This is a genomic window from Leisingera sp. ABM4_101, assembly GCF_056158725.1.
Genome location: NZ_JBSWTV010000002.1, coordinates 1,198,692 through 1,252,600, shown reverse-complemented (window position 1 = coordinate 1,252,600; position 53,909 = coordinate 1,198,692). Strand labels below are relative to the sequence as shown.

The 53,909-nt window shown below is 62.9% G+C and carries 61 protein-coding genes (2 of these 61 cut by a window edge); 22 read left to right on the top strand and 39 right to left on the bottom strand.

Annotation, left to right across the window (positions count from 1 at the left end):
* Window positions 1-1,468: the 3' portion of a phosphoenolpyruvate carboxykinase gene (locus ACXAEK_RS07055; RefSeq protein ID WP_475040787.1), read on the top strand. 131 nt of this gene lie to the left of the window's left edge; the window shows 1,468 of its 1,599 coding nt (coding positions 132-1,599); the start codon falls outside the window, past its left edge; its stop codon occupies window positions 1,466-1,468.
* Between the two features lie 49 nt (window positions 1,469-1,517).
* Here ACXAEK_RS07055 and ACXAEK_RS07050 read toward each other — a convergent pair whose 3' ends face one another.
* From ACXAEK_RS07050 to ACXAEK_RS07035, 4 genes are all read right to left on the bottom strand, one after another.
* Window positions 1,518-3,323 (bottom strand): caspase family protein, encoded by a 1,806-nt coding sequence (locus ACXAEK_RS07050; protein WP_475040785.1) that lies wholly within the window; start codon window positions 3,321-3,323, stop codon window positions 1,518-1,520.
* 100 nt (window positions 3,324-3,423) lie between these two features.
* The gene (gene dgt, locus ACXAEK_RS07045; protein WP_475045216.1) at window positions 3,424-4,770 is read right to left on the bottom strand and encodes a dGTP triphosphohydrolase; all 1,347 of its coding nucleotides are present in this window, start codon (window positions 4,768-4,770) and stop codon (window positions 3,424-3,426) included.
* Between the two features lie 70 nt (window positions 4,771-4,840).
* Window positions 4,841-5,737 (bottom strand): cation diffusion facilitator family transporter, encoded by an 897-nt coding sequence (locus ACXAEK_RS07040; protein ID WP_475040783.1) that lies wholly within the window; start codon window positions 5,735-5,737, stop codon window positions 4,841-4,843.
* A gap of 24 nt (window positions 5,738-5,761) precedes the next feature.
* Window positions 5,762-6,529 (bottom strand): sulfite exporter TauE/SafE family protein, encoded by a 768-nt coding sequence (locus ACXAEK_RS07035; RefSeq protein ID WP_475040782.1) that lies wholly within the window; start codon window positions 6,527-6,529, stop codon window positions 5,762-5,764.
* Between the two features lie 145 nt (window positions 6,530-6,674).
* On the opposite strand from ACXAEK_RS07035, the gene ACXAEK_RS07030 reads away from it, so the two are divergent.
* The 3 genes from ACXAEK_RS07030 (at window position 6,675) to ACXAEK_RS07020 (ending at window position 9,729) form a co-directional block, all read left to right on the top strand.
* On the top strand, window positions 6,675-8,360 hold the full coding sequence (locus tag ACXAEK_RS07030; RefSeq protein WP_475040781.1) for an acyl-CoA dehydrogenase family protein: 1,686 nt from the start codon (window positions 6,675-6,677) through the stop codon (window positions 8,358-8,360).
* 181 nt (window positions 8,361-8,541) lie between these two features.
* The gene (locus ACXAEK_RS07025) at window positions 8,542-9,216 is read left to right on the top strand and encodes an SGNH/GDSL hydrolase family protein (protein WP_475040779.1); all 675 of its coding nucleotides are present in this window, start codon (window positions 8,542-8,544) and stop codon (window positions 9,214-9,216) included.
* A gap of 120 nt (window positions 9,217-9,336) precedes the next feature.
* Entirely contained in the window at window positions 9,337-9,729 is a 393-nt protein-coding gene (locus ACXAEK_RS07020) for an META domain-containing protein (RefSeq protein WP_475040778.1), read from the top strand.
* On the opposite strand, the gene recO is transcribed toward ACXAEK_RS07020, so the two are convergent.
* From recO to era, 3 genes are all read right to left on the bottom strand, one after another.
* On the bottom strand, window positions 9,713-10,438 hold the full coding sequence (recO, locus tag ACXAEK_RS07015; protein WP_475045214.1) for a DNA repair protein RecO: 726 nt from the start codon (window positions 10,436-10,438) through the stop codon (window positions 9,713-9,715). The genes ACXAEK_RS07020 and recO overlap by 17 nt on opposite strands.
* A 69-nt stretch (window positions 10,439-10,507) precedes the next feature.
* On the bottom strand, window positions 10,508-10,837 hold the full coding sequence (locus ACXAEK_RS07010) for a DUF1491 family protein (protein WP_475040776.1): 330 nt from the start codon (window positions 10,835-10,837) through the stop codon (window positions 10,508-10,510).
* 88 nt (window positions 10,838-10,925) lie between these two features.
* Window positions 10,926-11,831: a GTPase Era gene (era, locus tag ACXAEK_RS07005; protein ID WP_475040774.1), complete on the bottom strand. Its 906-nt coding sequence runs from the start codon at window positions 11,829-11,831 to the stop codon at window positions 10,926-10,928.
* A 199-nt stretch (window positions 11,832-12,030) separates the two neighbouring features.
* On the opposite strand from era, the gene ACXAEK_RS07000 reads away from it, so the two are divergent.
* Window positions 12,031-13,413: a multicopper oxidase family protein gene (locus ACXAEK_RS07000; RefSeq protein ID WP_475040773.1), complete on the top strand. Its 1,383-nt coding sequence runs from the start codon at window positions 12,031-12,033 to the stop codon at window positions 13,411-13,413.
* 3 nt (window positions 13,414-13,416) lie between these two features.
* Here ACXAEK_RS07000 and rnc read toward each other — a convergent pair whose 3' ends face one another.
* From rnc to folK, 9 genes are all read right to left on the bottom strand, one after another.
* Window positions 13,417-14,094, bottom strand: coding sequence for a ribonuclease III (gene rnc, locus ACXAEK_RS06995; protein WP_475040772.1), 678 nt, complete (start codon window positions 14,092-14,094; stop codon window positions 13,417-13,419).
* Window positions 14,091-14,927 (bottom strand): signal peptidase I, encoded by an 837-nt coding sequence (gene lepB / locus ACXAEK_RS06990; protein ID WP_475040770.1) that lies wholly within the window; start codon window positions 14,925-14,927, stop codon window positions 14,091-14,093. Before lepB ends, rnc begins: the two co-directional genes overlap by 4 nt.
* A 58-nt stretch (window positions 14,928-14,985) precedes the next feature.
* Window positions 14,986-15,417 carry a holo-ACP synthase gene (acpS, locus tag ACXAEK_RS06985; RefSeq protein ID WP_475040768.1) on the bottom strand — a complete coding sequence of 144 codons (432 nt, stop codon included), beginning with the start codon at window positions 15,415-15,417 and terminating at the stop codon, window positions 14,986-14,988.
* Window positions 15,414-15,833: an ABZJ_00895 family protein gene (locus ACXAEK_RS06980; protein ID WP_475040766.1), complete on the bottom strand. Its 420-nt coding sequence runs from the start codon at window positions 15,831-15,833 to the stop codon at window positions 15,414-15,416. Before ACXAEK_RS06980 ends, acpS begins: the two co-directional genes overlap by 4 nt.
* Window positions 15,834-15,840: 7 nt before the next feature.
* On the bottom strand, window positions 15,841-16,587 hold the full coding sequence (locus tag ACXAEK_RS06975) for a pyridoxine 5'-phosphate synthase (RefSeq protein WP_475040764.1): 747 nt from the start codon (window positions 16,585-16,587) through the stop codon (window positions 15,841-15,843).
* A 105-nt stretch (window positions 16,588-16,692) separates the two neighbouring features.
* Window positions 16,693-17,334 carry a DUF2062 domain-containing protein gene (locus tag ACXAEK_RS06970; protein WP_475040763.1) on the bottom strand — a complete coding sequence of 214 codons (642 nt, stop codon included), beginning with the start codon at window positions 17,332-17,334 and terminating at the stop codon, window positions 16,693-16,695.
* Between the two features lie 55 nt (window positions 17,335-17,389).
* Window positions 17,390-19,522, bottom strand: a complete 2,133-nt coding sequence (locus ACXAEK_RS06965) for a RelA/SpoT family protein (protein ID WP_475040761.1) — start codon at window positions 19,520-19,522, stop codon at window positions 17,390-17,392.
* Window positions 19,523-19,558: 36 nt separating this feature from the next.
* Entirely contained in the window at window positions 19,559-19,912 is a 354-nt protein-coding gene (gene rpoZ, locus ACXAEK_RS06960) for a DNA-directed RNA polymerase subunit omega (protein ID WP_475040760.1), read from the bottom strand.
* A gap of 93 nt (window positions 19,913-20,005) precedes the next feature.
* On the bottom strand, window positions 20,006-20,575 hold the full coding sequence (gene folK / locus ACXAEK_RS06955; protein WP_475040758.1) for a 2-amino-4-hydroxy-6-hydroxymethyldihydropteridine diphosphokinase: 570 nt from the start codon (window positions 20,573-20,575) through the stop codon (window positions 20,006-20,008).
* Window positions 20,576-20,712: 137 nt separating this feature from the next.
* Here folK and ACXAEK_RS06950 point away from each other — a divergent pair, with 137 nt between their 5' ends.
* The 6 genes from ACXAEK_RS06950 to ACXAEK_RS06925 all read left to right on the top strand — a co-directional run bounded on the left by ACXAEK_RS06950 (window position 20,713) and on the right by ACXAEK_RS06925 (window position 24,889).
* Complete coding sequence (locus ACXAEK_RS06950) at window positions 20,713-21,282, top strand: LabA-like NYN domain-containing protein (RefSeq protein ID WP_019296609.1); 570 nt, start codon at window positions 20,713-20,715, stop codon at window positions 21,280-21,282.
* 222 nt (window positions 21,283-21,504) lie between these two features.
* Complete coding sequence (gene ispH, locus ACXAEK_RS06945) at window positions 21,505-22,455, top strand: 4-hydroxy-3-methylbut-2-enyl diphosphate reductase (protein ID WP_475040756.1); 951 nt, start codon at window positions 21,505-21,507, stop codon at window positions 22,453-22,455.
* Window positions 22,456-22,556: 101 nt separating this feature from the next.
* Window positions 22,557-23,171 (top strand): LysE family translocator, encoded by a 615-nt coding sequence (locus ACXAEK_RS06940; protein WP_475040754.1) that lies wholly within the window; start codon window positions 22,557-22,559, stop codon window positions 23,169-23,171.
* Between the two features lie 21 nt (window positions 23,172-23,192).
* Complete coding sequence (locus ACXAEK_RS06935; protein ID WP_475040752.1) at window positions 23,193-23,792, top strand: class I SAM-dependent DNA methyltransferase; 600 nt, start codon at window positions 23,193-23,195, stop codon at window positions 23,790-23,792.
* Window positions 23,785-24,249: a ribonuclease HI gene (gene rnhA, locus ACXAEK_RS06930; protein ID WP_475040751.1), complete on the top strand. Its 465-nt coding sequence runs from the start codon at window positions 23,785-23,787 to the stop codon at window positions 24,247-24,249. Before ACXAEK_RS06935 ends, rnhA begins: the two co-directional genes overlap by 8 nt.
* A gap of 16 nt (window positions 24,250-24,265) precedes the next feature.
* A complete protein-coding gene (locus ACXAEK_RS06925) occupies window positions 24,266-24,889 on the top strand; it encodes a trimeric intracellular cation channel family protein (protein WP_475040749.1) in 624 nt (207 codons plus the stop codon).
* A 6-nt stretch (window positions 24,890-24,895) separates the two neighbouring features.
* On the opposite strand, the gene ACXAEK_RS06920 is transcribed toward ACXAEK_RS06925, so the two are convergent.
* The 6 genes from ACXAEK_RS06920 to def (ACXAEK_RS06895) all read right to left on the bottom strand — a co-directional run bounded on the left by ACXAEK_RS06920 (window position 24,896) and on the right by def (ACXAEK_RS06895) (window position 28,640).
* A complete protein-coding gene (locus ACXAEK_RS06920) occupies window positions 24,896-25,888 on the bottom strand; it encodes a glycosyltransferase family 2 protein (protein ID WP_475040748.1) in 993 nt (330 codons plus the stop codon).
* A 131-nt stretch (window positions 25,889-26,019) separates the two neighbouring features.
* Window positions 26,020-26,256, bottom strand: a complete 237-nt coding sequence (locus ACXAEK_RS06915) for a GlsB/YeaQ/YmgE family stress response membrane protein (RefSeq protein ID WP_475040747.1) — start codon at window positions 26,254-26,256, stop codon at window positions 26,020-26,022.
* A gap of 10 nt (window positions 26,257-26,266) precedes the next feature.
* The gene (locus ACXAEK_RS06910; protein WP_475040745.1) at window positions 26,267-26,503 is read right to left on the bottom strand and encodes a hypothetical protein; all 237 of its coding nucleotides are present in this window, start codon (window positions 26,501-26,503) and stop codon (window positions 26,267-26,269) included.
* Window positions 26,504-26,527: 24 nt separating this feature from the next.
* Window positions 26,528-27,445 (bottom strand): methionyl-tRNA formyltransferase, encoded by a 918-nt coding sequence (gene fmt, locus ACXAEK_RS06905; RefSeq protein WP_475040743.1) that lies wholly within the window; start codon window positions 27,443-27,445, stop codon window positions 26,528-26,530.
* 165 nt (window positions 27,446-27,610) lie between these two features.
* The gene (def, locus tag ACXAEK_RS06900) at window positions 27,611-28,108 is read right to left on the bottom strand and encodes a peptide deformylase (RefSeq protein WP_475034273.1); all 498 of its coding nucleotides are present in this window, start codon (window positions 28,106-28,108) and stop codon (window positions 27,611-27,613) included.
* A 13-nt stretch (window positions 28,109-28,121) separates the two neighbouring features.
* A complete protein-coding gene (gene def, locus ACXAEK_RS06895; protein WP_475040742.1) occupies window positions 28,122-28,640 on the bottom strand; it encodes a peptide deformylase in 519 nt (172 codons plus the stop codon).
* A gap of 111 nt (window positions 28,641-28,751) precedes the next feature.
* Between def (ACXAEK_RS06895) and ACXAEK_RS06890 the strand changes: the two genes are divergently transcribed.
* Complete coding sequence (locus ACXAEK_RS06890) at window positions 28,752-29,924, top strand: MalY/PatB family protein (protein WP_475040740.1); 1,173 nt, start codon at window positions 28,752-28,754, stop codon at window positions 29,922-29,924.
* 2 nt (window positions 29,925-29,926) lie between these two features.
* Window positions 29,927-30,457, top strand: coding sequence for a L,D-transpeptidase family protein (locus ACXAEK_RS06885; RefSeq protein WP_475040739.1), 531 nt, complete (start codon window positions 29,927-29,929; stop codon window positions 30,455-30,457).
* A 6-nt stretch (window positions 30,458-30,463) separates the two neighbouring features.
* On the opposite strand, the gene ACXAEK_RS06880 is transcribed toward ACXAEK_RS06885, so the two are convergent.
* Complete coding sequence (locus tag ACXAEK_RS06880; protein WP_475040738.1) at window positions 30,464-30,832, bottom strand: hypothetical protein; 369 nt, start codon at window positions 30,830-30,832, stop codon at window positions 30,464-30,466.
* A 214-nt stretch (window positions 30,833-31,046) separates the two neighbouring features.
* On the opposite strand from ACXAEK_RS06880, the gene ACXAEK_RS06875 reads away from it, so the two are divergent.
* The 4 genes from ACXAEK_RS06875 (at window position 31,047) to ACXAEK_RS06860 (ending at window position 35,235) form a co-directional block, all read left to right on the top strand.
* Entirely contained in the window at window positions 31,047-32,021 is a 975-nt protein-coding gene (locus ACXAEK_RS06875; protein WP_475040736.1) for a glutathione S-transferase family protein, read from the top strand.
* Window positions 32,022-32,148: 127 nt separating this feature from the next.
* Window positions 32,149-33,111, top strand: a complete 963-nt coding sequence (locus tag ACXAEK_RS06870; protein WP_475040735.1) for a threonine-phosphate decarboxylase — start codon at window positions 32,149-32,151, stop codon at window positions 33,109-33,111.
* Window positions 33,108-34,019 carry an adenosylcobinamide-phosphate synthase CbiB gene (gene cbiB, locus ACXAEK_RS06865; protein WP_475040733.1) on the top strand — a complete coding sequence of 304 codons (912 nt, stop codon included), beginning with the start codon at window positions 33,108-33,110 and terminating at the stop codon, window positions 34,017-34,019. Before ACXAEK_RS06870 ends, cbiB begins: the two co-directional genes overlap by 4 nt.
* Window positions 34,020-34,065: 46 nt before the next feature.
* A complete protein-coding gene (locus ACXAEK_RS06860) occupies window positions 34,066-35,235 on the top strand; it encodes a lytic murein transglycosylase (RefSeq protein WP_475040731.1) in 1,170 nt (389 codons plus the stop codon).
* A gap of 10 nt (window positions 35,236-35,245) precedes the next feature.
* Here ACXAEK_RS06860 and ACXAEK_RS06855 read toward each other — a convergent pair whose 3' ends face one another.
* The 4 genes from ACXAEK_RS06855 to ACXAEK_RS06840 form a co-directional block, all read right to left on the bottom strand.
* Window positions 35,246-35,590 carry a hypothetical protein gene (locus tag ACXAEK_RS06855; protein WP_475040730.1) on the bottom strand — a complete coding sequence of 115 codons (345 nt, stop codon included), beginning with the start codon at window positions 35,588-35,590 and terminating at the stop codon, window positions 35,246-35,248.
* Between the two features lie 70 nt (window positions 35,591-35,660).
* Entirely contained in the window at window positions 35,661-36,128 is a 468-nt protein-coding gene (locus ACXAEK_RS06850) for a YbjN domain-containing protein (protein ID WP_475040728.1), read from the bottom strand.
* Window positions 36,129-36,187: 59 nt separating this feature from the next.
* Entirely contained in the window at window positions 36,188-39,643 is a 3,456-nt protein-coding gene (locus tag ACXAEK_RS06845; RefSeq protein ID WP_475040726.1) for a chromosome segregation SMC family protein, read from the bottom strand.
* 165 nt (window positions 39,644-39,808) lie between these two features.
* Window positions 39,809-41,017 carry an aminotransferase-like domain-containing protein gene (locus tag ACXAEK_RS06840; RefSeq protein ID WP_475040724.1) on the bottom strand — a complete coding sequence of 403 codons (1,209 nt, stop codon included), beginning with the start codon at window positions 41,015-41,017 and terminating at the stop codon, window positions 39,809-39,811.
* 166 nt (window positions 41,018-41,183) lie between these two features.
* Between ACXAEK_RS06840 and ACXAEK_RS06835 the strand changes: the two genes are divergently transcribed.
* Window positions 41,184-41,954 carry a FadR/GntR family transcriptional regulator gene (locus tag ACXAEK_RS06835; RefSeq protein ID WP_475040723.1) on the top strand — a complete coding sequence of 257 codons (771 nt, stop codon included), beginning with the start codon at window positions 41,184-41,186 and terminating at the stop codon, window positions 41,952-41,954.
* Window positions 41,955-41,993: 39 nt separating this feature from the next.
* Here ACXAEK_RS06835 and ACXAEK_RS06830 read toward each other — a convergent pair whose 3' ends face one another.
* From ACXAEK_RS06830 to ACXAEK_RS06800, 7 genes are all read right to left on the bottom strand, one after another.
* A complete protein-coding gene (locus tag ACXAEK_RS06830; RefSeq protein ID WP_475040721.1) occupies window positions 41,994-42,551 on the bottom strand; it encodes a hypothetical protein in 558 nt (185 codons plus the stop codon).
* Between the two features lie 220 nt (window positions 42,552-42,771).
* A complete protein-coding gene (locus ACXAEK_RS06825; protein ID WP_475040719.1) occupies window positions 42,772-43,329 on the bottom strand; it encodes a F0F1 ATP synthase subunit B in 558 nt (185 codons plus the stop codon).
* Window positions 43,330-43,333: 4 nt separating this feature from the next.
* The gene (locus tag ACXAEK_RS06820) at window positions 43,334-43,861 is read right to left on the bottom strand and encodes a F0F1 ATP synthase subunit B' (protein ID WP_475040717.1); all 528 of its coding nucleotides are present in this window, start codon (window positions 43,859-43,861) and stop codon (window positions 43,334-43,336) included.
* A gap of 83 nt (window positions 43,862-43,944) precedes the next feature.
* Complete coding sequence (locus ACXAEK_RS06815; RefSeq protein WP_008553903.1) at window positions 43,945-44,181, bottom strand: F0F1 ATP synthase subunit C; 237 nt, start codon at window positions 44,179-44,181, stop codon at window positions 43,945-43,947.
* An 87-nt stretch (window positions 44,182-44,268) separates the two neighbouring features.
* On the bottom strand, window positions 44,269-45,069 hold the full coding sequence (locus ACXAEK_RS06810) for a F0F1 ATP synthase subunit A (protein ID WP_039132155.1): 801 nt from the start codon (window positions 45,067-45,069) through the stop codon (window positions 44,269-44,271).
* Between the two features lie 40 nt (window positions 45,070-45,109).
* The gene (locus ACXAEK_RS06805) at window positions 45,110-45,454 is read right to left on the bottom strand and encodes an AtpZ/AtpI family protein (RefSeq protein WP_175392902.1); all 345 of its coding nucleotides are present in this window, start codon (window positions 45,452-45,454) and stop codon (window positions 45,110-45,112) included.
* A 195-nt stretch (window positions 45,455-45,649) separates the two neighbouring features.
* Window positions 45,650-46,546: a DMT family transporter gene (locus tag ACXAEK_RS06800; RefSeq protein ID WP_475040715.1), complete on the bottom strand. Its 897-nt coding sequence runs from the start codon at window positions 46,544-46,546 to the stop codon at window positions 45,650-45,652.
* Between the two features lie 90 nt (window positions 46,547-46,636).
* On the opposite strand from ACXAEK_RS06800, the gene ACXAEK_RS06795 reads away from it, so the two are divergent.
* Window positions 46,637-46,981 carry an ArsR/SmtB family transcription factor gene (locus ACXAEK_RS06795; RefSeq protein ID WP_271907605.1) on the top strand — a complete coding sequence of 115 codons (345 nt, stop codon included), beginning with the start codon at window positions 46,637-46,639 and terminating at the stop codon, window positions 46,979-46,981.
* Between the two features lie 10 nt (window positions 46,982-46,991).
* Here the strand turns inward: ACXAEK_RS06795 and ACXAEK_RS06790 are convergent, their stop codons facing one another.
* From ACXAEK_RS06790 to ACXAEK_RS06780, 3 genes are all read right to left on the bottom strand, one after another.
* A complete protein-coding gene (locus tag ACXAEK_RS06790) occupies window positions 46,992-47,402 on the bottom strand; it encodes a universal stress protein (RefSeq protein WP_475040713.1) in 411 nt (136 codons plus the stop codon).
* 111 nt (window positions 47,403-47,513) lie between these two features.
* Complete coding sequence (locus tag ACXAEK_RS06785; RefSeq protein WP_475040712.1) at window positions 47,514-48,419, bottom strand: DMT family transporter; 906 nt, start codon at window positions 48,417-48,419, stop codon at window positions 47,514-47,516.
* Entirely contained in the window at window positions 48,407-49,285 is an 879-nt protein-coding gene (locus ACXAEK_RS06780) for a LysR family transcriptional regulator (protein ID WP_475040710.1), read from the bottom strand. Before ACXAEK_RS06780 ends, ACXAEK_RS06785 begins: the two co-directional genes overlap by 13 nt.
* A gap of 124 nt (window positions 49,286-49,409) precedes the next feature.
* On the opposite strand from ACXAEK_RS06780, the gene ACXAEK_RS06775 reads away from it, so the two are divergent.
* The gene (locus tag ACXAEK_RS06775; protein WP_475040709.1) at window positions 49,410-49,991 is read left to right on the top strand and encodes an FMN-dependent NADH-azoreductase; all 582 of its coding nucleotides are present in this window, start codon (window positions 49,410-49,412) and stop codon (window positions 49,989-49,991) included.
* A 127-nt stretch (window positions 49,992-50,118) separates the two neighbouring features.
* On the top strand, window positions 50,119-50,871 hold the full coding sequence (locus tag ACXAEK_RS06770; RefSeq protein ID WP_475040708.1) for an aspartate/glutamate racemase family protein: 753 nt from the start codon (window positions 50,119-50,121) through the stop codon (window positions 50,869-50,871).
* Here ACXAEK_RS06770 and ACXAEK_RS06765 read toward each other — a convergent pair.
* Together ACXAEK_RS06765 and ACXAEK_RS06760 are read right to left on the bottom strand one after the other, a co-directional pair.
* Window positions 50,868-51,395 carry a prolyl-tRNA synthetase associated domain-containing protein gene (locus ACXAEK_RS06765; protein WP_475040706.1) on the bottom strand — a complete coding sequence of 176 codons (528 nt, stop codon included), beginning with the start codon at window positions 51,393-51,395 and terminating at the stop codon, window positions 50,868-50,870. The two genes, ACXAEK_RS06770 and ACXAEK_RS06765, sit on opposite strands and share 4 nt — an antisense overlap.
* Before the next feature lie 107 nt (window positions 51,396-51,502).
* Window positions 51,503-53,410 (bottom strand): elongation factor G, encoded by a 1,908-nt coding sequence (locus ACXAEK_RS06760; protein WP_475040704.1) that lies wholly within the window; start codon window positions 53,408-53,410, stop codon window positions 51,503-51,505.
* Window positions 53,411-53,686: 276 nt separating this feature from the next.
* Between ACXAEK_RS06760 and ACXAEK_RS06755 the strand changes: the two genes are divergently transcribed.
* A protein-coding gene (locus tag ACXAEK_RS06755; protein ID WP_475040702.1) for a hypothetical protein crosses the window boundary here: on the top strand, window positions 53,687-53,909 show its 5' portion. Its footprint extends 305 nt past the window's final position; only the first 223 of its 528 coding nucleotides appear in the window; its start codon is at window positions 53,687-53,689; the stop codon falls past the right edge of the window.

The window sequence follows — 53,909 nt, the reverse complement described above, 5'->3', positions numbered from 1 at the left end:
GGGCAATGGCGGCGCTTTTCTGGTCACCACCGGCAAATTCACCGGCCGGTCGCCCAAAGATAAACATGTCGTGAAAACCGACAGCGTGCGCGACACCATCTGGTGGGACAACAACGCCGCAATGAGCGCCGAGGGCTTTGACGCGCTCTACACCGACATGCTGGAGCATATGAAGGGCAAGGACTACTACGTCCAGGACCTGGTGGGCGGTGCCGACCCGGCACATGCGATCAACGTCCGCATGGTCACCGAACTGGCCTGGCACAACCTGTTCATCCGCACCATGCTGCGCCGTCCGGACCGCGAAGACCTGGATGATTTCATCGCCGATTTCACCGTCATCAACTGCCCGAGCTTCCAGGCCGACCCCAAGAAGCATGATTGCCGCAGCGAAACCGTCATCGCGATGAACTTCGACCGCAAGATGATCCTGATCGGCGGCACCGAGTACGCAGGCGAAAATAAGAAATCCGTGTTTACCCTGCTGAACTACCTGCTGCCGGAAAAAGGCATCATGCCGATGCACTGCTCCGCCAACCATGCCAAGGGCAACCCGGTCGACACCGCCGTCTTCTTTGGCCTGTCGGGCACCGGCAAGACCACCCTATCCGCCGACCCGGACCGGGTGCTTATCGGCGATGACGAACATGGCTGGGCCGACAACGGCACCTTCAACTTTGAAGGCGGCTGCTATGCCAAGACCATCAACCTGAACCCCGAGGCAGAGCCGGAAATCTACGCAACCACCTCCAAGTTCGGCACCGTGATCGAGAACATGGTGTTCGACCCGGAGACCAAGGAGCTGGATTTCAACGACGACAGCCTGACCGCCAACATGCGTTGCGCCTATCCGCTGCATTACATCTCCAATGCATCGGCCAGCGCCCGCGGCGGCCATCCGAAGAACATCATCATGCTGACCTGCGATGCCTTCGGCGTGCTGCCTCCGATCGCGCGGCTGACCCCGGCGCAGGCGATGTACCACTTCTTGTCGGGCTTCACCTCCAAGGTTGCAGGCACCGAGCGCGGCGTGACCGAGCCGGAGCCGACCTTCTCCACCTGCTTTGGTGCGCCCTTCATGCCGCGCCGCCCGGAGGTTTATGGCAACCTGCTGCGTGAAAAAATCGCCCAGCACGGCGCCACCTGCTGGCTGGTGAACACCGGCTGGACCGGCGGCGCCTACGGCACCGGCAGCCGGATGCCGATCAAGGCCACCCGCGCGCTGCTGACCGCGGCGCTGGACGGCTCGCTGGCGGATGCGGAATTCCGCAAGGACGCGAACTTCGGCTTTGACGTGCCTGTCAACGTGCCGGGCGTGCCGGAACTGCTGCTGGATCCGCGCCGCACCTGGGACGACAAGGACGCCTATGACACCCAGGCGGCCAAGCTGGTGCAGATGTTCTCCGACAACTTCGAGCAGTACCTGCCGTTCATCGACGAGGACGTAAAGGCCGCAGCCATCGGCTGAACCGCCTGACACTTCAAATCAAAAGCCTCCGGCAAGCCCGGGGGCTTTTTTATTCGATCTCCAGTATCAGCCCGGTCTCCCAAGTGCTGTCTGATGCATCATCCCAGAACTGCGGACGGGAAAATGATCCGCGCATCTGCCGTTTCAAATAGAAGCGGGAAAAATGCTGGCGGCCACGGTGATTATCAGGATTGCCTGGGCTCCATTTCCGGTAAGTCAGAGGCTCGCCCGTCACCCAGGCCCAGCCACCGGCGGGTTCTAAGCGCCGGTCTGCCTGATAGAGACCAATTGTCGGCCCGTAGAGCGTTCCGCCCTCTTCATGAGTAAAGCGGGCGTCCCGGCTGAACAGGTCAACGATGAACTGGTTCTCCTGCGCGGAAGAAATGGTGACAAGATGCCCGCCTGCGTCAGAAGCGAGCTGGTTAATAGTGTGCCAACGCAACTGTGTCGCATGTACAGCGACATACAGATTTCCGTGAAAATAATCGAACATGACAGCATAACGGTTTAGAGCTCCAAGCGCCTTGCGCAGCCGCGGCTCCAGATCTTTGGGCAATTGATCCGGGTCTATACGTTCTGCCTTGTTTGGCATCAGCTCTCGTATCCGCGGCGCGTTCGGCAGAACGCGCAGCAAAGAGTGATCAATGTTCGAACCGCCAGTCAATCTAGCCTTGAGGCGCGCTTGGGCTATGGCGTTTCTGGTTCTGGGGCCGAATTGCCCGTCAATACCACCGGTGTCGAACCCCATCATGTTCAACGCATCCTGAAACTGACGCGCTTCGGTAGCAGTCAGAATGTAAGTGCCCGACGCGTCCTTTCCGGGTTTCAGCCAAGGCTCTGCAACCCGGTAGCCCCGGCGCAGATCCAGCTCAAAGGAGAGCGCATCGTGCCGCTGGGCCGCCAGAGCAACCAGCCGGTGGCCGGGGTAGTGTTCGTATTCTTTCAGGAACCGCTTCCAAATCCAGACGGTGTTGTGCTCCGCCGCCTTGGTGAATTCCTCAATAATTTCCAGATCAATACTCTGAGCCTCCGGAGCAGGCGCAGAGGCTGGAGCAGGAACAGCAGCCAGTTGCGGGACAGGCGGAACCAAAAAAATGTCATGCCCCGGCAGCGAGCCGTAGACAAACGGCTCCTGAACACCGCTGGTGGCAGCAAAAACCGTGTCACGGACCTGGCGGAACAGCTTGCCCAGCTCAAGCCCCGGCGTCTCGATATGGCGGAGCAGCGCCGCGGCATAGGGGCTGTTGCGGTCGGCACCGTCCAGCGCAAGCGTGCCGCCCTTTGCCGAATACCCTACCAGGACGCCGCTTGGCTCGATCCGCGCCAGACCGCGGCCGATGGATCTGGTAGCATCCGACACCTGCATCTGCTGCTGGAACGGATTGTCCCGGCACGCATCCACAAGAACGATCTTCAGGCCGCCGGAGGCTTCAACGGCGGACAGAACACCGCTTAGCCGGATGGCCTCGAATTCCACATCCCGGCTGCTTTTGAGTTCCGCATTGACGGGTATCAGGTAATTGGTGTTTTCAATTTCGATGCCGTGGCCGGCGTAATAGACCAGCGCCACATCCGCCTGTTCAGCCGCGGCGGAAAAATCGCGCAGTGCAAGCCGCATTGCGCGGTAGTCCAGGTCCTGAAGTTCGGAGACATCAAACCCGATCCTCCGCAGGGCTTGCGCAAGATCAGCCGCGTCGCGGCCCGGGTTTCGGAGTTTTGGAACTGCGGCATAGTCCGAATTACCAATAATCAGGGCTACCCGCTTTTCCGGTTTAGCCAAGGCACCGGCAGTGCAGACCGCAAGCAAAATATACGCCGCTAGAACCAGCTGCATGAAAACATGGAATACGCGCATAACTGTGCCTCCCAGAACCTGCACAATCCAAGGTAGCACAAAAACGAAAATCTGCGAATTCGGCGGGTCGGGTCAGGTGCCTAGGGTCAGAAATTGCGCTTCAGAGACTGCCCACCACCATATCCCGCACTTTGACCGCATAGCGGTCGGTCATGCCCGAGACAAAATCCGCCAGCGAATGCATTGCCGTATAGGCATCTTCCACCCCGCGCAGATCCAGGTCCACGGTGCGGATCAGTTTGGCCCAGTAGCCGTTCCTGGCTTTCAGCTCTTCCGCATCCCAGCCGCAACCGCCGAGGTCGGAATAAAGTTCATGGAAGTGATCCAGAACTGCGTAGAGAACCTGGCGGCCCTTGATTTCCAGCTCGGTCTTGCGCAGCGCTGTAAAGATCCGTGCGTTGGAAATCTCCTTCATTTCGTCGAAGGCCTCCCTCTTGGAGGAAATCTCCATCAGCCCATCGTTGAAATCCCCGGCCATGATGGCGCCGTAATTTTCCATGAAGGCTTCAACCGCGGCCTCGATTGCCTTGGTGATTGCACTGGCGCGGCGGAAGGCAACGATATCACGGGTGGTTGCCTGCGGATCATCCGCCCGGTTGGGTTTACCCGCAATTTTCTCCAGGCAATCAATGACAAGCCGGCTGTCCAGGTCACCGACTGTCGCGGCGTCCTCCAGATCCAGAATGCGGTAGCAGATGTCGTCTGCCGCCTCCACGAGGAAGGCGAGCGGATGGCGGCGCCAGTGCCGCGCTGCGCCGCTGCCCTCTGCGCGCAGGTCCACCGCTTCGGCGACCTCCGCAAAATGGTTGGCCTCGGTCCCGAAAACCCCGAATTTCTTGAGCCCCACATAGCCGCCTTCGGCCAATTGGCGTGCCTCGGCTGTACAGGGGTATTTCATAAACGCACCAAGTGTTGCGTAGGACAAGCGCATACCGCCGTCCCGCCGCGCCATTTCCAGGCGGCTGGCAATGCGGAACCCCTGGGCGTTGCCTTCGAACGCGGTGAACTCTGCCTGCTGCGCCCGGCCCACCGAACCGGCAGCGCCTGTCCCTGCCCTGAACTGAGTTGCGAACCATGCCCCGATACTGTCTTCGCCGGAGTGCCCGAATGGCGGATTGCCGATGTCATGCAGCAGGCAGGCGGATTGGATGGTGCCCGCAATCGCGTCGCGCTGCTGCTCCGTGATGAAGCCCTCTTTCAGCATGGCCTGCCCCGCCAGAGTGCCAAGAGAGCGGCCGACGCTGGCGGTTTCCAGGCTGTGAATCATCCGGTGATGCACATGGTCGTGCTCATACAGCGGATGCACCTGGGTCTTCTGCGCCAGCCGCCGGAACGGTTCGGAGAACAGGATGCGGTCATAGTCCTGCAGATAGGCCGGGCGCCCCGGCAGCTCCTCGAACTCCGGCCGGCACAGTCTTCCCGGGTTCAGCAGCCTGTTCCACTCCATTGCCATAGTCCCGCTCCTTGTGCCTGTTTGAGGCTGCTTAAACGGCAGGCGCAGCGGAAATGCAAACGCTTCAGCGCGGCTTGATCCCGGCGGGCTCCAGCTTGTGCTCGGGCTCCACGTGAATCACCACCTGCGCTTCGGGCAAGGCGTCCTGAAGGGCAGTCTCAACAAGATCGCAAATGCCATGCGAGGCCCGCACCGTCATGGCCCCGTCCACCACCATATGGAATTCGATGAACAACGCCTGCCCGGCCCGTCGGGTTTTGAGGCCGTGGACCTGCAGCGCTCCGGCAGCCATCCGGTGAATGATCTCCTCGATCTTCCTGCGTTCCGCTTCCGGCGCTGCGGTATCCATCAGCCCGTTCACAGAGGAGGCGATCACCAGCCAGCCCTCGCGCAGGATATTGACCGCCACCAGGAGCGCCAGCAGCGGGTCAAGGAAAGCCCAGCCGCTGGCCAAGGCCAGGACCAGCCCGGCCAGCACCCCGGCCGAGGTCCAGACATCGCTCATCAGATGCCGCCCGCCTGCCGATAGCGCCGGCGACTTCAGCCGCCCGCCTGTGGTCAGCAGCACCCGTGCCCAGGCAAGGTTCAGGATCATGGCCAGCGCGTTGACCAGCAGGCCCGCCGTGCCCCAATCGGCTGCCGAGGGGCGGCCAAGGGCATTCACAGCCTCATGCAGGATCACCACTGCGGCGATCACGATCATGATGCCTTCGGCCACCGCAGAGAAATACTCCGCCTTGTGATGGCCATAGGGGTGACCGTCATCCGCAGGCCGCTGGGCATAGCGCACGGCAAACCAGGCAATCACAGCGCCGCCGATGTTCACGAAGGATTCGAGCGCATCCGACAACAGAGCAACTGAGCCGGTCAGCATCCAGGCAGCAACTTTAAGCCCGGTCACCGCCAGCGCGATCAGGATCGATCCTGTCGCCAATTGCGTTGCACTCAAGCGTTGAATCATGCCCTCTCCCCGCAGCTGTACTTTTTATATCAGCAGCCCGCGGCGCAAGAGGTTCAGGCCGGCGATCAGCAGAACCACCAGCGTAGCCCGGCGGAACAGCACCTGGTCGATCCGGTCATGCAGCTGGCCGCCGATCCACATACCTGCCACTGCGGGCACAATCAGAGCCAAAGAGAAAGGTGCCGTCTCCGCCCGCATCACCCCGGAGCCGACATGCGCCAGCAAGAGCGCCACTGCGCCAAGGCCGTAGATCACCCCCTGCACCCGGATCTGCTCTGTCTTTTCGGTGCCCAGTGCAGTCAGATAGGCCACCGTAGGCGGCCCCCAGACACCCGACACCCCGCCAATCAGCCCGGCAATGCCGCCCACCATGGCCTCGCTGCGTCGGGTCGGATTGACGATCGAGAAAGTCTTTCCCATCAGCTGGATGAAGGCAAAGACCGTCACCGGCACTCCAATTGCCAGCAGCAAGGCCTGCTGCGGCAGCACCCGCACCGACTGGGCGCTGAGCAGCAGGCACATCAGGCCAATCAGCAAAAACACCCGAAACTTGCCGATCGAGGCCAATGCCGCCCGTGGCCCCTGCCGCATCGCCTGCATGCCGTTTGTCACCAGCGTGGGCAGAATCAGCCCGGCCAGCGCCAGGTCCGGCGCCAGGAACATGCTGAGGCCGGAGATGAAGATCATCGGCATGGCAAAGCCCACTAGGCCTTTGACGGTGCCCGCCAGCAGCGCGATGCCAAAGGCCGCTGCCAGCTCTGCCAGGGAAAGAAGCGAAAACAATGCGGTCATACCTCCGCTCTATCACATCCGCAGCGTGCTGCATGGGCAAAATCAACACGCAAGATTTGATCCAAACGACACACCCATGAGTATTTTTGTTGCGCTGCACCTGCGAAATGATTTACCACCGGGCGACCGAAGAAGGATCTGATTCATGGCTCATGACGGACAGGACTTGCAGATGAAACCGACACTCATTCCCGACCTGCTGGCACTGACCGGCGCCGCCCTGGAACCGCTGGACCAGCTGCTTGACGCTGCCCGTGCCTCCGTCAAGGACATGGTGACCAGCGAGGGCCGCGTTTCCGGCAAGCTGATCGAGGAAAACCAGGTCGCCGCGCACGGGCTGTCCTGGCTGGCCACTTACGTCTATTCGCTGCGCCAGATGCAGAAATGGGCTGAGAAGCTGCAAGGCGAGGGCAAGTTCGGCGAAATGGAACAGCTGATCCATCAGATCGGCTTTGGCGAGTATCTGTGGCAGGTCTACGGCGGCATCCAGATGAACCAGGGCGAAATCATCCGCCTGCAGGATCTGGGCCTGTCGCAGGACGCTCAGCGGTCGCTGATGGCGCCTGCGGTGATGACGCTGTGCGAACAGGGCAACAGCCAGGCTGCGCGCTCCCGTCTGGTCCAGCTGATGGAAGAGCAGGCAGGCTCCACCATGTTCGGCGCCTCCGGCCTTGAGGAAGAGCTGGAAATGATCCGCGACCAGTTCCGCCGCTATGCGGTCGAGAAGGTCGAGCCGAATGCCCATGACTGGCACCTGAAGGATGAGCTGATCCCGCTGAGCGTGATCGAAGAGCTGGCCGAGATGGGTGTCTTCGGCCTGACCATCCCTGAGGAATACGGCGGGTTCGGCCTGTCCAAAGCCTCGATGGTGGTGGTCTCCGAGGAACTCTCGCGCGGCTATATCGGAGTCGGCTCGCTGGGCACCCGCTCCGAGATTGCGGCCGAGCTGATCCTCTGCGGCGGCACCGAGGAGCAGAAGGCTAACTGGCTGCCGAAACTGGCCAGCGCCGAGATTCTGCCGACCGCGGTCTTCACCGAGCCAAACACCGGCTCTGACCTCGGCTCCCTGCGCACCCGCGCGGTGAAGGACGAAAACGGCGACTACAAGATCACCGGCAACAAGACCTGGATCACCCACGCGGCGCGCACCCATGTGATGACCCTGCTGGCGCGCACCGACCCGAACACCTCCGATCACCGCGGGCTGTCGATGTTCCTGGCCGAAAAGACCCCGGGCACCGACGAGCATCCCTTCCCGACCGAGGGCATGACCGGCGGTGAGATCGAGGTGCTCGGCTACCGCGGCATGAAGGAATACGAGCTGGGCTTCGACAACTTCCACGTGAAGGGCGAAAACCTGCTGGGCGGCGAAGAGAACAAGGGCTTCAAACAGCTGATGGAGACCTTTGAATCGGCCCGCATCCAGACCGCCGCCCGCGCCATCGGCGTGGCGCAGTCAGCGCTGGACATTGCCATGCAATACGCCCAGGAGCGCAAGCAGTTTGGCAAGTCGCTAATCAACTTCCCCCGTGTTTCCGGCAAGCTGGCGATGATGGCGGTGGAGATCATGATCGCCCGCCAGCTGACCTACTTCTCGGCCTGGGAAAAGGATAACGGCCACCGCTGCGACCTGGAGGCCGGCATGGCCAAGCTGCTGGGTGCGCGGGTTGCCTGGGCGGCAGCCGACAACGGCTTGCAGATCCATGGCGGCAACGGCTTTGCAATGGAGTACAAGATCTCGCGCGTGCTGTGCGACGCCCGGATCCTGAACATCTTTGAAGGCGCTGCTGAGATCCAGGCACAGGTCATCGCCCGCCGCCTGCTGGGCTGAGCCAACGCAACAGCCTGTCCCTGAGGCGCCTGCTGACAGGCCCGGCGTTCGTGCCGGGCCTTTTTCTCACCGGGGCGTGCTGACTGCGGCCAGTTTGCCATGCCATCCTGGAATAAGACTGTTTCCAGCTGCGGTTGTTCGTTCTTTCACAATTCGTGGTTAATAACGGGACATGACCTTTATGCGCCTGATCCTTATCCCGTTTCTGATGCTGCTTTCCGCCTGCGCAGCGTCTACCCCTTCAGGGCAATCCCCCCGCATCCTGACCATGGGGGATTCCCTGATGGCTTGGCACAGCCTGGCCGGAAATTCCATCTCTGACACTGTGGCCCGCGAACTGCAGGAACCGGTGGTGGATCGCTCAGTCTCTGCTGCGCGGATCATCTACAAGCTGCCGATCTCCGGTGCAGCGGGAATGGAAATCCGCAAGCAATACACGCCCGGAAAATGGGACTGGGTGGTTGTCAATGGCGGCGGTAACGACCTGTGGCTGGGCTGCGGCTGCTTTGCCTGCAACCGCAAGATGGACAAGCTGATCTCAGCCGACGGGCGCAAGGGCGCGATCCCCGGCATGCTGTCGGACCTCCGGGCCACTGGAGCCAAGGTCATCTATGTCGGCTATCTGCGCAGCCCCGGCGTCGGCTCTTTGATTGAGCACTGCCGGGATGAGGGCAACGAACTGGAAACCCGTATCGAACGGCTGGCGGCGCTGGACACGGGTATCTTTTTCCTGTCGAACAAGGACATGGTGCCCTTTGGCGACCGCTCCTATCACGCGCTCGATATGATCCACCCTTCTGTCAAGGCAAGCAGCGAAATCGGCCGCAAGATCGCCGAAGTGATCCGCACGAACTAAAGCCGGGACCCGACGCAATGCAGACCCGCCACTGCAATATGCCTTTTTCCGCGGCGGAGACCTTGCGCGGCCTGCCCTCGGCTCGCAATCTGCGCTGAACCACTCGAACAGGAGGGAAAGATGCTGCGTGCTGCTGTGATGCCCGCTTTGCTTCTGGCCGGCGCCTGCGGCGGCGATGAAACCTTGTCTGCCTATGGCGCCGCGGGCAAAACATGGCAGCTGCAAGTCCTGGACGGAGCCGCCTATCCTGCGAAAGCCAGCCTGCTGTTCCCGGAACCGGGAATGATCAGCGGACAGGCCCCTTGCAACCGGTTTCACGGCTCTCAGAACGCGCCATACCCCTGGTTTGAAACCGGGCCGCTGGCAGTAACGCGCACGACCTGCCCGGAGCTGGAGGCTGAGGCCGCATTCCTGAAAGCCTTGCAGGAAATGACGCTGGCAGAGGTCACCGGCGATGTGCTGATTCTCAGCAACGGGGCAGGGCGCGAAATGCTGTTCAAAGCCGGCGGCTGAGCAGGTCCAACAGCCGCCCGCGCGCCTCTGGCACCGGGTGGCTGCCCAGCGAGGGCGCCAGATGCGTCTCCAGGAAAAAGCCGGTGGTGCGCAGGGCCTGGACGATCTCCGCATCCTCTGCTGCCCCTTCGCCGCGCATCACCGGCGGCAGCGGCAGCAGCCTGTCCGCCCAGTTCCCGGCGCCTTCACGTGAAACAGCCCGGCCCGTTTTCGGTGAGACATAGGCCAGTCCGAAGCGGCTGCCGGTCACAGCACAGGCCGAAAGGTCTAGTCCAAACCCCATCTCCTCTAACAGCGCCAGTTCCCAGCGCAGATAGGCGAGCGGCCAGAGGCCGTCGTTTCCCAGCAGGTCCAGCAGCTGTTCGCTGCGGGTATAAAGATCAGCGTGCGGTTCGCGTTCAGCCAGGCAGAAGGACAAAAGCGCAGTGACGGTGTTGAGGCCGGCCAGCGCAAGCCGCCCGGACAGCGCCGCAGCCGCACGGCTGCGCAGGGGTTCGGCATGATAGCTGCCCAGATGATCCTCCAGCCGCGCCCGCCAGGTCACGTCCAGCTGTGCACCGGGCTGCAGGATCGGGGCCATCCGGCGGCTGGCGCCACCGCGCACTATGCCTGCATGGCGGCCGTGGGTTTCGGTGAAAACGTCGATGATAGCAGCGCTTTCACCATGGCGACGCACCGATAGCAATATGCCCTGATCACGCCATTCCAACACCCGGCCTCCCTGTCCTGCGGTCCGCCCTACCAGAGCGCATTGCCGGAGGGGCTGCAAGCGGCAGGATCATTCCAGGCCGGGTTCATCCAGCAGGTGTCGGCCCTGCCGGTCCTCGACCTCAATCACCCAGAGATCCGGGTCGAACTCGCGCTGGCGGCGGACAGAGGCATCGACATCCGTCTCAGCGCCCGATGCCAGCTCGCCCCATGTGCGGTCACCGCTCATCAGGTCATAGGTGCGGTGAAAGGCGCAGGCCTGACCGTCCAGCGTGTTGAGCTTCACCAGAACCGCGCCGGCGGTGTCGTCGCCATGGGCGGTGATGAAGGCCGGGATGTCCTGGAACCGCAGGCGGGCCAGGTAGGCATCAACCCAGAAACGGGCTGTTAGGCGGGTCATGCCGCACACCTGCCACCGCAGGCGTCCGAGGTGCCTGCGGGAGCCTCCGGCGGGGATATTTCAGGCAAGAGGAAGGGCATGGGGGACTTCAGTTGCCATCCTTGAAGTCGAGACCCATTTCCGAGTAGCGTTCCGCCTCTTCCAGCCAGTTCGGGCGCACTTTCACCTGCAGAAACAGGTGCACCTTGCGGCCCAGGAATTCCTCCAACTCGGCCCGGGCGGCCTGGGAGACGGACTTGATGGTCTCGCCGCGCTTGCCCAGCACGATGCCCTTATGGCCGTCGCGGACCACATAGATCATCTGGTCGACGCGGGCAGAGCCATCCTTGCGCTCTTCCCATTTCTCGGTTTCAACCGTCAGCTGATAGGGCAGCTCCTGGTGCAGGCGCAGGGTCAGTTTCTCGCGGGTCATCTCCGCCGCGATCATCCGCATCGGCAGATCGGCAATCTGATCCTCGGGATAAAGCCAGGGGCTTTCCGGCAGCTTGCCCGCCAGCCATTGGCGCAGGTCGTCGACGCCGTGGCCGCGCTCTGCCGAGATCATGAAGGTTTCGGCAAAGGTGTAACGGCTGTTCAGCTCCTGGGTCAGGCCCAGCAGTTTTTCGGCCGGCACCTTGTCGATCTTGTTGATCGCCAGCGCCGCGGTGCGGCCTTCGCCGATTTCCGCAAGGCCTTCGAGGATGGTTTCTACGCCTTCGGTGATGCCGCGGTGGGCCTCAACCATCAGCACCACAACATCGGCGTCCGCGGCACCGCCCCAGGCGGCGGCGACCATAGCGCGGTCCAGGCGGCGGCGGGGTTTGAACAGGCCGGGCGTGTCGACGAACACCAGCTGCGCATCCTCCTCCATCGCGACACCGCGGATGCGGGCGCGGGTGGTCTGCACCTTGTGGGTCACGATCGAGACCTTGGCCCCGACCATGCGGTTCAGAAGGGTGGATTTGCCCGCGTTGGGCTCTCCGATCAGGGCAACGAATCCGGCGCGTGTGGTCATTTCAACTGGTCCTGTTTGCAGATCAGTGCCTCTACAGGAATTTACCCACAGGGGCCAGAGGCGTTTTCGGCGGGTTTTGGCGGCGTCACACAACCTTGCCCTATGTCAAAGACCTGTGGCAAATCCCGTGAAAGAACCGCAGCGCCAAGCCACTCTGACAGCCAGGCCTTTCTTTGAGTGCACATAAGGGGCCTGCCTGATGAACCGCCGTGACTTTCTGCTGGGAACTGCTGCAACTGCCGGGGCGCTTGGCGCGGGCGGCTGGGGATTGGCGGGGGCCGCCGGAGCGCAGCGGCTAACCATCCAGCCTGCCAGTTTTGCCTTCCGGGAAACACCGACCCAGGGGCTGGTGAGCCTGTCGCCGGATGCGCCGCCGCCGGTTCTGTTTGGCACCCAAGGAGAACCGATGCTGCTGCGGGTAGAGAATGGCACGGAGGATTACACCGCGATGCATTGGCACGGGCTGCGGATTGCCAATGCGATGGATGGGGTGCCTTACCTGACCCAGATGCCGATCGCGGGCGGTGAGAGCTTCGACTATGCATTCACCCCGCCGGATGCCGGCACCTACTGGTATCATCCGCATTGCATGACCATGGCGCAGATGGCGCATGGGCTGACCGGGGTGATGGTAATCCGGGAGACGGAAGATCCAGGGTTCGATGCCGACCAGGTCATCAACCTGCGGGATTTCCGGCTGGATGATGCGGGAGTGTTCCTGCCCTATTACACCGCACGCGGGGCGGCGCGGGGCGGCACCCATGGCAATGTGCTGACTGCAAACTGGCTGCAGGCGCCGGTCTATGATCATCCGGCGGGCGGGCTGGTGCGGCTGCGGGTGGTGAACACTGACACCACGCGGATTTACAAGCTGCGTCTGAGCACAGATCAGGCCCGCATCATTGCCTGGGACGGGCATCCGTTAGAGGCGGAGCTGCCCCTGCCCTCAGCTGAGGAGCCATTGCTGGTTGGCCCAGGACAGCGGGTGGATATTGCGGCGCGGATGCCTGACAGCGAAGGGCAGACGGCGGATCTTCTGGCAGAGCTGCCGGGCCAGCCCACCCGCATCATGACGCGGCTGCGGTCTGCCGGGGCAAGTCTGAATCGTGATCTGCGGGAGCTGAAACCGCTGCCGGCAAACCCGGTTGCCCGGCCGGACCTGAAAAATGCAGAAGTGCATGACTTCGTCTTTGGCTGGACGCCGGAGGGCGGGCCGCCGAATGACGGTTATTGCGGCTCCATGGGGTACAGCTTCTGGTCTATCAACCGCACGCCCTGGGCAGGCGATGCAGCCAAGGGCACCGGCCCGCTGGCTACGCTGGAACACGGCAAGAGCTATGTTCTGCGGCTGCGGAATGAGTCGCCGAACCTGCATCCGATCCACCTGCACGGGCTGGCTTTCGTTCCGATCCGTTCCAACCTGCGCAGACTGCCGCCGCTGATGACGGACACATTGCTGCTTTTGAAGGACGAGGTGGCAGAGATCGCCCTCGTCGCCGACAATCCCGGTGACTGGGCGTTCCATTGCCATGTTATCGAGCATCAGAAAACCGGGCTGGCCGGATACATCCGGGTGGCCTGAGACCTAGCCGAGCTTTTCCAGCAATGCCTTGGCTGCGGCCTGTTCGGCCTGCCGCTTGGAGCCTGCGGTGGCCTGCGCTTCGGTGCCGTCCTGAAGACGTGCGGCGATGGTGAAGACCGGCGCGTGGTCCGGGCCGCTGCGCAACACCTCGACATAAGTTGGGACCTTCTGGCCGCGCGCCTGCGCCCATTCCTGCAGCGAAGTCTTGGCGTCGCGCGCGTCAGTTTCAACCTTGTGGATGCGGCTGCCCCAAAGGCGCAGGATCACCTCCGCCGCGGCATCAAAGCCCGCGTCTTTGTAGACCGCGGCAATCACCGCCTCCATCGCATCCCCCAAAAGCGCTTGCTTGCGCCGACCGCCGGACATCATCTCGGAGCGGCCCAGCTTCAGCACAGCGCCGAGGTCGATCTCCTTGGCGACATCGGCGCAGGCCTCCTTGCGCACCAGCGCGTTGAAGCGCGGTGCCAGCTGGCCTTCGGTGGCGGTCTTGTCATGCTCCAGCAGTGCGGTGGCCATCACCAGGCCCAGCACCCGGTCGCCCAGAAACTCCAGCCGCTGGTTGTCCTTGCGGGTGGAAGAGGAGACAGAGGCATGGGTCACGGCGCGCTGCAGCAGCTCGGGGCGGGCGAACTTGTGCCCGATCCGCTCCTCAAACGCACTCAGTTCCTTGGACAGCTTCACTGGATCCCCTTGAAGAAACGGTCGCTGCGCCAGGTCCAGAAATAGAGCATCGAGCGCCCAGCGGAGGAGAACATGATCCGGTCGGCACGGCCAATCAGGTTTTCAAACGGCACAAAGCCAACCCCGCCCGCTGACTGCGGCAGGCGGCTGTCGGAAGAATTGTCGCGATTGTCGCCCATGAAGAAATAGTGGCCATCCGGCACCTGGTAGACACCAGTGTGATCCATGCCCTGGTTGGTGATGTTAAGCACAATATGCTCATTGCCGCCCGGCAGGGTTTCCAGCGTGCGCGATTTTTTGCAGACGGCACCCTGGCCCACCGGGGCGTTTTCGCAGCGCGGGAAGGAGCCCTGCGGCCCTTGGCGTTCCATCACTTCCTCGAACTCACCCGCATCCTGCAGCTTGACCGCTTCGCCGTTGATGAACAGCACGCCATTCTTCAATTGGATCTTGTCACCCGGCAGACCGATCAGCCGCTTGATGAAGTCATTGCCGTTCACCGGATGGCGGAACACCACCACATCACCGCGCTCCGGCTCGCCGCCCATCAGGCGGGTGTTGTCGCCATCCAGGAAACCGCAGATGTCCTTGGCGTCGACATTCAACCCGACGGCAGGGATGCGGACACTTGGGCAGGAGGCATAAGAATAGCCATAGGCCATCTTGTTCACGAACAGGAAGTCGCCGATCAGCAGGGTTTCCTTCATTGATCCGGACGGGATCCAGAAGGGCTGGAAGAACAGGGTGCGGAAGACACCGGCGATCAGCAGCGCATAGACGATGGTCTTCACCGTCTCGATGATCGAACTGCCGGTCTTTGCTTTGGCCGTCATCAGGCTCTCCGGTTTGAAAACAGGGTCCGGGGCTACATGCGGGCCTAAAGGGGGCAAGTCAAGTTCCCGAGGGCATTTCCGCTGTGTCCACGGGCGCGGGGCGCGCTTCGATCACGACAAAGGCCTGCGCCCAGGGGTGATCATCGGTCAATGTCACGTGAATCACCGCCTCATGGCCGGGCGGGGTCATCTGTTGCAGGCGTTCGGCGGCCCAGCCCGTTACATGCATCACCGGCTGGCCGGAGCGCAAGTTGGAGACCGCCATGTCCTTCCAGGCAATGCCCATCCGCAAACCGGTGCCCAGTGCCTTGGAGCAAGCCTCCTTGGCGGCCCATCGCTTGGCATAGGTGCCCACGACATCCCGGCGGCGCTCAGCCTTCTTCTGCTCCACTTCGGTAAAGACCCGGTTGCGAAAGCGGTCCCCGAACCGGTCCAGCGTGCGCTGGATCCGCTCAATATTGGCCAGATCGGTTCCGATGCCGAGGATCATTCTTCCAGCCGCTTCAGCCCCAGTTTGATGCCATGGCCCAGGAACAGGCGGTTGACCATCAGGATGACGGCCAGAAGCAGCACAAAAATGCCCGCGAGGAAAACCAGCGGGATGGTTTGCCGCGCCTCAACAATCACTGGGTTGTTCCAATACAGCGGCAGTTGGGCGATGGTCAGCAGCGCCACAACCCCGGTCATCGCCGCGGCGTTTTTCCAAGCGGCCCTGCCCGTCAAGGGCTCACGGGCCGTTTGTGCGATGCGCATACCCTCCATGACCGAAGCCACCATTGGCGGCAGCACCGTGGCCAGGCCGGCCGGCATGCCCACCCCGAACTGTGCCAGCAGCAGGCCCAGCAGCATCATCCCGACCGAGGCCGCCATCCAGATCAGCCCATAGCGGATCAAATTGACTTGCATTGCAGACTTATCCCCGCACTTCATTCATCAGCCGGCGCATTTCCTGCACAGCCGGCACCAGCCCGCGGAATATTGCCTCACCGATCAGGAAATGGCCAATGTTCAGTTCGCGCACTTCGGGAAAAGCGGCGACCTGCTGGACGGTATCATATGTCAGCCCGTGGCCCGCGTGAACTTCCAGCCCCAGCGAATGGGCATAGGCAGACATATCCCGCAGCGCCTCCAGTTCGCGGTCGCGCTCCACGAGCTCCCCCTCTGCGTGGAATTCGCAATAGGCACCGGTGTGCAGCTCGACCACCTCGGCGCCGATCCGGTGCGCGGTCTCGATCTGCTTCTTGTCGGCCGCAATAAAGATCGACACCCGGCAGCCCGCATCCCGAAGCGGCGCGATGTAATGCGCCAGCCGGTTCTCCTCGCGGGCCACGTCCAGCCCGCCCTCGGTGGTCCGCTCCTCGCGCTTCTCCGGCACGATGCACACTGCGTGCGGCTTATGCCGCAACGCTATCTTCTGCATTTCCCCGGTTGCGGCCATCTCGAAATTCAGCGGCACGGACAGCGCCTCCATCAGCCCGTCTATGTCGGCGTCAGTGATATGCCGGCGGTCTTCGCGCAGGTGGGCGGTGATGCCGTCGGCACCCGCTTCCTCGGCCAGTTTCGCCGCCCGAACCGGGTCCGGATAGGCGCCGCCGCGGGCGTTGCGCACAGTGGCCACATGGTCGATGTTCACGCCCAGGCGCAGCAGGTCCTGTGTCATGGCAGTTGTCCAATCCGTCTGAAGTCAAAGCCTTAGCCAAAGACTAGACAGGCCGCAGGCAAGCGCAAGCTTGCAGGCGGAATTGGTACAATCCTTCTGCTGCAGTCAGGACTCGGTATTGATGTCGGCGCGCTGCTTGATCGCCTCGAACTTGGCCTTGATCCTGGCCCGGCGGCGCTGCTGATAAAACCGGATCGCAGGCAGGCTCAGCACATAGCAGACAGTGGCAGAAATGATCCCCGGAATGATGCCGCCGATCATATAGGGATAGAACACCTCGTTATAAAACAGGTGCAGCCCCTGCCAGTCCGCCGGCTGATCCATGAACAGGGCAAACAGGTTGTCCTTCAGGTCCTTGCCTGCATCCATGAACTTGCCCACCAGGGATTTGTCCACCTGCTCGTCAAACTCGGTCCCCAGAATCCAATGCCCGGTTTGCAAGGACGCCACCCCGATCGGCACATAGGTCAGAGGGTTGCCAAAGAAAGTCGCACTCAGCGAGGCAAGGATATTGCCATTCATCACCCGCGCGATGATGGCAGCCACCAGAAAGTGCAGCCCATAGAACGGGGTGAAGGTGGTGAACACGCCAGCCCAGATGCCGCGGGCGATGCGTTCAGGCGAATCGGGGAGCCGGCGCACCCGGTGCTTTACATACAGGAACGCCCTGCCCCAGCCGCCGCGCGGCCAGAGGAAATCCGCCAGAGCCCGGAGGGGCGGGCGTCTGTCCCGGCGCCTGAATACCAAAGCTGTGCGTCCTTCCCAGTTCCCGGCCCAGTTCCCAGCTCAGAGTTTCAGCGGCTTACCCCGGGAAGTGGCGCTCTTCCGGCTTTTCCCGGAACCGCGCCACCGCGGCAACATCGCTTTCCGCCTCGAGCGTCAGCATCAGCGAGTGCAGCTGTTCCACATCCCGCAGTTCCACATTGATCATGAGCCGGTAAAAGTCTGGTTTCCTGTCTACAAATTCCAGGTCCGAGATATTGGCCTTTTTCTCGCCAATCAATGTGCAAATGCGTCCCAGCACCCCGGCATCATTCCCGATGGTCAGCTCCAGCGTGGTGCCATAGGCTGCCGGGTGGGTGCCGCTGTGCCACTGCACATCGACCCAGCGCTCCACCTGATCCTCAAATTCGCTCAGCCGGTCGCAATCGGCCGCATGCACCACCACGCCACGGCCCCGGTAAGTGATGCCGATGATACGCTCGCCCGGCAGCGGCTGGCAGCAGGGGGCGCGCTCAAAGCTCTGGCCCGGTTCCAGGCCGACCACCGCCCGGCGCGGCGAGATTTCGTCACCGTCGCCGGTGGTCAGTTCGGGGTAGACCGACTGCACCACGTCATGCGCGGTAATCTCGGCAGCGCCCAGCCGCGCCAGCAGCTCATCGACGCCGCTGGCCCGCAGCGCCCGCGCCGCGGTTTCCAGCGCCTTGTCGGTCGCCTTCTTGCCGACGTGTTCAAAGGCTGAACGCGCCAGCTCATGCCCCAGCTTCACAAACCGCGCCCGGTCCGCCTCTCGCAGGGACCGGCGGATGGCAGTGCGGGCCTTGCCGGTTGTGGCGATCTCCAGCCAGCTCACCTGCGGTGTCTGGCCTTCGGCGGTGATCACATCCACCGACTGGCCGTTGCGCAGCCGTGTCCACAGGGGCACCCGGATGCCGTCCACCTTGGCGCCGACGCAGGAGCTGCCGATGCGGGTGTGGATGGCATAGGCAAAATCGATCGGCGTCGCGCCCTTGGGCAGCTTGATCACATCGCCCTTGGGGGTGAAGCAGAACACCTGGTCCGAATACATCTCGAGCTTCACGGCCTCGAGGAATTCGTCGTGGTCGTCCTCAGCATCGAACTGTTCCGTCAGCGAGGCGATCCATTTGGCCGGATCGACAGCAAATGGGTTTTCGGTGCGCACCCCGTCCCGGTAGGACCAATGCGCCGCAACCCCGGTTTCGGCCACGTCGTGCATCTGGCGGGTGCGGATCTGCACCTCCACCCGCTTGCCGTCACGCCCCGACACGGTGGTGTGGATCGACCGGTAGCCGTTCGATTTCGGCTGGCTGATATAGTCCTTGAACCGGCCCGGCACAGCCCGCCAGCGCTGGTGGATCGCGCCCAGCGCGCGGTAGGCATCCTCTTCCGAGGTGGTGATTACCCGGAAGCCGTAAATGTCGGAGAGCCGCGAGAAGCCCTGGTCCTTGGCCTGCATCTTGCGCCAGATCGAATAGGGCTTCTTGGCGCGGCCGAATACTTCTGCCTCGATCCCAGCCTTTTCCAGCTCCAGCCGCATGTCGCCGGTGATCCGGTGAATCACATCGCCGGTTTCCCGCTGCAGGGTCACAAAGCGGCGGATGATCGACTGGCGGCCTTCTGCATTCAAGACACGGAAAGCCAGATCCTCCAGCTCCTCTCGCATCCACTGCATCCCCATGCGCCCCGCAAGAGGCGCATAGATATCCATCGTCTCGCGCGCCTTCTGGGCCTGCTTTTCCGGGCGCATCGCCTTGATGGTGCGCATGTTGTGCAGGCGGTCGGCAAGCTTCACAAGGATCACCCGCAGGTCCTTGGACATCGCCATGAACAGCTTGCGGAAGTTCTCCGCCTGCTTGGTCTCGCGGCTGGAAAGCTGCAGATTGGTCAGTTTGGTGACGCCGTCGACCAGCATCGCCACCTCGTCGCCAAAGCGGCGGGCGACTTCCTCGTAGTTGGCTTTGGTGTCTTCGATGGTGTCATGCAGCAGCGCGGTGATGATGGTTGCATCATCCAGGCGCTGTTCGGTCAGGATCGCGGCCACCGCCACCGGATGCGTGAAATAGGGCTCGCCCGAGTGGCGGAACTGCCCCTCATGCATCTGCTCGCCAAAGGCATAGGCCTCGGCGATCCTGTCCGCATTTGTTTTGGGGTTGTAGTTGCGGACCAGAGCAATCAGGTCGTCAGGGGAAATCATGTCCGGTCCGCAGCCTCAAATTCGTCAACGCAAGCCTTAGCCCTGGCCCTGGGCCTCCATCAGCGCGCGCAGCAGTTTCTCTTCCGACATATCGTCTTCGGCGGGTTTGTCGCCATCCGCACCCATCAGCAGAGCCATCGAATCCTCTTCCGGCTCGTCCACTTCGATCTGAGTTTGGTTGCTCTCAATCAGGCGCTCGCGCAGCTCGTCCGCGCTTTGGGTCTCGTCGGCGATTTCGCGCAGGGACACAACAGGGTTCTTGTCGTTGTCACGCTCAACGGTGATCGGGGCACCAGCCGAAATCTCACGGGCGCGATGCGCTGCCAGCATCACCAGCTCAAAGCGGTTGGGAACCTTGTCTACACAATCTTCAACCGTCACGCGGGCCATCAGCGACTCTCCAATTCATTCCTGGTCCAGAAGGCAGACATTTACGCCCAAATGTTTCTCTTGACAAGGGCGGAAAACACCGCATTGCGCGGATCAGAGAGGGACAACTCCGGCCACGTCCTGTTCCGGCAATTCCACCAGCATTTCCGTCACAGTTTTCTGCAGCACCGGGTGGCGCCAGCGCGGCGCAATATCCGCCAGCGGCACCAGCACAAAGGCCCGGTCCTGAATACGCGGGTGCGGAAGTATAAGCTGCCCCGGCGCGTCCTGCATCTGGCGCTCCAGCGGCAACCCCTGCCAGCGGGCGTATCCCGCCGCATCCGGCAACACCGCGCCACCGTAGTCCACTAGGTCCAGATCCAGGGTCCGCATCCCCCAGCGCTGCTCCCGCACACGGGCAAACCGCGCCTCTACCTCATGCAGGCGGGCCAGCAATGCTTCCGCAGTCAAACAGGTCTCAACCGCAACGGCAGCGTTCACATAATCCGGTCCCGCTCCTGCCGGGAAACACGGCGTTTGAAAGAACCTTGAAACGCTGCGCAGCACGATGTCTTCCGATTGCAGGTCAGCAATAGCTTTTGACAAGGTGACTTGAGGCGCATTAGCGTCAACAGGCAGGTTGCCGCCGAGGGCGATGAGCGACGTTTTCCGTTTTCCGGCCATTTTTGACCCTATTTCAGAATGGCAGTACACTTGCGGCAAATGACAAATAACTTACATTAAGTCCACCCGTCCCGCCAATTTCAAGCATTCACTCACGGAACACCTGGCTGAGACGGCGATACCGGAAGGAAAAATTTATGTTTTACAAGGACGAACGGCTTGCGCTGTTCATAGACGGTTCAAATCTGTACGCCGCGGCCAAGGCGCTCGGATTTGACATCGACTATAAGCTCTTGCGGCAGGAATTCATGCGCCGCGGCAAGCTTCTGCGGGCGTTTTATTATACCGCCTTGCTGGAAAATGACGAGTACTCCCCGATCCGTCCGTTGGTGGACTGGCTGCATTACAACGGCTTTACCATGGTCACCAAACCGGCCAAGGAATACACCGACAGCATGGGCCGCCGTAAGGTCAAGGGCAATATGGACATCGAGCTTACGGTCGATGCCATGGAGCTGGCGCCGCGCGTGGACCACATCGTGCTGTTCTCGGGTGATGGGGATTTCCGCCCGCTGATTGCCAGCCTGCAGCGCCAGGGTGTGCGGGTTTCGGTGGTCTCGACCATCCGCAGCCAGCCGCCGATGATCTCTGACGACCTGCGCCGCCAGGCCGACAATTTCATCGAGCTGGAAGAACTGCGCGACGTGATCGGCCGCCCGCCGCGCGAGCAAAGCGAACCGCGTTCCGCAACAGCTGCACACGGCTGAGACCGGACCGCCGGAAAGGGTTGCGGAACAGGCACCTGATGGGGTGGGGCCTGTTCCAATGCCTCCGGCCGCCAGCCGCTTTTGAAGACTGGCAAACCATTTTTTTCTAACGGCCGCCGCTGAACACTCGAATTGTGCGGCTTGATGCCGTCACATCCGGGCCCTACCAGCACTGGACCTTGCCGCCCGAAGCGCTTACCTCTGGCGCGCAAGGAGACGCCCATGACCAAGCCAGCCCTGACCCTTTACCTCGCCGCGCCGCGCGGCTTTTGCGCCGGCGTCGACCGCGCGATCAAGATCGTCGAAATGGCGATTGGCAAATGGGGTGCGCCGGTCTATGTCCGCCACGAAATCGTGCACAACAAATTCGTGGTCGACTTTTTGCGTGAAAAAGGCGCGGTCTTTGTCGAGGAGCTGGACGAATGCCCCGACGACCGGCCGGTGATTTTCTCTGCCCACGGGGTGCCGAAATCAGTGCCCGCGGCCGCCGAAGCGCGCGAGATGATCTATGTCGATGCGACTTGCCCGCTGGTCTCCAAAGTGCACATCGAGGCCCAGCGCCATGCTGAGGCCGGGCTGCAGATGATCATGATCGGCCACAAGGGCCACCCGGAGACCATCGGCACAATGGGCCAGCTGCCCGACGGTGAGGTGCTGCTGGTGGAGACCGCCGCCGATGTGGCGCATGTTGAGGTTCGCGACCCGGACCGTCTGGCCTATGTCACCCAGACCACCCTGTCGGTCGATGACACCAAGGGCATCGTCGCGGCGCTGGAGGAACGCTTTCCCAACATCATCGGCCCGCACAAGGAAGACATCTGCTATGCCACCACCAACCGCCAGGAAGCGGTAAAATCGGTGGCCCCCAAGGCGGATGCCCTGCTGGTGGTCGGCGCCCCGAATTCTTCGAACTCCCGCCGCCTGGTCGAAGTAGGCGCCAAGAACGGCTGCGATTACGCCCAGCTGGTGCAGCGTGCCGAAAACATCGACTGGCGCGCGCTGGAGGGCATCCGCTCTGTCGCCATCACCGCCGGCGCCTCTGCCCCCGAACTGCTGGTCAACGAGGTGATCGACGCTTTCCGCCAGCGGTACGAGGTGACCGTAGAGGTCGTGGAGACCGCGGTGGAAACAGTGGAATTCAAGGTGCCCCGGGTACTGCGGCAGCCTGCGTGAACGCACAAGCCAGAGTGCAGCGAAAGTGACAGAAATCACACCCGCTGCGGTCTAACCGTGTTAGGCATAGGCTCCCGGGCATTTTTTCTGGAGCCGCATTCATGATTACGCTGCACTTTCTGATCACTGCATTTGTTGTCGTCCTCGCCCCCGGCACGGGCGTCATTTACACGCTGGCGCTGGGTCTTGGCCAAGGCTGGCGCGCCTCCATTTGGGCCGCGGCCGGCTGCACTTTCGGCATTGCTCCGCATCTGGCGGCTGCCACGCTGGGGCTGGCGGCCGTTCTGCACAGCTCTGCTCTGCTGTTCCAGATCGTCAAAGCGGCGGGGGTGGCCTATCTCCTGTACCTCGCCTGGCAGGCGCTGCGCAGCGGCGGTGCATTGGCCGTGTCCTCGAAACGCACCAGTCAGCCCGGCTGGAAAATCGCCTGGCGCGGAGCGCTGATCAATATCCTGAACCCCAAGCTGTCGGTGTTCTTCCTGGCGCTGCTGCCGCCATTCCTGAGCGGCAACCCCGCCAGCGCGACGCTGGAGATGTCTGTCCTCGGGCTGGTATTCATGGCACTGACCTTTGCCATTTTCGTGCTGTATGGCCTGTTTGCCGCCCAGGCCCGCACCTACCTTCTGAACAGCGAGCGGGTGCTGAAGTGGCTCAACCGCGGCTTTGCTGCCGTCTTTACGGGGCTCGCTGCGCGGCTAGCGGTGGAGCGTGCCTGACCGGACCCTTGGAGAACCCCGATGAGCGATGACAGAACCATCAGCATCTACAACGACCGCGCCAAGGAATACTCCAAGCTGTTCACAGGCAGAACGGACCCGGGAGAGGAGGCCGATTTTCAGGCCTTCACCGCCCGTCTGCCGGAAGGCGGTACGGTGCTGGACCTCGGCTGCGGCCCCGGCCATTGGGCCGCGCGTTTCCGGGATGGGGGCTTTCGTGTGGCTGCACTCGATGCTTCGCCGGAAATGGCAGAGGCCGCCCGCGCAGCCTATGGGATCGAGGTCATTACCGCAGACTTTCACGCCCTGGATGCACAGGCAGTGTTTGACGGCATTTGGGCCTACTTCAGCCTGCTGCACGTACCGCAGGCTGAGCTTGCCACCCACCTGTCCGCTGTGCACCGGGCGCTGACCAAAGGCGGCATACTGTGCCTGGCGATGAAACTGGGCAAAGGCGAAGGCCGCGATGAACTGGGCAGATTCTATGCCTATTACAGCGGGGACGAGCTGCGCCAGCACCTCGAATCCGCCGGCTTCACCGTGCTGGATGCCCGCCGCGGTACAGGCAAAGGACTGGCTGGCACTGCCCAGGAGTTCGTAGTACTGACGGCGCATGCCTGAATTATTTGCTTATACCGACGGCGCCTGCTCTGGAAATCCCGGCCCCGGCGGCTGGGGTGTCCTGCTGCGCGCCATGGACGGTGATACCATCGTCAAAGAAAAAGAACTGCAGGGCGGCGAAGGTGAGACCACCAACAACCGGATGGAACTGCTGGCCGCAATCAATGCACTGGAAAGTTTGGCGCGGCCGTCCACCATCACTGTGGTGACCGACTCTGCCTATGTGAAGAACGGCGTCACGGGCTGGATCTTCGGCTGGAAGAAAAACGGCTGGAAGACATCAAACAAGAAGCCGGTGAAAAACGTCGAGCTGTGGCAGCGGCTGGACGAAGCGCAGGCCCGCCACAAGGTAACCTGGGAATGGGTAAAGGGCCACGCAGGCCACCCGGAGAACGAGCGCGCAGATGAGCTGGCACGCGCAGGCATGGCCCCCTTCAAGAAGAAGAAAAGCGCCTGATGCGCGGGGACACCCGATGACCTTTCTGGCTTTGCTGGACTATGCCTCGGTGCTGGTCTTTGCACTGACCGGCGCGCTGGTTGCCAGCCGGGCGCAGCTCGACATCGTCGGCTTTGCCTTTGTCGCCTGCCTGACCGCTCTGGGCGGCGGCACGCTGCGCGACCTGCTGCTGGACCGCAATCCGGTGTTCTGGATCGGCAATCCCAACTACATCCTGCTGGCGGCCCTTGCCGCAGTAGCGGTGTTCTTCACCGCGCATCTGCTGGAAAGCCGCCTGCGCTGGGTGGTTTGGCTCGACAGTTTCGCCCTGGCAGTCGCGGTGCCCGCAGGCACCGGCGCAGCCCTGGCCCTGGACAGCCCGCCGGTGATCACCGTCCTGATGGGAATGGCAACCGGCACTATGGGCGGGCTGATGCGCGACGTCGTGTGCAACGAGGTGCCGCTGGTTCTGAAACAGGGCGAACTCTACATCACCTGCGCCATGGCAGGCGCGATCACTGCGGTTGCTGCCATCTGGCTGGGCGTCGAACTGCGGTTTGCCCTGCTGGCCTGCGCCTGTGTGTGCTGGGTTCTGCGGGCTGGCTCTGTACTGTTCGGCTGGCACTTGCCAGTCTACAAAAGCCGGCCGCCCCGCAGCTGAAACCGGTCAGGCGGTTTTCCGGCTGCCCTCCAGCAGCTTAAGGAAAGTCTGGCCCTCTTGACTGATTCTGGCCTTGCGCCCCCTGCGCCGGTGCCAGACCAGGGCCAGCTCATGCTGTTCCCGCAGCCTCTCATCCTGCAACAGTTCGTCCCTTATCTTCAACGCAGCTGCAAAGTTCTGCGCCAGCGAAGTATCTTCCTCTTCATTCCGGTCGAACTTGTGCCAGTAGCCCGGCTCGATCGAAGACGTGAAATGATTGGCGCGTCCCCGTGCCTTCTTGTTTAAGAACCCATCACGGGAGCGAAGCGCATAGTGATTGAGCTGCGCTGCGGAATACCCGTATCCGCCGCGCACATACAAAATACCTTCCAGCTCATCCCCGGGCAGACGGGTGCCATCCGCCAGCTGCCAGTTCACCTCCTCTGGCGGCACGGCCAGAAAGGGACGGTGGACTCCCATACGGTCGAACTTGCCGTTGTTGCGGTAAGCGGTCTTGAAAAACCGGTGCTCCTCCGGGCTGCCTGCCGCCGGTTCAGCGCGGGTAAAAGCCTGCGGTACAGGCGGGTGATCCACGACCCCAACTCCGGCATTGCCGAAAATGCGCCAGACAAAGGAAACCGCATCCGCATCCGCCCGTTCTGCCAGCAATCCCGGCAAAGTTCCGTCACCGGAGTTGATCTGCAAAAACTCATCGACATCAATGACAAGGACCCAGTCAGCCTCTTGCACCTTGGGTTCATATTCCGCCCACATCAGGGCGCTTTTGTGCGGGCCGCGCCGCATCACCCGGTTGAACCGGTGCTCAATCACACCCATCCGGTGCAAGTTGCGCAGGATGTGGTCGGTCGGGTCCGAACAATCGTTGGTGAAAATCACAAAGTTGCTGACACCGATCGCTTTGTAATGGCTGATCCAATCGAGAATATAGGCGCCTTCGTCTTTCATGGTGGTTACAACCACCACTTTCGGCGTGCCAGAGCGGCCGCTGTCCTGTGTCATCTGCTAATGCTCTCTGCCTCGGTTTTCCGCGGCTTTATGCAGCGGTTGGCCTATCTTAAGCATTCGCTGGAGCTGTGCAGCAGAAATTCTGCGCTCATCTATGGGCTGTGGCCTCTGCGCCGCAGCGGCGGCTACCGGCCGCCATAGCGCTGCCACAGCCAGATCAGCAGCAGGGCGCCCAGGACCGCGCCGGCAAAGCCCGCCATGAAGCCCATAACCGTCAGAAGAAACCGCAGCACCAGCCCGCCGATGAGCGCACCTGCCATCCCGATGCAAACTGTGGTGATGATACCGGTTTCCAGCCTCATCAGCCGGGTTGCCAGAAACCCCGCCGCGGCACCAATGATGATCAGGGCGATGATGGGCATATCCGCCTCTCTATCTGCGCCAATGGGTGGGCACGATCACCAGCGCCCCGATCGAGGAGGCAATGGCATTCCAGCCCGGCGCGCTGAATCCTATGCCGAACATCAGCCGCACGAAATAGAACAAAAAGGCCCCGCCGGTGCAGATGATGATTGATTGCACATAGCCATTGCTGGTGAACCCGCTGCGCTCAGAAGCATAACCGACAATGCCGGCAATCACCACGGTGCCCATCAAGGTCAGGATCATCACGCGCCTCCGGTTGCAGTCTGATTACAGTTCTGATTGCAGGCGGCTGCCCTTGGGAACAGGGAAGCCGCGCAGGAATACGTCCGGATCCTGCGCGCTTTTGCCTGCCCGTTGCAAGCGCAGCAGTTGAACTGCCCCTTCGCCGCAGGCGATGGTCAGCCCGTCATCAAGCACTTCGCCGGGATTTCCCCGGCCTTCCGCCAGCCGTGAGGCCAACAGCTTCACCCGCTGGCCTTCAACCTCGCACCAGGCGCCCGGGAAGGGCGACAGCCCGCGGATCTTGCGGTCCACTTCCGCGGCGGGGCGGGACCAGTCGATCTGCGCCTCTGCCTTGTCGATCTTTTCGGCGTAGATGACGCCGTCTTCCGGTTGTACCTCAGGCATCAGTTCCGGCAGGCGGGTGAGTGCCTCGACGATCAGCCCAGCCCCCATTTCCGACAGCCGGTCATGCAGCTGGGCAGTGGTTTCCTCGGTGCCGATGGCTGTGGCTTCGCGCAGCAGCACCGGCCCGGTGTCGAGCCCGGCCTCCATCTGCATGATGCAGACACCGGTCTCCGCATCGCCCGCCATCACCGCCCGGTGAATCGGTGCCGCCCCGCGCCAGCGCGGCAAAAGGCTCGCATGAATGTTCAGGCAGCCATGCACAGGCGCGTCCAGCACCGCCTGCGGCAGGATCAGCCCATAGGCAACAACCACCGCAACGTCAGCATTCAGCGCCGCAAAAGCCGCCTGCTCCTCCGTCCCTTTCAGCGAGACCGGATGGCGCACCTCCAGCCCCAGGGCCGCGGCGCGGGCGTGGACGGGGGTGGGACGGTCCTTCTTGCCGCGGCCCGCAGGCCGGGGCGGCTGGCAGTAAACGGCGGCAATCTCGTGCCCGGCCGCAACCAGCGCGTCCAGCACCGGCACCGAGAAATCAGGTGTTCCCATAAAGATGATGCGCATCAGCGTTCCCGTCCCTGCCCCGCTGCCTTGCCGCACGTCTGGCGGGGCCTTGCAGCGCAACAAAAGGGTCGCGCCCGGTCCCGGGGCGGGCGTTTCGCGCCTGCCCTGGGGGCGGGGCCGGGCGAAAACCGGGCCGCAACCGGCCCGGAGAATGGAAATCCGGCCTCAGCCGTTCAGCTTCTTCGCCTTGCGGATCAGCATGTCGCGCTTCACCTTGCTGAGGCGGTCGAAATACATCTTGCCGTTCAGATGGTCGATCTGGTGCTGCACCGAGGTCGCCTCGATGCCGACAAAGTCGCGGCGGTCGACCATGCCCTGCTCATTGATGTAGCGGACCGTCACCGCCCGCGGCCGTTTGATCTTGGCCGACACACCCGGCAGGTTGGGGCTGGCCTCGTCATGCTCGCGCAGTTCGATCGAGGCATGCAGGATCTCGGGGTTGGCCAGCTTCACCGCCTTGCCGCGCTCGGTGGAGCCATCCACCACCGCAAGCCGCAGCATCACACCGATCTGGTTGCCCGCCAGGCCGACGCCCGGCATCGCGTCCATGGTATCGACCATGTCGTTCCAGATCTCGCGGATCTCGTCGGTGATCTCGGTTACTTCCTCGGCCTTGGCGCGCAGGCGCTTGTCAGGCCAGGGCAGGCAGGTGCGGACAGTCATGTCTGGTAATCCCTCAGGCGCGGGCGCGTTCGCGCTTCAGCTTCTGCATCTTGCGGGTGATCATCTGGCGCTTCAGCGGCTTCAGGTAATCAATGAACAGCTTGCCGTCCAAATGGTCGATCTCATGCTGCACGCAAGTGGCCCAAAGCCCGTCAAACGTCTCGGTTCTCGCATTGCCGTCACGGTCCATCCATTCGACCTCCACCACCTTGGGGCGGGTCACCTCGGCGTATTGATCCGGGATCGACAGGCAGCCTTCCTCATAGACATTGGTTTCGTCCGAGGAGGAGATGATCTGCGGGTTGAACATCACCAGCGGGCGCGGCTCGCCGTCTTCTTCCTTGACGCAATCCAGCACGATCAGCCGCTGCAGGATGCCGATCTGCGGCGCCGCCAGGCCGATGCCGGGCGCAGCGTACATGGTTTCCAGCATGTCATCCGCCAGCACGCGCAAGTCATCGCTCAGGTCCGGCAAAGGCACACAGACCTTTTTCAGGCGGGGGTCGGGATGGATCAGGATCGGTCGTTTCATGAGGTTCATCTATGCGATCAGCCGCTTTACCGCAACGCCCCCCTTGCGCGCAGCGCAGCAGCGATTAGCTTCGCTGGCAAAGTTACGGGCAACGACACGGGAGTCCACCGCATGAATTTCGACAAACCCGCCGACCGCCGCGGCACCCATAGCTCAAAATGGGACAAGATGGAGCAGCTGTTCGGCGTCTCCGCCGAGGACGGGCTGGCGATGTGGACCGCAAATTCGGATTACCAGACTGCGCCCTGTGTCATCGAGGCCGTCAAAAAGGCCGCTGAACATGGCGTCTTTGGCTACTCCTGGCAGCACCCGGAATATCTGCAGGCGGTGCAGTGGTGGATGAAGAACCGGCACAGCTGGGAGATCGAAACCGACTGGATCCTGACCACCCAGGGCCTCGGCAACGCGATTGCCCTGTGCCTGGATGTGCTGACCGCACCGGATGATGGCGTGGTGATCTTCTCGCCCGTCTACCATGAGTTTGCCCACAAGGTGAACAAGGCGGGCCGCAAGGTGGTGGAATGCCCGCTGGCACGCGACGGCGATGAGTACAGCGTCGATCTGGACGACGCCCAGTCGCGGCTGGACGGCTCTGAAAAGCTGCTTCTGTGGTGCTCGCCGCAGAACCCCTCGGGCCGGGTCTGGACGCCGGAGGAGCTGCGGGCGGTGGCAGATTTCGCCAAGCGCAACGAGCTGATCCTGGTCTCGGATGAAATCCACCACGACCTGGTCTATCCGGGCCACACCTTTGTGCCGATGGATGCCGCAGCCCCCGAAGCCCGCCCCTGGACGATTACCCTGACTGCCGCCTCCAAGACCTTCAACATCGCAGGCCAGCGCACCGGCAACATGATCATTGCCGACCCTGAGCTGCGCGCCAAGATGCGCCATCGCCTGAACACGCTGGACTATGACCCAAGCTCCCTCGGCGTGGCAATGATCACCGCCGCCTACTCGCCTGAGGGCGCGGAGTGGGTGGATGCGCAGATCGCCCACTTGGAAGGCAACCGGAAACTGTTCGATGAGACGGTCAATGCCTTGCCCGGGCTGAAATCGCTGCCACTGGCCTCTACCTACCTGGCCTGGGTCGATTTCTCCGGCACCGGCATGAGCCGTGAGGAATTCGTCAGGCGCCTGCGCGAAGACGCCAAAATTGCCACCTCGCCCGGCGATGGTTTCGGCACCGGCGGCGAATTGATGGAGCGCTTCAACCTGGCCACCCAGCGCTCCCGGGTGGAAGAAGCCTGCCGCCGCCTGACCGCAGCCTTCTCGGACCTTCAGTAACCATGAAGCGCCTGCTGCGCCTCTTGGCGCTGGTTGTTCTGACCGGCGCCGCCTGGATGGCCTGGCAGGCCTTTGCCCCGCGCCCGGCGCCGCCGCCCTTGGGCGCGGCGGTGGACAGGGTCGACCGCATCCTGATCGAGAAGTCCGCCCGCCGCCTGACCGCCAGCCGCGGCGGCGAGACAGTGCTGGAATTTCCAATCGCGCTTGGATTTGCCCCATTGGGCGACAAGTTCCAGGAAGGCGACGGTAAAACCCCCGAAGGCATTTTCCAGATCGACCGGCGCAACCCGAACAGCGCCTATCACCTGTCGCTGGGGATCAACTACCCCAAACCCGAGGACAGGGCAGCGGCCAAGGCCGCAGGCGTCAGCCCTGGCGGCGATATCTTCATCCACGGACAGCCGAACTCGGTCGGCAGCCTGATCACCCTTCCCGGCGACTGGACTGCTGGCTGCATCGCTGTCAGCAACGAACAGATGAAAACGCTCTGGCGCCTGGCGGACATCGGGACGGAAGTGGAAATCCGTCCCTGAACCGTTTCAGATCTTGCCCTGCGACTGGTCAAAGGGGATGAGCCCGGCAGGCCCGTCCGGCGACTTGTAGAAATCCACCGGCGCCTTGTCCGCAGCAGGGGTGGACCGCTTGAATTCATAACGCATCTCGCCGCCCTCTTCCTCGCCTGCCACGATCAGGCATTGCGAGACATGGCGGGCGCCGTCGTAGATATCGACCAGCCCGCGCAGCATCGGCGCGGTCTCCGCCTCGACCGAGAAGCCAGTCTTCCACAGCCGCAGCACCGGATACAGCTCATTATCCGCCATCACCCGCAAACGGCTCTTTTTCCGCATCCCTTGAAGGCGGGCGGTGTCCAGCGCTTCCTGCACAGCTTTGGGTACATAGGTGTTCATGGCAGCGGCCTTCCAGATGCTTCGGTTCACACGGGTCCTTCTTTCAACGGTGCGTCACAAATATATAAAATCAAGTGAACATTTTCGAAAATTTGACGGCCGCGCAATTTTGTTGCTCCTGTGCAGGGGTGCAGACGGCCTGCGCGCTGGCTTGCATAGGCGCGCAGGCTGTGTCTGCATATGTTTGCCCTGCACAGCAGCAGGAGCACACGTTATGGGCCTTTTGATCGACGGGAAATGGCACGACCGGTGGTATGACACCAAATCCACCGGCGGCGCCTTCAAGCGCAGCGAATCGCAGTTCCGCAATTGGATCACTGCCGATGGAAGCGCGGGCTCGTCGGGCAAGGGCGGTTTCACGGCCGAAAGCGGGCGCTATCATCTTTATGTCTCGCTGGCCTGCCCCTGGGCGCACCGCACGCTGATCTTCCGCCAGCTGAAGGGGCTGGCGGAGCATATTTCTGTCTCCGTCGTGCATCCCGACATGCTGGGCGAAGGCTGGACATTTGAAACCGACGCGCACGGCGCCACAGGCGATGAGCTGTTCGGCAGCTCGCACATGCATCAGATCTACACCCGCGCCGATGCGGAATACACTGGCCGGGTGACGGTTCCAGTACTGTGGGACAAGGCGCAGAACACCATCGTCTCCAACGAAAGCGCCGAGATCATCCGCATGTTCAACTCGGCCTTTGACGGGATCACCGGCAACAGCGATGACTATTGGCCGGAAGAGCTGCGCGAGCCGATTGAGGCCGTGAATGCCCGCGTCTACAGCACCATCAACAACGGCGTCTACAAATGCGGCTTTGCCACCTCGCAGCAGGCCTATGACGAGGCCGTAGAACCGCTGTTCGATAGCTTGGACTGGCTGGAAGACCTGCTGTCGCAGCACCGCTACCTGCTGGGCGAGCGTATCACCGAGGCTGACTGGCGCTTGTTCACCACCCTGCTGCGCTTCGATCCTGTTTATCACACCCATTTCAAATGCAACCGCAAACGGCTGATGGATTATCCGAACCTCTGGGCCTACACCCGCGAGCTGTACCAATGGCCGGGGGTGGCCGGCACCGTGGGCATGCAGCACATCGTGCGCCACTATTACTTCAGCCACGACACAATCAATCCGCACCGGATCATCCCCGCCAATCCGGACATCGACTGGCAGGAGCCGCACGGGCGCGGCTGACACCTGACGTCGCGTTGCCCCACCGTAAATAGGGAGTTCACGCCCCCTGCAGCATAGGTTAATACGCGCAGTGCCTCATATGGCAGCCGGCAGTGGCCGGTGTGAACTCTCACCGGTGGCGACCGCGATGCATGACCTCTCTCACGACCCCGCAACCCAGCCCCGCGACCATGGCGGCAACCTGAGCGCCGCCATCGCCGAATTCGGCGGAACGCGCAGCGGCTGGATCGACCTCTCCACCGGCATTAACCCGCACCCCTACCCGCTGCCGCAATTCAGCGCCGGCGACTGGGGGGCGCTGCCGGATGCGGATGCGCTGGCAAATCTGGAACAGGCCGCCCGCAGCTTCTGGAACATCCCGGATCAGGCCGCTGTCCTGGCGGCCCCCGGTGCCTCTGCGCTGATTGCCGCCTTGCCCGCCCTGGCCGAACCGCGCTGGGTGCAGATCACCAAACCCACCTACAACGAACACGCCGCCGCCTTTGAGTCCCGCGGCTGGATCACCAGGGTGCACGGGCCCGCCGAGGCCAAGGTTGCGGTGCACCCCAACAACCCGGATGGCCGGATGTGGCGCGAGGACGAGCTTTCCGCACCGCTGACGATCATCGACGAAAGCTTCTGCGATGTGTGCCCGGGTGAAAGCCTGATCCGCATGGCTACCCGCCCCGGCGTTATCGTGCTGAAGAGCTTTGGCAAATTCTGGGGGCTGGCCGGGATGCGGCTGGGCTTTGCCATCGGCGACCCTAAGCTGATTGCGCAGCTCGCCACCTGGCAGGGTCCCTGGGCAGTCTCCGGCCCGGCCCTGCGCACCGGCGAACTGGCTTTGAAGGATCACGCCTGGGCAGAGGAAACCCGCACCCGGCTGCGTCAGGACGCGGCCCGGCTGGATGAGATAGTTCTGGCCAAGGGCGCCAGCCTGGCCGGCGGCACCGATCTGTTCCGGCTTTACAATGTGGATGACGCCGCCGCCTGGCAGCGGAAACTGGCCCGCGCCCATATCTGGAGCCGCATCTTCCCCTATTCCAAGACCTTCCTGCGCCTTGGCCTGCCGCCCGCAGACGGCTGGAACCGGCTGGAGGCAGCGCTGTGACCACTGCCGGAATGCTTGCCGTTGCCCTGCTGCTGGACGCTGTCCTGGGAGAGCCGAAATGGCTATGGTCGCGCCTGACCCACCCGGCGGTGCTGATGGGCAGGCTGGTAGGCTGCCTCGACCGCAAACTCAACACCGGCCCCAGCCGCCGCGCCAAGGGCGTGCTGGCGGCAGCGGCCCTGGTTCTGGCAGGTTTCATCGCCGGTAAGCTGCTGGCCCTGCCCGGCACACTGGCGGAGATTCTGGTGGCAGCCGTCCTTATTGCCCAGCGGTCCCTGACCGAACATGTCGCTGCGGTTGCTCAGGGCCTGCGCAGCAGCCTGGAGGAGGGCCGCCAGGCCGTGGCGATGATCGTCAGCCGCGACACCGGCGCCATGACTGCGCCACAGGCCGCACGCTCCGCCATCGAAAGCGGTGCTGAGAACATGTCGGACGGTGTCATCGCGCCTGCTTTCTGGTTCCTGATCGCCGGGCTGCCCGGCCTGATCATCTACAAGATGCTCAATACCGCCGACAGCATGATCGGCTACCGTAACGAACGGTACGGGGATTTCGGCTGGGCCTCTGCCCGGCTGGACGACCTGCTGAACCTGATCCCAGCCCGGCTGACCGGTCTGCTGATCGCCGCGGCCGGCGGGCAGCTGCGCCATTGGCGCGCCATCGCAGAAGATGCGCGCAAGCACCGCTCGCCCAATGCCGGCTGGCCGGAAGCCGCAATGGCGCGGGCGCTGGACACCTCCCTGGCAGGCCCGCGCTCCTATGACGGCGAAATGCACGATTTCGCTTGGGTCCACGCCAGCGGCGCCAAAAGCGCCAGTGCCGAAACCATCACCCGCTCGGTCACATATTTGTGGCAAACCTGGGCGCTTGCGCTGGCCCTGACGGTTGCCATCGCCGCGGTTTTCTAGCACATAAGACCCTATGGGAGCGGTAAGACCAAGGAGCGCCAGAACCATGCGCCTATTGCCCTTTGTCCTCGCGGCGGCCCTGCTGCCCGCAGCAGCATCAGCCCAGTGCGGCGGCGGTTTTCAGAATTTCGTCAAGCTGATGAAAGACGAAGCCGTGCAAGCCGGCTATGACACCGCTACGGTCAATGCTTTCTTTGACGGCACCCGCCAGGATCAAAGCGTACTCAAGGCAGACCGCGCGCAGGGGGTCTTTCAGAAGCCCTTCATTGAGTTTTCCCAGCGCCTCATCTCGCAGAACCGCCTCAAGCGCGGGCGCCAGATGGCGCAAAAGCACGATGCCACCTTTAAGCGGATTGAGCGCACCTACGGCATCGACCGCGGTGTGCTGCTGGCATTCTGGGCCTTTGAAACCGACTACGGCGGCTATCAGGGCAACTTCAACACCCGCGACGCGCTGGTGACGCTGGCGCATGACTGCCGCCGCCCGGAGCTGTTCCGGCCGCAGGTTTTCTCGGCGCTGGAGCTGTTCAAACAGGGCGATTTCGACCCCAAGCGCACCACCGGTGCCTGGGCAGGTGAAATCGGCATGGTGCAGATGCTGCCCGGAGACATCCTGCAGCATGGGGTGGACGCCGATGGCGACGGCAAGGTCAGCCTGAAATCCTCAGCACCCGACGCGCTGATGTCCGGCGCGCGCATGCTGTCCCATCTGGGCTGGCAGCCGGGCGAACCCTGGCTGCAGGAAGTCACCATTCCGGAAGGGCTCGACCTGTCGCTCACCGGAACAGCCCGCAAGAAATCTGTGGCGCAATGGCGCGAAATGGGCGTCGCGGCCCGCGACGGCAAACTGCCTGAAAACACCATGCGCGCCTCGCTGCTGCTGCCGCAGGGGCACAAGGGGCCGGCCTTCCTCGCCTATCCGAATTTCGATGTTTATTTCGAGTGGAACCAAAGCTTTACCTATGTTCTGACCGCTGCCTATTTCGCCAACCGGCTGGAAGGCGCAGAGGTCTATAATGCCGGCAAACCGGACAATGGGCTCAGCGGCGCACAGATGAAGCAGCTGCAGCAGAAACTGCAGGCCCGCGGCCATAATGTGGGCAACATCGACGGCATTCTCGGCGCCCGCACCCGTGTCGCCGTGCAGAAGGAGCAAGAACGCCTCGGCCTGCCGGCGGATGCCTGGCCGACACCAGCGCTGCTGCAGAGACTTTAGGGTCCTGACCCTAACGAACCGGGAAACGGTCGCCCTTTTCAGTAATCAGGATCACCCTGCTGCCATTTCGGACATAGAGGTCGCAGCGGGACGCCCCATTGGCAAAATCCACGCAGATACTGCCATCGCCATTGATCCGGTAAGTGCCCCAGGCGGTGCCGCCGCCATTTTCCGGGGAGTAGGTGTAGGAATAGACACCATCCCTGCCATAAAGCGACTCGCCTCCGTCAAAGAACTGAAAAGACCGGCCAGGCAGACCGTCCAGCTCTTCGCGGGCGAACGGCATATCGCCAGTGCGCAGCGCCCAGCCCTCAGCCGAGGCAGCCGGGGCCAGCGCGCAAAACAAAAGGGGCATGATCCATTTCATGCCCCCACTCTAACGGTTTGCAATCTATACCGGAGTCACGATCCAGTGACGGCCGCGCTTACCAGTCGATGAAGGTCTCAAAATCCTGCATCGCCCGGTTCCAAATGCCAACCGCCTGAGCAAAGTCATCCGGGCTCATGCCCTTGTCGCCCAGGAACACATCCATTTCGATACGTGCAGAGCCTTCTTCGGAAATGTACCCGCGTACAAAGCGGTTCTCGTTGTTCCATTCGTTGATTTTTGCCAGCCGCACACTGCCATCGGTCTGATAGCCAGAGAAGAATTGGACTGCATCGCAGTCCGCATTGTTGTCGCAGCCGTAATAATAGACCGAAAAGTCGTTGCCGTAATATTCGACCTTCAGGTTCGGATCACCAACGCTGTCGGTGGTCACTTCGACCTTGGCACCTTCGTCCTTGAAAAAATTCGCGACGCTCTCGCCGGTCTTGGCCACCACGTTCTGCGCGGCAGCGGCCACCGGCATCATCAAAACCGCGGATGCGGCAATTACCTTCAGCATGTTCATTTCTTTCTCCACCAAATTAATTTCAGCAATACCTGGTGCCATCCCCCGTGGCCCCGGCTTCAGGCCACCATCGCCTCTGCCTTCTTGAGGTCAACCGAAACCAGCTGGCTGACGCCCTTTTCCTGCATGGTGACCCCGAACAGCCGGTCCATCCGCGCCATCGTCACCGCGTGGTGAGTGATGATCAAAAAGCGGGTGTCGGTCTGGCGGCACATCTCGTCCAAGAGGTCGCAAAAGCGGGTCACATTGGCATCATCCAGCGGCGCATCGACCTCGTCCAGCACACAGATCGGCGCCGGGTTCGACAGGAACACCGCAAAGATCAGCGCCATCGCGGTCAGCGTCTGCTCGCCGCCGGACAGCAGCGACAGGGTCGACAGCTTCTTGCCCGGCGGCTGGCACATGATCTCAAGCCCTGCGTCCAGCGGGTCGTCGCTTTCGACCATCACCAGATTGGCCTCGCCGCCGCCGAACAGATGAGTGAACAGCATCGCAAAGCTGTTGTTCACCTGCTCAAACGCGGTCAGCAGCCGCTCCCGCCCCTCGCGGTTGAGGCTGGAAATCCCGTCGCGCAGGGTCTTCACCGCGCCTTCCAGGTCCAGCTTTTCGGCAACCAGCGTGTCATGCTCGTTCTGCACCCCGCGGGCGTCTTCCTCAGCCCGCAAGTTGACAGCACCCAAGGCGTCGCGCTGACGCTTGTAGCGGTCCACATCGTGCTCCAGATCATCCGAGGCCGGCATTTCATCCGGTGACACGCCCAGCTTCTCCAGCAGCGCCTGCGGGGTGATCTGCTGCGCCTCGATGATGCGGCCTGCGGCCTGGGTCACGGCTTCCTTGGCCGCATCGCTGCGCGCCTCGGACCGCGCCCGCGCCTCGCGCGCTTCCGACGCCAGCCGCTCGCATTCGCGCTCCTTGTGGACCGCCTCGCGCAGCTCTGCCTCTGCCGCGATCAGGGCTTCGGTGGCGGCAGATTTGCGCGCTTCGGCTTCCGAGATCGCCTCGTTCAGCTCTTCCCGCTTTTCGGCAATCTCCGCCGGAACCGCGCCCGCCTCTTCCAGCTCCTCCTGCGAGGCCTCGCGGCGTTCGGCCAGTTCCTCAATCCGCGCCTCGGCGCTTTCCAGGCGGTGGCGCCAGCCGGACAGCTCCTTGGTCACCTCCTGCGCGCGCTTGGTGCGGGCCTCTCCCTCGCGGCGCAACTCGTCATGGCTGGAGCGGTGGGTCAGCATGGTGATCCGCGCCGCCTCCACCGCCTGTTTGATGTCCTCAACCGCGGTGCGCGCCTGGTCCAGATCGCCCAAATCCCCCAGCGCCTTCTCGGCCTCTTTCAGCTGCAGGCTGGCGTTCAGCGCGTCTTCCTCATGCCGCTTAACCGCAATGCCCAGGGTCTCCAGCTTGGCCTCTGCCAGATTGCGGTCGGCCTCCGCCCGGCTCAGCGCACGGGCCGCATCGGCCACTCGCTGATCCGCCACACGGCGCGCCTGCCGCGCGTTCTGGTCGGCCAGCGTCACCTCTTCCAGCTTGCGCAGCAGCATTTCATGCGCGGCGCGGGCGCCATCCGCCTTGGCACTGACGCGCTCCATTTCCTGCTTCAGCGCTTCCAGCTTGTTCAGCTGTTCCAGCCGCAGAGCCGCGGCACTGGGCGCGTCTTCGGCCCAGGCGCGGTAGCCGTCCCAGCGCCACAGGTCGCCTTCAACCGTCACCAGCCGCTGGCCCGGCTGCAACTGCGCCTGCAGGCCCGCTGCCGCATCGCCATCCACCAGCCCGATCTGCGCCACCCGGCGCGACAGGGCATCAGGGCCAGAGACAAACAGCGCCAGCGGCTCCACACCGTCCGGCAAGGGCGCATCGCGGTCATAGCGGGACAAGGCCACCCAGCCGGTCGGCCCGTCCTTGTCCGCCAGGGGCGCGCGCAGGTCATCGGCCAGCGCCGCACCAAGCGCCTTCTCGTACCCCGGCGAGACAGTCAGCTCATCCAGAACCTGACCGCCCTCGGCGGTATCACGCTCCACCAGCTTGGCCAGCGCCGTGACTTCAGCGCGCAGCGCGCCCAGCTCACCCTCAGCTTCCGAGCGCTGCGAGCGCGCCTCTGCCTCGCGGGCCTGGGTCTCGGTGCGCGCCTCATCCGCTGCTGCCAGCGCCTCTTCGGCTATCTCGGAGGCTTCACGCGCCTCCTCCTCAGCCGTGACTGCCGCCTCGAACTTCTCCGCCGCCAGTTCCAGCGCCTCCTGCGCCTCGGCTTGGGCGCCGCGGGCTTTCTCCGCTTCGCCCTCGGACCGGGCCAACGCCCGCTGGCCATCCTCAACCGCCCGCCGCGCCGACTGGTGCCGCGCCGCCAGGCGGGCCACATCCTCAGTCACCTGCGCCAGATGATCCTCGCGCGCCTGCAGGATCGAGCCCGCATCGCGCGCCAGTTCCGCGGCCTCCACCAGCTTGCCGTCATGCCCGTCGCCGGCCTTGGACAGCTCCCGCTGTTCCCACTCCAGCCGCTCAATGGTTTCACCGGCGTCCTTGTTCAGGCCCGCCTCACGCTCAATGTCGTTGCCCAGCTGCACAATCCGGCTGCTGAGCCGCTCGATGGTCTGACGCGCCTGCGCCTCTTGATCACCCAGCGAGTCGCGCTGCACCACCAGCCGTTGCAGGATGGCGGCGGCAATGGCCTCCTCTTCGCGCAGGGGCGGCAGTTTTTCCTCAAACGTGCCGCGCTGCGCAGCGGCGGCACGCACCAGCGCTTCCGCCTTGGCAGCTTGCTCAACCCGCACCCGCAGCTCATCCTCTGAGGCCAGCCGCAACTCATCCGCTTCGCGCCAGCGGCGGTACAGCAGCATGCCCTCAGCCAGCCGCAGCTTCTCGCCGATCTCGCGGTAGCGCTGCGCCTGCCGGGCCTGCTTGGCCAGCTGCGCCAGCTGTGCCGCCAGCTGCTCGATCACGTCATCGACCCGCAGCAGGTTGGCCTCGGTGTTCTTCAGCTTCAGCTCCGCCTCGTGGCGGCGCTGATAAAGCCCCGAAATACCAGCCGCCTCTTCCAAAATGCGCCGCCGCGCCTTCGGCTTGGCATTGATCAGCTCGGCGATCTGCCCCTGCCGCACCAGCGCCGGCGAATGCGCACCGGTCGAGGCATCGGCAAACAGCATCTGCACATCCCGCGCCCGCACGTCCTTGCCGTTGGACTTATAGGCGCTGCCCACATCGCGGGTGATGCGGCGCACGATCTCCAGACCGTCCGCATCGTTGAAGCCTGAGGGCGCCAGCCGCTCCGAGTTGTCGATGTTCAGGCTCACCTCCGCAAAGTTGCGCGCGGGCCTTGAGGAAGTGCCGGCAAAGATCACGTCCTCCATGCCGCCGCCGCGCATCGCCTTGGCGCGGGTTTCCCCCATCACCCAGCGCAATGCCTCCAAAAGATTGGATTTGCCGCAACCGTTTGGACCCACAACCCCTGTCAGCCCATCGGCAATGACCAGTTCGGTAGGATCAACAAAGCTTTTGAAGCCGTTCAGCCTGAGCTTGGAAAACCGCAAAGCTGCCCCTTCGTGATTCCGTATCGAGAAAGTTCAGCGGTTCCTACCCGTTGAGTCAACGCTCCGCACCCCCAAATCGGGGCGAATTCCGTTCAATTCACACCATATCTTGTGGATAACCCAAGCCAAGCAGCGATGTTTTGCCAAGCAGCGGCCTGACAGGCCTCAAACCTGCCGCAACAGCCGCCCCAGCCGGGCAATCCCTTCCTCGATGGCCGTATGGTTGGAATTGGAAAAGCTCAACCGGATCGTGTTCTGGCCGCTGCCGTCGGCGAAAAACGCCTGACCAGGGACAAAGGCCACCCGCTCGGTTTCCAGCGAGCGGGCCAGCAGCTGCGCCCCGTCCATGCCGTCCGGCAGAGTTATCCAGACAAACATACCGCCCTCAGGCCGGGTCCATTCCACGCCCTCCGGCATGTGCTCTTCCAAGGCCATCAGCATCACGTCCCGGCGGCGCTGGTAGACCGCGTGCAGTTGCTCCACATGTTCGTCGAAACAAGCCTCGGCCACCGTGTGCACCGCCATCTGGTTGATGGTCGACGTATGCAGGTCCGCCGCCTGTTTCAGCAGCACCATCTGCGCAATCACTGGCTTGGCCGCCACTGCCCAGCCGATCCGCAGCCCCGGTGACAAGGTTTTGCTGAACGATCCGCAATAGACCGTGCGGCAGTCCTCGATTGAGCCCTTCTGCTCCATCTCCAGCGCCAGCACCGGCGGCACCGGTTCCCCGTCATAGCGCAGCGACTGATAGGCCGCGTCTTCGATGATGGCACAATCCAGGCTGTCCGCGATGTCCAGCAGCCGCAGCCGCCCGGCGTGGTCCAGCGTCTCGCCGGTGGGGTTGGCAAAATCCGGCGACAGATAGGCGAATTTCACCGCACTGCCCGCCTTTGCCGCGCCTTCGGCATAGCTTTCCGCGGTGCGGTTTCCCTTCAGCGACAGACGGTCATAGCGCGGCTCATAAGCGTTAAAGGCCGCCAGCGCCCCCAGATACGTCGGCCAGCCGATCAAGGCAGTATCACCCGGCGACAGGAACAGCTTGCCCAGGTAATCCAGCGCCTGCTGCGAGCCGGAGGTGATCAGCACGTTTTCGGCCTCGCAGATGATGCCGATCTTCGCCATCTCCGCCACGATCCACTGCCGCAGCGGCAGGTAGCCCTCGCTCACCGAATACTGCAGCGCCTGCGCCTGCCGTTCTGGTTTCAACGCAGCTGTGAAAGCCTCGGCAAATTCATCCGCCGGGAACAGCGCCGGGTCCGGGATGCCGCCCGCAAAGGAGATGATATCCGGCTGGTCCAGCAGTTTCAGCAGCTCGCGGATTTCCGACGCCTTCATGCGGCTGTTGCGGGTGGCAAAGATCTGGTCCAACTGCATGCCTCTCTCCTGGCTGTTCTCGCTTGTGATCTAGGGTCACGGTAGGCAGGCTCAAATTAAAGTCAACAATGCTGACCTATTGTTACAGCCTTCGTGATACTGCCTGCCCTTGCAGCCGCCGCCCGCGCGTGGTCATATAAATTGACCAATCCGCCAGAGCGATCAGATGCCCTTCCAGAAAGTCCAGCCCGAGAAACTCTCCGCCTCCGTCGTCAAACAGATCGAGCAGCTGATCCTGCGCGGTGTCCTGTCTCCCGGCGAACGGCTGCCCGCCGAACGGGAGCTGGCCGAACGGCTCGGCGTCTCCCGCCCTTCCTTGCGCGACGCCATCAGCGAATTGCAGGCACGCGGCCTGCTGGCCTCCAAGGCCGGCTCCGGCGTGTTTGTGGCCGATGTCCTCGGCTCCGCCTTCTCCCCTGCCCTGATCCAGTTGTTCGCCACCCATGACGAGGCCGTGTTCGACTACCTCAGCTTCCGCCGCGACATGGAGGGTCTGGCGGCAGAACGCGCCGCCCGGTTCGGCTCCGACTATGACCTGCAGGTGATCCAGGCGATTTTTGACAAGATGGAAGCAGCCGGCAATCCCGCCGTGTCCGAGGAGGCCGCCAGGCTCGACGCCCAGTTCCACTCCGCCATCATGGACGCCAGCCACAATGTCATCATGCTGCATATGATGCGGTCGATGTTCGACCTGCTGCAGCAGGGTGTTTTCTACAACCGCCGCATCATGTTTCAGCAGCACACCACCTATGAGGCGATCCTGGAGCAGCACCGGGCCATCAACACCGCCCTGCAGGCCCGTGACCCGCAAGCGGCCCGTTCCGCCGTCGAGAGGCACCTGGACTATGTGAAACAGGCCCTCACCGACCACCAGCGCGCCGAGCGCAACGCCGAAGTTGCAAAGCAGCGGCTGGAGCATGAGACCGGGAAGGGGTGAAACCGCGGGTAACGATTACCTCATTCATTCCGACGAAGATTAACTAACCTCGCACCTGTCCCACAGCGCTTGATCTCGCTGCCCGATCATTGCGCCGTAAACCATCTCGTCCAGACACTGAACTTTGTAGTTCTCCCTCAAATACTCCGCATTCATGATGAGTACTCTTTTGCGCGTAACGTAAAATGGAACAAGGTGCAGCCGCATGCTTAGATTGACTCCTGAAAGCTCTGTCGTGTGACTTGGAAGGTTTCTCGCGATTTTGTCCGTCTCGACCCCCAACTGCAAAGCTACTTCAACGTTCTTAATCTCTGCGAAGTCATCCAGAAGCAGCACCCAAATATCTACATCTTCAAAACTCTGCGGCTCCCGTGCAGCCAGTTGCCCCTGTGTATCGGACATCGTTTGCGAAAACAGCGGAGGATTTGAATAGTATTTGCCACCTTGCCAAAACACGAAAGTCGATGGGTTTAGTTTACGTTCCCAAATCGCCAAGCTGTTGAACTTCATAGATCCAAAGGCAAACAAAAATGTTGCTAGCAAAACTAGCAGATAAGCCCCCAATATCCGCACTGCCCAAGTTCGGAAATGTTTCATCTCAAAGAGATCCGTGTTGAAAATTGCTTCGCTTAGCAACGTTCTGGGTTTGAATTTACCCGCGCCAGTAATCCACTAAATTCCGTTGCAAGCAAGTTGGCGCGGATAGGTTTGTACCCGCAGGGCTGCGCTGACAGAAACTTGCTCAAAACAGCTTCCCCAAACAAAAAACCCGGCCACTCGGACCGGGTTCTTTTAACTTGCCTGTATCAGCCAGCGATTAGTGCAGCTTGGCGTCCACATCCGCGATGGCGGCGTCGATCAGCTTGTTGGCCTCGGCGGCGGTCATCTGCTTGGAGATCACCTGGTCCGCAGCGGCAACAGCGATGGAGATCGCCTGGTCGCGCACTTCCTTCACAGCCGAAGCTTCTGCCGAAGCGATCTGCTCCTGAGCAGCCGCCAGACGGCGGGCGATGGAGGTTTCCAGATCCGCTTTGGCCTGCTCAGCTGCACGGGCAGCCTCGTCACGGGCAGCCGCCACGATCTGGTCGGCCTGGGCCTGAACTTCCTGCTGCTTGCGCTCGTAGGACGCCAGAACGGTCTGGGCCTCTTCACGCAGGGCACGGGCTTCGTCCAGTTCCTTCTGGATGCCTTCGGCGCGGTTGTCGAGCTGGCCAGCCAGCAGCGACGGCACCTTGGCAAACAGCAGAATGCCGATGAACAGGATGAACGCCAGCGCAACAACCAGGTTGGTGTTGGACAGGTCCATGCCGCCGCCGGCCGCCAGCGCAGGCGATGCTGCGCCAAAGGTCAGGGCAAGAGCGAGAATATTGCGCATGTCCTTATCCTTTCGTCCGCTCGGCAACTGCCGCGGCAATTGCGTCTGCGTCTGCGGAACCGCCCAGTGCGGTCACCAGCTCAGCAGCGGTATCGGTGGCAACAGCCTTCACGCTTTCCAGCGCGCCGGCCTTGATTTCGGCGATAGCCTTTTCAGACTCGGCCGCCTTGGCAGCGATCTGTTCGTCCGCTTTGGCAATTGCCTCGTCCAGCCCGGCCTGGATTTCTGCGCGGGTCTCAGCAGCGATGCGCTGAGCCTCGGCACGGGCATCCGCCAGAGCTTTGTTATATGCGTTTTCGGCCTCGACAGCCTTGGCTTTCAGGTCTTCAGCCGCGGCGAGGTCGTTGGTGATGGTCCCCTGACGCTCGGCCAGCACCGCCGCAATGCGGGGCAGCGCGACGCGCGACAGGATGAGGTAGATCACGACCAGGGCGACCACGAGCCAGAAGATCTGGTTCCCGAAGGTCGAGAAGTCCAGCTGCGGCATTGCGGAACCGCCGCCGTGTGCTGCCTCTTGCGTATTTGATGCCATGTCGTCCTCCCAGGAACTTGCCGTTACACCGGGCAGCGCAGGATCTGCACTGCCCGGCCGTAAGGAAATAGGTTCCTAAGGTCTTAGACGGCGAACATCAGCAGCAGAGCGACCAGGAACGAGAAGATGCCCAGTGCTTCTGCAAACGCGATGCCGATGAACAGGGTTGCGGTCTGGCCGGCAGCTGCCGACGGGTTGCGCAGAGCGCCTGCCAGGAAGTTGCCAGCCACGTGGCCCACACCGATTGCGGCTGCGCCGGAACCGATTGCTGCCAGACCTGCGCCGACGAACTGACCGAGTTGTGCGATATCGCCTTCCATGATTTCTCTCCTTACGATGGAATGTGGTGATTTCTAGTTTGGGCAGCCCCTAAGGGGCGCTGCCCGGTAAGCTTTCAGATCCTGGCCTTAGTGGCTCGGGTGCAGTGCATCCTTCAGGTACACGCAGGTCAGGATGGTGAAGACGTAGGCCTGGATAAAGGCCACCAGAACTTCGAGTGCGTAAACCGCGGTGATGGCAAAGATCGGCAGGAAGCTGAACATGCCCAGTGCTGCGGCAAAGCCTGCGAACACTTTCAGAACCGCGTGGCCCGCCATCACGTTACCGGCAAGACGGATGGAGTGGCTGACGGGGCGCACGAAGTAGGAAATCAGTTCGATGATGGCCAGGATCGGGCGGAGCGCCAGCGGCGCGCTCGACACCCAGAACAGGCCCAGGAAGCCAACACCGTTCTTGACAAAGCCGACCACGGTCACGGTCACGAACACCAGCGCCGCCAGAACCGCAGTGACTGCGATGTGCGAGGTGGTGGTGAAGGAGCCGGGGATCAGGCCCAGGAAGTTGGCCATCACGATGAACATGAACAGGGTCATGATATAGGGGAAGAACTTGACGCCGTCCTTGCCGGCCACGTCCTCAACCATCTTGTAGATGAAGCCATAGGCCAGTTCCGCAACCGACTGGGCGCGGCCCGGCACGATGGCGCGGCGCGAGGAGCCCAGAACCAGCAGCGCGAACACGGCGGCAACGGCCAGCGCCATCCACAGGGTCACGTTGGTCGGGGTGTACCAGGAGATGTGGTCGCCGAACAGCGCGCTCACCTGGAACTGATCCATCGGGTGGATCGCCAGCTTTGCTTCCGCCGGAGCGAAAATCAGACCCGACACAACCACCAGTGCCAGAGCTGCGAAAAAGAAAATTTTGCCCATCGGTCCGCTTCTCCTGTCGCCGGTCGCCGATCCCGTCGGATCAATCCCGGTCTTGCGCATTTTTGTCGGCCTCTTCGGCCAGTTTCTCTTTCTGGATCTCCTGCGCGGTGCGAAGCATCGTCTTCACCCCAGCCGCCAGGCCCAGCATTATGAACAGCACCATGAAGATGGGCAGGGTTCCAAACAGATGGTCCAGCCCGTATCCGATGCCAAAGCCGATCCCAAGACCGGCCACCAATTCGATCACCATCCGCCAGGCCTGGTTGGCCAGGGAATAATGCTCATCCGCGCGCGGCTTGGGCTCCTGGGCCTTACGCGCCGCCGCCAATTTCTCCTCCAGCTGCGCCATGCGCTGCTTTTGGTCGTCATCGGTCACGGGCGCCATCCTCACGCGAATTTCTAGTGAGGGTGCTAAGGCCACGGGGCGAAGGAGTCAATTACAAGGATTGAAGATTTAAAATATGCCCATCCCATTGTTTATGCGCGATATTTTGCCATTCACCATAGGCCGCGCCGCTCTGCCGCAGCCGCTGTTAGCGCCAAACCATCCCGGAATCCATATTCAACCAAAAGGTTGATTTTACCGGATGGGCGGTTTCGGCAGCCGCCAGCGCACAATCCGCCCGTCGATCAGCAGCAGCCCCAAGAGGATCGCCGCCATGCCCCAAAGGTGCTCCGCCAGCAGCGTCTCGCCCAGAATGTAAGTGCCCAGAAACAGCGCCGACACCGGCGCGATCAGCGTCGGCATGGTGATGTTGGTCGGCCCCACCTTGGGCAGCACCCAATAGAACGCAATGAAGGCCGCCGAGGTCAGCACAAAGCCGATCACCAGCAGCGACGCCCAGGTTTCCATTCGAGTGATCACCGGCACCCCCTCGCTCCACAGCGCAAGCGGCGCGATTGCGGCGGTCGACCCGGTCAGCGCGATCGCCACCAGCACCACCGGCTCCATGTCGCGGAAGCTGCGCGCGATATTGACAGAGAAGGCATAGCACAGCGGCGCGCCCAGGGTGATTAGCACCGCCCAGGCTTCCGAGGACTGCCCGCCCTCCAGGATCGGCAGCGACAGCAGCACGATCCCGAGGAACCCGCAGATCACCCCCAGCGATTTCAGCACCGTCGCCCGCTCTCCTCCGGGCCAGAAATGCGACACCACCACCGCCAGCGCAGGCGTGGTCGCATTGACGATCCCTGCCACGCCGCTAGCGATGTGCTGCTGGCCCAGCGCATAAAAGGCAAAAGGGCCGGCATAGCTGAGCGCGCCAAAACCGAACAGCGCCAGCCAGCGCCCGGCGCCAGCGGGCACCTTCTTGCGCGCCGCCAGAACATAGATCCAGCAGCCCAGCGCGCCAAAGCCCACACGCCCCATCGAAACCGACAGCGGCCCCAGTTCGCGCAGCAGAATGGCGTTGAACATGAACGACATGCCCCAGCCGATGCCGAGAATGAAAATCACCGCCCAATAGCGCAACGCCATGCCAACTGCCCCTTTGAAATGCCTTGCACCGATCCATCGCAGGTTTTGCAGGATTGTCGACCCGCTTCCTGCCCTTTAGGAGTATCAGGCATGAGCGACACCCTCGACACCGTCTTTGCAGCCCTGGCCGATCCGACCCGCCGGGCGATCCTGACCATGCTGCTGGAGGACGACATGGCCGTAACCGACGTGGCGGAACCCTTCGAGATGTCGCTGGCAGCAATTTCCAAGCACCTGACCATCCTCACCCGCGCCGGCCTCATCGCGCAGGAAAAGCGCGGCCGGGTCAAATGGTGCAAGCTGCAGCCCGACGCCATGCGGGCCGCCTCCGTCTGGATGCAGGGCTTCGGCCAGTTTGAACCGGTGAACCTGGACGCCTTCGAGCGCTTCCTGGAGGCAGAGCACCTGTCAGAGGATGCCCCCTCCGAAACCTAGGGGCCGAAACCTAGCGGACGACAAACACCGAAATTTCGGAATGCAGCACCAGATGGCTGGCGTGGGACGAGAACACATAGTCCAGAATGCCGGGCATATGTGTTGCAATCACGATCAGGTCCACCTCCAGCTCCTTCGCCGTCCGGGCCAGGATGGAGTCCATCTCTGATCCGACATCCACCGAATGAACCGGCAGCCCCTCAACCCTTGCACCGCTGCTTTCGGCCATCTTGCCGGCCAGTGCGGCCAGCTGATCACCGGACGGCCCCAGGGTGTGCGTGCCTTCAATCTGCTCATCCGTCACATGAACCAGCGTCACGCGTGAGCCGTGGTTGGCGGCGAAATCCGCAGCTACGTTCAGGGCCTTCTTGACCGCCGGGGGCATGTGCAGGTCAACGGGCACCATGATATGCTTGAACATCTTTCCCTCCTTCTCCTGACGCGTCCCTCAGGACCAGTATACAGGAAAACAAGGGGCTTGCATTGACCTGCCGCAAGCGTGCCCGGCAGGCAGAACTCAGGAGGGCAGCGTTCAGGCGCGCACCGGCTTGGCGTCGCCTTCCAGCAGCATCGCCAGGGCAACAACCGACATCGCCACCCCGACCAGCACCACGCCCGGCGGCGCGCCGCGGCCCAGCGCGATCTCCCACAGGATCACCCAGCTGGGCGTCAGATAGGTATAGGCCATCACCTTGGCCGAGGGCAGCCGCAGAGTGGCGTATTGCAGCAGCACGAAAGTTGCAGAGCTGGCAAAGACCGCCAGATAGACCAACCCGATCCAGACTATGCCCGGCAGCTGCATCCAGCTGGTCGCCAGAATGTCCTGCCAGCCGAACGCCGCCAGCAGCGCGCCGCCCGCCAGCAGCATCCCGAAGGTAAACACCACAGCAGGCTCACCCCGGTTCAGCTTGCGCACCATCGGCGTGTAGATCGCGTGCAGCAGGCAGCCCCAGAAATAGATGATCTCCCCCTGGCCGATCTGAAACGCCGCCAGCGCCTGCAGGTCGCCGCGCATGATCACCCAGACCGCGCCCGCAGCCCCGATCGACAGCGCCAGCGCCATCCAGCGGGTGGTCACCTGCCGCAGCAGCAGCCAGCCGAACCCCGCGCTCATCACCGGCACCAGCGTGAACACCGCCGCCGCGCTGACCGGCGCCGCGGTCTGCAGCCCGTAGAACATCAGCACAAAATAGCCGCCAAACAGCCCGCCCAGCACCGCAAACCGCCAGGGCGCCTGGAAATGCACCCGCCGCATTCCGGTAGTGGCTGCAGCGGCAACACCAATTACCACCGCCGCAATGCCGAACCGCGCCGCATTCAGCGCTGCCGGTGCGATCTCATTGGCCACCATCACCCCCAGCGAGAACGACCCCGCCACCAGCGCCGAAAACAGCAGCATCGCCAGATGGCCGCGCAGCGCCTCGTTCACAGCTGCCATTCCTTGGCCTGCTCCTTGAGGAACTTCAAAAACGCCTGCACCTTGGTGGTGCGGTGCAGGTCCACATGGGTCACCAGCCACAAGGTGCCTTCCCATTCCTCCTGCGGCGCCATCATCTCGACCATGTCCGGCTGCTGCCGCGCCTCCCAGGCCGCCATAAAGCCGATGCCCGCGCCGCTGCGCACCGCATTCTGCATGGTGAACCCGTTGGAGCAGCGGAAGGAAATCGCCTCAGCCGGCGCATTGGCCCGCAGCCAGCGCGAAAACGGCGCGCGGCTGTTTTCATCGTCATTGCCGATAAAGCGGTGGTTGGGCATGTCCTCCACCCCCTGCAGCACGCCGTATTTCTCGGCATATGATTTAGAGGCATAAAGCCCCACCTGCTGCTTCATAAACGGCTGCACCACATTGTCGGGCTGGTCCGGCGCGTTGCCGGCACGGATCGCCACATGCGCCTCGCCGTATTCCAGCCGGAACAGCCGGTCACCGGTCAGATAGCGGATGATCAGCCCCGGGTGCATGTCCTGGAACTCTTTCAGCGCCGGCACCAGCATCGGCGCAAAAGACGCCAGCGAAGTCACCACCAGCTCGCCCGACACATCATCGCCGTGCCCTTTCAGCCGCCCGACCAGCTGGCTGAACTGATCATCGGTCGCCTGCGCCACCCGCAGCAGGTCCTGGCCGGCCTCCGTCGGGGTGTAGCCGCGGGCGTGGCGCTGGAACAGCTTCACCCCCAGCCGCGCCTCGATTGCGTCGATATGGCGGATCACCGTTGCATGGTGGACGCCCAGCACCTCGGCTGCGCCGCTGACCGTGCCCATCCGGGCCACCTGATAGGCGGTGCGCACCTCATCCCAATTGTCCATGGCTGCCTCCTTGCCAATCCGCGCGACATGCGCACATGCGCACACTCGGTGTTACTTTTGCGGCGTTGCGTTCGCAAATGCAATAACCCAAATCTCTGTCAGCAACAAGCACAGGAATACCAAAATGACCCGCACCGTTCTGCATCTCGACTCCTCCGCCCGCACCGAAGGCTCGGTGACCCGGGACCTTTCCGCACAGATCGTCAGCCGCCTGGGCGCGGACACCGTGATCCGCCGCGACCTGGCCGCGCCGCTGCCGCTGCTGGACGGCGCCTGGATCGGCGCCAACTTCACCCCGGCCGATCAGCGCAGCGAGGCAGACAAACAGCTGCTCGCCCTCTCCGATGCGCTGGTGGAGGAGCTGAAACAGGCCGATACCATCGTGATCGGCGCGCCGATCTACAACTTCTCGGTGCCCTCCACTCTGAAGGCCTGGATTGACCTGGTGGCCCGCGTCGGCGTCACCTTCCGGTATGAAGAAACCGGCCCCATCGGCCTCCTGGAAGGCAAGCGCGCCATTATCGCCGCGGCCTCCGGCGGCACCCAGGCCGGCTCCGACATCGACTTTGCCACCACCTACCTGCGCCATGTGCTTGGCTTCATCGGCATCACCGATGTTGAGGTCGTGGCCGCCGACGCCCTGTCCATCGACGCCGAGGGCGCCCTCGCCAAGGCCAAAACCCAGATCGAAGCGCTGGCGGCCTGACCCCCCCTGCACTGCCCAGCGCATCTGCCGCCAGCCGCACCCCGGCTGGCGGCATTTTAACGTTTGGCAGCGCGGCAGGGCCTGTGCCACTCTGCCCGCATCTGCATTTCAAACCACAGGCATTCCCATGAAGAAGATCGGCATTCTCGGCGGCGTCGGCTGGGCCTCCACCCTCGATTACTACCGCGCCATCTGCGAAGGCGCCGGGCGGTTCTTTGCAGACCGCGGTGCCAGTTCACCGCTGCCGGTGCCGCCGGTCACCATCGAATCCGTGGTGCAGGCGCAAACCCGGTCCTTGCGCGGCCGGCCCGGGGATGAGGCCAGCTGGGCCGCTTTTGATGCTGTCTTCCGCGAGGCGATGCTGACACTGGAACGCGCCGGCTGCGACTTTGCCCTGATCGCCTCCAACACCCCGCACGCCCGCTTGCACGCGATCCGCGAGGGCGTGATGATGCCGGTCCTCAGCATCTTCGACGCCACCGCAGAGGCCACCGCCGCAACCGGCGCCGCCCGCGCATTGGTGCTGGGCACCGCTGTCACCATGCAGGCCCGCAACTATGCCAATGTGCTGGCTGAACACGGGATCAGCGCCAACGATACCCTGCCGCAGGCGGAGATCGCCGAAATGCAGGCGATGATCGACGAGGATTTCTACGGCGGCGCAGCCAGCGGCGCGCAGGACCGCCTGCTGCGGTTCTGCGCGAGACACGCCCAGCCCGGCACCGCCATCCTGCTGGCCTGCACTGAACTGCCGCTGGCCTTCCCCGGTCACATCGACGACGTCAGTTTCGAGGCCGGCGGCTTCCTGTTCGTGAACCCCTCCGCCGCCCATGTCGCCGCGGCGCTGGACCTCGCGCTGGCAGAGGAAAAGGCGGGTTAGACCCAGCGCACCTCAACGCCGGCCTTCTCAAAGAACGCCATCACATCATCGCGCTTCATCGCCACTGTGCGGTCATTGACCAGCGGGTGCATATAGATCACCTCGGCCTCCTGCGCCTGCGCGTCCATATAAAAGGTGACGCCTTTCTCCGCCCCGGTGATCATCGCCAGCGGGCTGACCGCGCCAGGGCGGATGCCAAGGTTCTCCAGCAGCCGGTCAGCCGAGCCAAACGACAGGTTGCCAATCCCCAGCTCAGCGCCCAGCGCCTTCAGGTCGATCTCGCGGTCCTGCTGCAGCGTCACCAGGTAATTCCGCTTCTTCTTGTCGCGCAGATACAGGTTCTTCAGCCGCAGCGCGTTTTCGCCCGGCACCATGAACTGCTCCTCGACACCCTTGGCGTCCTCCACCGTGCGCAGCGGCACATGGGTATGCAGCTGATAGGCAATGCCCCAATCGTCCAGCTGCTTCAGCAGCGCATCCGAGGAGACAGGCAGGCTGTCCTGATAGGCCGATGACGCATCCATGATCTTACTCCGCAAGCCGTTCCGGTTTGCAGCGCAGATCACAAAAAACGGCCACGGGACGCAAGAGGTGTTCCGCCCCCTGCGCCCCGTTTTGCGCCAGTTCGGTCCTACGCCTCGGCGAAATCCGCCCGCCGGGCCTCCTCGTAGTGGTCGAAATCGGTGCTGAACCAGCCGGTGCCGCGGGTGGCGCTGGCCAATGTGCTGCACAGATCATCCTGCGCCGACATCGGCAGCAGCGTCTCGAACACATCCCAGCCGGCAACGCCGTCTTCGGCCTCAAAGCCCAGGATCTGCCCCTTCATGCCGCTCACCACCGGCACCAGCCCGCCGGTGAACACCGACGGCACGTGGATATGCACCCGCATGATGGGCTGCAGCAGCACCGCGCCGGCCTCCGACATCGCCTCCCTGACCGAGTTCTTGCCGGCAGTGCGGAAGGCATAGTCGGAACTGTCCACCGAATGATGCTTGCCATCCTTCAGCGTCACGCAGACATCCACCACCGGATGGCCGTTCAGCCCCTGCGCCAGCGCCTCGCGCGCGCCCGCCTCGACCGAGGGGATATAGTTCTTGGGCACCGCGCCGCCCTTCACGGTTTCCTCGAACACAAACCCGCTGCCGCGCGGCAAGGGTTTCACCTCGATCACCACATCCGCAAACTGGCCCGCGCCGCCCGACTGCTTGCGGTGGCGGTGATGCACCTGCACCGCTTTCTTGATGGTCTCGCGCAGCGCCGGCGGCACCGCCCCTTCCTCCACCTCGACGCCGAACTCGTCCTTCAGCGCCTGCTTGATCCGGCGCATATGCAGCGGCCCCTGCAGGTTCAACAGCACATGGCCGCTGGCCTCATCCTGGCCCAGCACCAGCGCCGGGTCGATCTCCGCCAGCCGTTCCAGCGCCGCGGACAGGCGGGCATCGTCGCGCTCATTCACCGGTGTGATCACCCGCCGGAAGGTCGAGGGCCGCGGCTGCGCCCACTCCGGCAGCGGCGCCGCACCATCCGGCCCATAGGCAAAGCCCAGGTTCAGATGATCGGATTTCACCGCCTGCCCCATGTCGCCGGGCGTCAGGCTGGTGTTGGCGGCCGATCCGACTCCGGTCAGCGCCCCCAGTGCAGCACCGCCAACCGGCAGCCCATTGCCAACCTTGCCATCCAACGCACGCACCATCACCGTCTTGCCCAGATGCTTGACCAGATCCGCCATGCAGCCCACCGCCATCACGCTGCCGTCCTGCGACAGCCGTTCCAGCGCCGCACCCACATCCGGTGCCTCGTGGCGCAGCGACTTCATCAGGCGCATGATCCCGTTTTTATGCTCCGCCGAGCCCATCAGCGCCGGGATCAGATCGTTGTGCTGCAACACCTTGGTCGCGACCTCATAGGCTTCCTCGGCCATCACCTGCTGATCCTCGATCAGCTCCTCCAGCAGCGTGTCGTCGAAATCCGCCAGCGCCTCCAGCAGCTCGGTGCGGGCCTCCTGCTCGCGCGCATACATCGCCACCGGCAGCTCGATCAGCGCCGAGGGCTTGCCCTCCTGATACTGCCAGGCGCGTTCGGAAATCAGATCCACAGCACCCACAACCTGCCCCCTCTCGCGGATCGGCACCTGCCGCAGGATGATGTTGTGGCTGCAATAGGCCTGAAGCGCTGCAACGATCTCCGCCACCCGGTCCGTTGCCTGGTCCATGCGGTTGACAAAAATAAAGGCGGGAACCCCCGCCTCTTCCAGCTTGCGCAAATACGGCGCGCTCAGCACCGCAGCCCCGGCATCCGCCGGCACGCACAGAACCGCAGCATCGCTGGCCGCCAGCGCCGGCCCCGCCTGCGCCAGGTTGTCGGCGCCGCCCGCGATATCGATCGCGGCCCAGTCCTCCCCCATAAATGAAAAAGGCTGCAAAGCGGCGACGCCTGCAACCTCCTGCCTCTTGCCCGCGGCACTGTCCAGATTGGCCAGCGCCGAGGCCAGCGTTGATTTGCCGGACTGCGACGGTCCCAGAATAGTGAAAACGCGCATGTTCTCAGATCCTCCCTTAGCTGTTGCGGCTGCCCGGTGAGGATCGCGGACACTGAGGTTCGCGTGAACTGCCTGTGCTGAAGATCTGCCTCGCGGCTCATAGGAGCCGGCCCGTCCGGTGAGTGATCGGCGTTGGGCCACCGTGTGATGTTGGCCAACCACCCGCCCCCGAGTCAAGCGCGCAGAGGGCGTAGCGGCAGCACCCCGCGCAGAGTTTTGACGCATCCGCTGCCGTTTTCCCCTCTCCCGCGGCTTTCCCTTGGGTAAGCTGACCCCATGAAAATCACCCGCAACACGCCCCAGCAGCTGATCCTGTCCGATACGCCCTGGCTGATCGGGATCATGCTTGTCTTCTTTATTCTGGTCTTTGCCGGCGCCGGCCTCGGCATGCTCAGCCAGGGCGGCGACCTGATCCTGCCCGGCCTGATCTTCACCCTGGTTGGCGGCGGCATGGGCGCGCTGGCCTTCTGCCTGTTCGTGCGCCGTGTCCAGGTGATCC

Coding starts and splice junctions, on each gene's coding strand:
- ACXAEK_RS07050 (WP_475040785.1), bottom strand. CDS start 3,323: ATGCGCGTATTCCATGTTTTCATGCAGCTGGTTCTAGCGGCGTATATT.
- dgt (WP_475045216.1), bottom strand. CDS start 4,770: ATGGAGTGGAACAGGCTGCTGAACCCGGGAAGACTGTGCCGGCCGGAG.
- ACXAEK_RS07040 (WP_475040783.1), bottom strand. CDS start 5,737: ATGATTCAACGCTTGAGTGCAACGCAATTGGCGACAGGATCGATCCTG.
- ACXAEK_RS07035 (WP_475040782.1), bottom strand. CDS start 6,529: ATGACCGCATTGTTTTCGCTTCTTTCCCTGGCAGAGCTGGCAGCGGCC.
- ACXAEK_RS07030 (WP_475040781.1), top strand. CDS start 6,675: ATGGCTCATGACGGACAGGACTTGCAGATGAAACCGACACTCATTCCC.
- ACXAEK_RS07025 (WP_475040779.1), top strand. CDS start 8,542: ATGCGCCTGATCCTTATCCCGTTTCTGATGCTGCTTTCCGCCTGCGCA.
- ACXAEK_RS07020 (WP_475040778.1), top strand. CDS start 9,337: ATGCTGCGTGCTGCTGTGATGCCCGCTTTGCTTCTGGCCGGCGCCTGC.
- ACXAEK_RS07010 (WP_475040776.1), bottom strand. CDS start 10,837: ATGACCCGCCTAACAGCCCGTTTCTGGGTTGATGCCTACCTGGCCCGC.
- era (WP_475040774.1), bottom strand. CDS start 11,831: ATGACCACACGCGCCGGATTCGTTGCCCTGATCGGAGAGCCCAACGCG.
- ACXAEK_RS07000 (WP_475040773.1), top strand. CDS start 12,031: ATGAACCGCCGTGACTTTCTGCTGGGAACTGCTGCAACTGCCGGGGCG.
- lepB (WP_475040770.1), bottom strand. CDS start 14,927: ATGACGGCCAAAGCAAAGACCGGCAGTTCGATCATCGAGACGGTGAAG.
- acpS (WP_475040768.1), bottom strand. CDS start 15,417: ATGATCCTCGGCATCGGAACCGATCTGGCCAATATTGAGCGGATCCAG.
- ACXAEK_RS06980 (WP_475040766.1), bottom strand. CDS start 15,833: ATGCAAGTCAATTTGATCCGCTATGGGCTGATCTGGATGGCGGCCTCG.
- ACXAEK_RS06975 (WP_475040764.1), bottom strand. CDS start 16,587: ATGACACAGGACCTGCTGCGCCTGGGCGTGAACATCGACCATGTGGCC.
- ACXAEK_RS06965 (WP_475040761.1), bottom strand. CDS start 19,522: ATGATTTCCCCTGACGACCTGATTGCTCTGGTCCGCAACTACAACCCC.
- rpoZ (WP_475040760.1), bottom strand. CDS start 19,912: ATGGCCCGCGTGACGGTTGAAGATTGTGTAGACAAGGTTCCCAACCGC.
- folK (WP_475040758.1), bottom strand. CDS start 20,575: ATGGCCGGAAAACGGAAAACGTCGCTCATCGCCCTCGGCGGCAACCTG.
- ACXAEK_RS06950 (WP_019296609.1), top strand. CDS start 20,713: ATGTTTTACAAGGACGAACGGCTTGCGCTGTTCATAGACGGTTCAAAT.
- ispH (WP_475040756.1), top strand. CDS start 21,505: ATGACCAAGCCAGCCCTGACCCTTTACCTCGCCGCGCCGCGCGGCTTT.
- ACXAEK_RS06940 (WP_475040754.1), top strand. CDS start 22,557: ATGATTACGCTGCACTTTCTGATCACTGCATTTGTTGTCGTCCTCGCC.
- ACXAEK_RS06935 (WP_475040752.1), top strand. CDS start 23,193: ATGAGCGATGACAGAACCATCAGCATCTACAACGACCGCGCCAAGGAA.
- rnhA (WP_475040751.1), top strand. CDS start 23,785: ATGCCTGAATTATTTGCTTATACCGACGGCGCCTGCTCTGGAAATCCC.
- ACXAEK_RS06925 (WP_475040749.1), top strand. CDS start 24,266: ATGACCTTTCTGGCTTTGCTGGACTATGCCTCGGTGCTGGTCTTTGCA.
- ACXAEK_RS06920 (WP_475040748.1), bottom strand. CDS start 25,888: ATGACACAGGACAGCGGCCGCTCTGGCACGCCGAAAGTGGTGGTTGTA.
- ACXAEK_RS06915 (WP_475040747.1), bottom strand. CDS start 26,256: ATGCCCATCATCGCCCTGATCATCATTGGTGCCGCGGCGGGGTTTCTG.
- ACXAEK_RS06910 (WP_475040745.1), bottom strand. CDS start 26,503: ATGATCCTGACCTTGATGGGCACCGTGGTGATTGCCGGCATTGTCGGT.
- fmt (WP_475040743.1), bottom strand. CDS start 27,445: ATGCGCATCATCTTTATGGGAACACCTGATTTCTCGGTGCCGGTGCTG.
- def (WP_475034273.1), bottom strand. CDS start 28,108: ATGACTGTCCGCACCTGCCTGCCCTGGCCTGACAAGCGCCTGCGCGCC.
- def (WP_475040742.1), bottom strand. CDS start 28,640: ATGAAACGACCGATCCTGATCCATCCCGACCCCCGCCTGAAAAAGGTC.
- ACXAEK_RS06890 (WP_475040740.1), top strand. CDS start 28,752: ATGAATTTCGACAAACCCGCCGACCGCCGCGGCACCCATAGCTCAAAA.
- ACXAEK_RS06885 (WP_475040739.1), top strand. CDS start 29,927: ATGAAGCGCCTGCTGCGCCTCTTGGCGCTGGTTGTTCTGACCGGCGCC.
- ACXAEK_RS06880 (WP_475040738.1), bottom strand. CDS start 30,832: ATGAACACCTATGTACCCAAAGCTGTGCAGGAAGCGCTGGACACCGCC.
- ACXAEK_RS06875 (WP_475040736.1), top strand. CDS start 31,047: ATGGGCCTTTTGATCGACGGGAAATGGCACGACCGGTGGTATGACACC.
- ACXAEK_RS06870 (WP_475040735.1), top strand. CDS start 32,149: ATGCATGACCTCTCTCACGACCCCGCAACCCAGCCCCGCGACCATGGC.
- ACXAEK_RS06860 (WP_475040731.1), top strand. CDS start 34,066: ATGCGCCTATTGCCCTTTGTCCTCGCGGCGGCCCTGCTGCCCGCAGCA.
- ACXAEK_RS06855 (WP_475040730.1), bottom strand. CDS start 35,590: ATGCCCCTTTTGTTTTGCGCGCTGGCCCCGGCTGCCTCGGCTGAGGGC.
- ACXAEK_RS06850 (WP_475040728.1), bottom strand. CDS start 36,128: ATGAACATGCTGAAGGTAATTGCCGCATCCGCGGTTTTGATGATGCCG.
- ACXAEK_RS06840 (WP_475040724.1), bottom strand. CDS start 41,017: ATGCAGTTGGACCAGATCTTTGCCACCCGCAACAGCCGCATGAAGGCG.
- ACXAEK_RS06835 (WP_475040723.1), top strand. CDS start 41,184: ATGCCCTTCCAGAAAGTCCAGCCCGAGAAACTCTCCGCCTCCGTCGTC.
- ACXAEK_RS06830 (WP_475040721.1), bottom strand. CDS start 42,551: ATGAAACATTTCCGAACTTGGGCAGTGCGGATATTGGGGGCTTATCTG.
- ACXAEK_RS06825 (WP_475040719.1), bottom strand. CDS start 43,329: ATGCGCAATATTCTCGCTCTTGCCCTGACCTTTGGCGCAGCATCGCCT.
- ACXAEK_RS06820 (WP_475040717.1), bottom strand. CDS start 43,861: ATGGCATCAAATACGCAAGAGGCAGCACACGGCGGCGGTTCCGCAATG.
- ACXAEK_RS06815 (WP_008553903.1), bottom strand. CDS start 44,181: ATGGAAGGCGATATCGCACAACTCGGTCAGTTCGTCGGCGCAGGTCTG.
- ACXAEK_RS06810 (WP_039132155.1), bottom strand. CDS start 45,069: ATGGGCAAAATTTTCTTTTTCGCAGCTCTGGCACTGGTGGTTGTGTCG.
- ACXAEK_RS06805 (WP_175392902.1), bottom strand. CDS start 45,454: ATGGCGCCCGTGACCGATGACGACCAAAAGCAGCGCATGGCGCAGCTG.
- ACXAEK_RS06800 (WP_475040715.1), bottom strand. CDS start 46,546: ATGGCGTTGCGCTATTGGGCGGTGATTTTCATTCTCGGCATCGGCTGG.
- ACXAEK_RS06795 (WP_271907605.1), top strand. CDS start 46,637: ATGAGCGACACCCTCGACACCGTCTTTGCAGCCCTGGCCGATCCGACC.
- ACXAEK_RS06790 (WP_475040713.1), bottom strand. CDS start 47,402: ATGTTCAAGCATATCATGGTGCCCGTTGACCTGCACATGCCCCCGGCG.
- ACXAEK_RS06785 (WP_475040712.1), bottom strand. CDS start 48,419: ATGGCAGCTGTGAACGAGGCGCTGCGCGGCCATCTGGCGATGCTGCTG.
- ACXAEK_RS06780 (WP_475040710.1), bottom strand. CDS start 49,285: ATGGACAATTGGGATGAGGTGCGCACCGCCTATCAGGTGGCCCGGATG.
- ACXAEK_RS06775 (WP_475040709.1), top strand. CDS start 49,410: ATGACCCGCACCGTTCTGCATCTCGACTCCTCCGCCCGCACCGAAGGC.
- ACXAEK_RS06770 (WP_475040708.1), top strand. CDS start 50,119: ATGAAGAAGATCGGCATTCTCGGCGGCGTCGGCTGGGCCTCCACCCTC.
- ACXAEK_RS06765 (WP_475040706.1), bottom strand. CDS start 51,395: ATGGATGCGTCATCGGCCTATCAGGACAGCCTGCCTGTCTCCTCGGAT.
- ACXAEK_RS06760 (WP_475040704.1), bottom strand. CDS start 53,410: ATGCGCGTTTTCACTATTCTGGGACCGTCGCAGTCCGGCAAATCAACG.